At 70.2% G+C, this 57671-nt stretch carries 46 protein-coding genes and 1 pseudogene (2 of these 47 running past the window's edge); 22 read left to right on the forward strand and 25 right to left on the reverse strand.

Translation table 11 applies throughout. The features are described from left to right. Nucleotides 1-2013: the 5' portion of a catalase/peroxidase HPI gene (gene katG, locus CP975_RS02245; protein ID WP_055528594.1), read on the reverse strand. Its footprint begins 219 nt before the window's first position; the window shows 2013 of its 2232 coding nt (coding positions 1-2013); the start codon lies at nt 2011-2013; its stop codon lies off the left edge, out of view. A gap of 216 nt (nt 2014-2229) precedes the next feature. Between katG and CP975_RS02250 the strand changes: the two genes are divergently transcribed. Next, the gene (locus tag CP975_RS02250; protein WP_055528595.1) at nt 2230-2646 is read left to right on the forward strand and encodes a Fur family transcriptional regulator; all 417 of its coding nucleotides are present in this window, start codon (nt 2230-2232) and stop codon (nt 2644-2646) included. Between the two features lie 38 nt (nt 2647-2684). On the opposite strand, the gene CP975_RS02255 is transcribed toward CP975_RS02250, so the two are convergent. The 3 genes from CP975_RS02255 to CP975_RS02265 form a co-directional block, all read right to left on the reverse strand. Further along, a complete protein-coding gene (locus tag CP975_RS02255; RefSeq protein WP_055528596.1) occupies nt 2685-4409 on the reverse strand; it encodes an acyl-CoA dehydrogenase family protein in 1725 nt (574 codons plus the stop codon). A gap of 45 nt (nt 4410-4454) precedes the next feature. Then, entirely contained in the window at nt 4455-5012 is a 558-nt protein-coding gene (locus CP975_RS02260) for a PadR family transcriptional regulator (RefSeq protein WP_055528597.1), read from the reverse strand. Nucleotides 5013-5091: 79 nt separating this feature from the next. Next, complete coding sequence (locus tag CP975_RS02265; protein WP_055528599.1) at nt 5092-5514, reverse strand: secondary thiamine-phosphate synthase enzyme YjbQ; 423 nt, start codon at nt 5512-5514, stop codon at nt 5092-5094. Nucleotides 5515-5602: 88 nt separating this feature from the next. Here CP975_RS02265 and CP975_RS02270 point away from each other — a divergent pair, with 88 nt between their 5' ends. Then, complete coding sequence (locus CP975_RS02270) at nt 5603-6745, forward strand: NAD(P)-binding domain-containing protein (protein ID WP_055528600.1); 1143 nt, start codon at nt 5603-5605, stop codon at nt 6743-6745. On the opposite strand, the gene CP975_RS02275 is transcribed toward CP975_RS02270, so the two are convergent. From CP975_RS02275 to CP975_RS02295, 5 genes and pseudogenes are all read right to left on the reverse strand, one after another. Further along, complete coding sequence (locus CP975_RS02275) at nt 6694-7917, reverse strand: extracellular catalytic domain type 1 short-chain-length polyhydroxyalkanoate depolymerase (protein ID WP_150476513.1); 1224 nt, start codon at nt 7915-7917, stop codon at nt 6694-6696. The two genes, CP975_RS02270 and CP975_RS02275, sit on opposite strands and share 52 nt — an antisense overlap. Before the next feature lie 177 nt (nt 7918-8094). Further along, nucleotides 8095-10020, reverse strand: coding sequence for a helix-turn-helix domain-containing protein (locus CP975_RS02280; RefSeq protein WP_055528601.1), 1926 nt, complete (start codon nt 10018-10020; stop codon nt 8095-8097). 40 nt (nt 10021-10060) lie between these two features. Next, a complete protein-coding gene (locus CP975_RS02285; protein ID WP_150476514.1) occupies nt 10061-11488 on the reverse strand; it encodes an MFS transporter in 1428 nt (475 codons plus the stop codon). A 78-nt stretch (nt 11489-11566) separates the two neighbouring features. Further along, complete coding sequence (locus tag CP975_RS02290; protein ID WP_150476515.1) at nt 11567-12370, reverse strand: 3-hydroxybutyrate dehydrogenase; 804 nt, start codon at nt 12368-12370, stop codon at nt 11567-11569. A 139-nt stretch (nt 12371-12509) separates the two neighbouring features. Next, a pseudogene (locus CP975_RS02295) lies at nt 12510-13845 on the reverse strand (3-hydroxybutyrate oligomer hydrolase family protein). A gap of 274 nt (nt 13846-14119) precedes the next feature. Between CP975_RS02295 and CP975_RS02300 the strand changes: the two are divergent. Continuing rightward, complete coding sequence (locus CP975_RS02300; protein WP_055534525.1) at nt 14120-14902, forward strand: CoA transferase subunit A; 783 nt, start codon at nt 14120-14122, stop codon at nt 14900-14902. 22 nt (nt 14903-14924) lie between these two features. Then, nucleotides 14925-15563, forward strand: coding sequence for a CoA transferase subunit B (locus tag CP975_RS02305; protein WP_150476516.1), 639 nt, complete (start codon nt 14925-14927; stop codon nt 15561-15563). Nucleotides 15564-15688: 125 nt separating this feature from the next. Here the strand turns inward: CP975_RS02305 and mltG are convergent, their stop codons facing one another. Together mltG and CP975_RS02315 are read right to left on the reverse strand one after the other, a co-directional pair. After that, nucleotides 15689-16501, reverse strand: coding sequence for an endolytic transglycosylase MltG (mltG, locus tag CP975_RS02310; RefSeq protein WP_055534527.1), 813 nt, complete (start codon nt 16499-16501; stop codon nt 15689-15691). 43 nt (nt 16502-16544) lie between these two features. After that, nucleotides 16545-18350, reverse strand: a complete 1806-nt coding sequence (locus tag CP975_RS02315) for an ABC transporter ATP-binding protein (protein ID WP_055534530.1) — start codon at nt 18348-18350, stop codon at nt 16545-16547. 167 nt (nt 18351-18517) lie between these two features. On the opposite strand from CP975_RS02315, the gene CP975_RS02320 reads away from it, so the two are divergent. The 3 genes from CP975_RS02320 (at nt 18518) to CP975_RS02330 (ending at nt 23614) form a co-directional block, all read left to right on the forward strand. Then, on the forward strand, nt 18518-18958 hold the full coding sequence (locus tag CP975_RS02320; RefSeq protein ID WP_055534532.1) for a MarR family winged helix-turn-helix transcriptional regulator: 441 nt from the start codon (nt 18518-18520) through the stop codon (nt 18956-18958). A 38-nt stretch (nt 18959-18996) separates the two neighbouring features. Then, nucleotides 18997-21915, forward strand: a complete 2919-nt coding sequence (locus CP975_RS02325; RefSeq protein ID WP_150476517.1) for an FAD-binding and (Fe-S)-binding domain-containing protein — start codon at nt 18997-18999, stop codon at nt 21913-21915. A gap of 229 nt (nt 21916-22144) precedes the next feature. Further along, nucleotides 22145-23614, forward strand: a complete 1470-nt coding sequence (locus tag CP975_RS02330) for a Gfo/Idh/MocA family protein (protein ID WP_055528846.1) — start codon at nt 22145-22147, stop codon at nt 23612-23614. A gap of 43 nt (nt 23615-23657) precedes the next feature. Here the strand turns inward: CP975_RS02330 and CP975_RS02335 are convergent, their stop codons facing one another. Continuing rightward, a complete protein-coding gene (locus tag CP975_RS02335) occupies nt 23658-24413 on the reverse strand; it encodes a L,D-transpeptidase family protein (protein ID WP_055528845.1) in 756 nt (251 codons plus the stop codon). A 270-nt stretch (nt 24414-24683) separates the two neighbouring features. Between CP975_RS02335 and CP975_RS02340 the strand changes: the two genes are divergently transcribed. From CP975_RS02340 to CP975_RS02355, 4 genes are all read left to right on the forward strand, one after another. After that, complete coding sequence (locus CP975_RS02340) at nt 24684-26603, forward strand: ABC transporter transmembrane domain-containing protein (protein ID WP_055528843.1); 1920 nt, start codon at nt 24684-24686, stop codon at nt 26601-26603. Next, nucleotides 26600-28381: an ABC transporter ATP-binding protein gene (locus CP975_RS02345; protein WP_055528842.1), complete on the forward strand. Its 1782-nt coding sequence runs from the start codon at nt 26600-26602 to the stop codon at nt 28379-28381. Before CP975_RS02340 ends, CP975_RS02345 begins: the two co-directional genes overlap by 4 nt. A gap of 285 nt (nt 28382-28666) precedes the next feature. After that, nucleotides 28667-30667: an ABC transporter transmembrane domain-containing protein gene (locus CP975_RS02350; RefSeq protein ID WP_150476518.1), complete on the forward strand. Its 2001-nt coding sequence runs from the start codon at nt 28667-28669 to the stop codon at nt 30665-30667. Continuing rightward, nucleotides 30664-32568, forward strand: a complete 1905-nt coding sequence (locus CP975_RS02355) for an ABC transporter ATP-binding protein (RefSeq protein ID WP_150476519.1) — start codon at nt 30664-30666, stop codon at nt 32566-32568. Before CP975_RS02350 ends, CP975_RS02355 begins: the two co-directional genes overlap by 4 nt. A gap of 41 nt (nt 32569-32609) precedes the next feature. Here the strand turns inward: CP975_RS02355 and CP975_RS02360 are convergent, their stop codons facing one another. Then, on the reverse strand, nt 32610-33404 hold the full coding sequence (locus CP975_RS02360) for a metal-dependent hydrolase (protein ID WP_055528841.1): 795 nt from the start codon (nt 33402-33404) through the stop codon (nt 32610-32612). A gap of 61 nt (nt 33405-33465) precedes the next feature. Between CP975_RS02360 and CP975_RS02365 the strand changes: the two genes are divergently transcribed. The 4 genes from CP975_RS02365 (at nt 33466) to CP975_RS02380 (ending at nt 38830) form a co-directional block, all read left to right on the forward strand. After that, nucleotides 33466-36039, forward strand: a complete 2574-nt coding sequence (locus tag CP975_RS02365; RefSeq protein WP_150476520.1) for a DEAD/DEAH box helicase — start codon at nt 33466-33468, stop codon at nt 36037-36039. Nucleotides 36040-36085: 46 nt separating this feature from the next. Then, nucleotides 36086-36988 carry an acyl-CoA thioesterase gene (locus CP975_RS02370; RefSeq protein WP_055528840.1) on the forward strand — a complete coding sequence of 301 codons (903 nt, stop codon included), beginning with the start codon at nt 36086-36088 and terminating at the stop codon, nt 36986-36988. 25 nt (nt 36989-37013) lie between these two features. Beyond that, nucleotides 37014-38207, forward strand: coding sequence for a winged helix DNA-binding domain-containing protein (locus CP975_RS02375; protein ID WP_055528839.1), 1194 nt, complete (start codon nt 37014-37016; stop codon nt 38205-38207). A gap of 113 nt (nt 38208-38320) precedes the next feature. Next, nucleotides 38321-38830 carry a tetratricopeptide repeat protein gene (locus tag CP975_RS02380; RefSeq protein ID WP_246201374.1) on the forward strand — a complete coding sequence of 170 codons (510 nt, stop codon included), beginning with the start codon at nt 38321-38323 and terminating at the stop codon, nt 38828-38830. A gap of 27 nt (nt 38831-38857) precedes the next feature. On the opposite strand, the gene CP975_RS02385 is transcribed toward CP975_RS02380, so the two are convergent. Next, nucleotides 38858-39781 carry a DUF6397 family protein gene (locus CP975_RS02385; protein ID WP_055528836.1) on the reverse strand — a complete coding sequence of 308 codons (924 nt, stop codon included), beginning with the start codon at nt 39779-39781 and terminating at the stop codon, nt 38858-38860. A gap of 155 nt (nt 39782-39936) precedes the next feature. Continuing rightward, the gene (locus CP975_RS02390) at nt 39937-40350 is read right to left on the reverse strand and encodes a roadblock/LC7 domain-containing protein (RefSeq protein ID WP_055528835.1); all 414 of its coding nucleotides are present in this window, start codon (nt 40348-40350) and stop codon (nt 39937-39939) included. A gap of 92 nt (nt 40351-40442) precedes the next feature. On the opposite strand from CP975_RS02390, the gene CP975_RS02395 reads away from it, so the two are divergent. Next, nucleotides 40443-40871, forward strand: a complete 429-nt coding sequence (locus tag CP975_RS02395; protein WP_055528834.1) for a PPOX class F420-dependent oxidoreductase — start codon at nt 40443-40445, stop codon at nt 40869-40871. Between the two features lie 4 nt (nt 40872-40875). Here the strand turns inward: CP975_RS02395 and CP975_RS02400 are convergent, their stop codons facing one another. From CP975_RS02400 to CP975_RS02420, 5 genes are read right to left on the reverse strand one after another with little or no spacing between them, the layout of a single operon-like run. Then, entirely contained in the window at nt 40876-41481 is a 606-nt protein-coding gene (locus CP975_RS02400; protein ID WP_030776944.1) for a GTP-binding protein, read from the reverse strand. Further along, nucleotides 41462-41875, reverse strand: a complete 414-nt coding sequence (locus CP975_RS02405) for a DUF742 domain-containing protein (protein WP_055528833.1) — start codon at nt 41873-41875, stop codon at nt 41462-41464. The genes CP975_RS02400 and CP975_RS02405 overlap by 20 nt, the downstream gene beginning before the upstream one ends. Nucleotides 41876-41894: 19 nt before the next feature. Next, entirely contained in the window at nt 41895-42329 is a 435-nt protein-coding gene (locus CP975_RS02410) for a roadblock/LC7 domain-containing protein (protein ID WP_055528831.1), read from the reverse strand. Continuing rightward, nucleotides 42326-44938, reverse strand: coding sequence for a sensor histidine kinase (locus tag CP975_RS02415; protein WP_055528830.1), 2613 nt, complete (start codon nt 44936-44938; stop codon nt 42326-42328). The genes CP975_RS02410 and CP975_RS02415 overlap by 4 nt, the downstream gene beginning before the upstream one ends. A gap of 60 nt (nt 44939-44998) precedes the next feature. Beyond that, nucleotides 44999-45772: an MHYT domain-containing protein gene (locus CP975_RS02420; protein WP_055528828.1), complete on the reverse strand. Its 774-nt coding sequence runs from the start codon at nt 45770-45772 to the stop codon at nt 44999-45001. 151 nt (nt 45773-45923) lie between these two features. Between CP975_RS02420 and CP975_RS02425 the strand changes: the two genes are divergently transcribed. Then, nucleotides 45924-46523: a class I SAM-dependent methyltransferase gene (locus CP975_RS02425; protein ID WP_055528854.1), complete on the forward strand. Its 600-nt coding sequence runs from the start codon at nt 45924-45926 to the stop codon at nt 46521-46523. An 84-nt stretch (nt 46524-46607) separates the two neighbouring features. On the opposite strand, the gene CP975_RS02430 is transcribed toward CP975_RS02425, so the two are convergent. Next, a complete protein-coding gene (locus CP975_RS02430; protein WP_055528827.1) occupies nt 46608-47366 on the reverse strand; it encodes an alpha/beta fold hydrolase in 759 nt (252 codons plus the stop codon). Between the two features lie 140 nt (nt 47367-47506). On the opposite strand from CP975_RS02430, the gene CP975_RS02435 reads away from it, so the two are divergent. Further along, entirely contained in the window at nt 47507-48040 is a 534-nt protein-coding gene (locus CP975_RS02435; protein ID WP_055528853.1) for a PadR family transcriptional regulator, read from the forward strand. Here CP975_RS02435 and CP975_RS02440 read toward each other — a convergent pair. Further along, nucleotides 48017-48922, reverse strand: a complete 906-nt coding sequence (locus tag CP975_RS02440; protein WP_055528826.1) for an oxygenase MpaB family protein — start codon at nt 48920-48922, stop codon at nt 48017-48019. The genes CP975_RS02435 and CP975_RS02440 overlap by 24 nt on opposite strands. Before the next feature lie 98 nt (nt 48923-49020). Here CP975_RS02440 and CP975_RS02445 point away from each other — a divergent pair, with 98 nt between their 5' ends. Together CP975_RS02445 and CP975_RS02450 are read left to right on the forward strand one after the other, a co-directional pair. Further along, nucleotides 49021-49320, forward strand: coding sequence for a hypothetical protein (locus CP975_RS02445; protein ID WP_055528824.1), 300 nt, complete (start codon nt 49021-49023; stop codon nt 49318-49320). 125 nt (nt 49321-49445) lie between these two features. Continuing rightward, a complete protein-coding gene (locus CP975_RS02450; protein ID WP_055528823.1) occupies nt 49446-50264 on the forward strand; it encodes a hypothetical protein in 819 nt (272 codons plus the stop codon). An 18-nt stretch (nt 50265-50282) separates the two neighbouring features. Here CP975_RS02450 and CP975_RS02455 read toward each other — a convergent pair whose 3' ends face one another. Both CP975_RS02455 and CP975_RS02460 read right to left on the reverse strand, forming a co-directional pair. Continuing rightward, on the reverse strand, nt 50283-50465 hold the full coding sequence (locus tag CP975_RS02455) for a hypothetical protein (protein ID WP_055528822.1): 183 nt from the start codon (nt 50463-50465) through the stop codon (nt 50283-50285). Nucleotides 50466-50629: 164 nt separating this feature from the next. Next, nucleotides 50630-51679, reverse strand: coding sequence for a fatty acid desaturase family protein (locus tag CP975_RS02460; RefSeq protein WP_055528821.1), 1050 nt, complete (start codon nt 51677-51679; stop codon nt 50630-50632). A gap of 251 nt (nt 51680-51930) precedes the next feature. Here CP975_RS02460 and CP975_RS02465 point away from each other — a divergent pair, with 251 nt between their 5' ends. Beyond that, the gene (locus tag CP975_RS02465; RefSeq protein ID WP_055528820.1) at nt 51931-54804 is read left to right on the forward strand and encodes a DEAD/DEAH box helicase; all 2874 of its coding nucleotides are present in this window, start codon (nt 51931-51933) and stop codon (nt 54802-54804) included. After that, nucleotides 54801-56123 (forward strand): SWIM zinc finger family protein, encoded by a 1323-nt coding sequence (locus CP975_RS02470; RefSeq protein WP_055528819.1) that lies wholly within the window; start codon nt 54801-54803, stop codon nt 56121-56123. The genes CP975_RS02465 and CP975_RS02470 overlap by 4 nt, the downstream gene beginning before the upstream one ends. A 423-nt stretch (nt 56124-56546) precedes the next feature. On the opposite strand, the gene xylA is transcribed toward CP975_RS02470, so the two are convergent. Then, a protein-coding gene (gene xylA, locus CP975_RS02475; RefSeq protein ID WP_055528817.1) for a xylose isomerase crosses the window boundary here: on the reverse strand, nt 56547-57671 show its 3' portion. 42 nt of this gene lie beyond the right edge of the window; 1125 of the gene's 1167 nt are visible here — the last part of the coding sequence; the start codon falls outside the window, past its right edge; it ends in the stop codon at nt 56547-56549.

Here is a 57671-nt window from a genome sequence, read left to right on the forward strand (position 1 = left end):
CTTCCACTCCGTGCCCAGGTCGAGGAGGTTGACGAAGAAGTCGTTGGTCAGCGTCCCGGGGTTGGTGGTGAGGACGCCGTGCTTCGTCTCCTGGTAGTTCGCGCCGAGGACGCGCAGGCCACCGACGAGGACCGTCAGCTCGGGGGCGCTCAGGGTCAGCAGGTTCGCCTTGTCGAGCAGCAGGTACTCGGCGGGCAGGCGGTTGCCCTTGCCGAGGTAGTTGCGGAACCCGTCCGCGGTCGGCTCCAGGGCGGCGAACGACTCGACGTCCGTCTGCTCCTGCGTGGCGTCGACGCGTCCCGGCGTGAAGGGGACCTCGACGTCGAACCCTGCGTCCTTGGCGGCCTGCTCGACACCCGCGGCGCCGGCGAGCACGATCAGGTCGGCGAGCGAGACCCGCTTGCCGCCGCTCTGCGCGGAGTCGAAGGTCTCCTTGATGCCTTCGAGGGTGCGCAGCACCGTGGCCAGCCGGTCGGGCTGGTTGACCTCCCAGCCGCTCTGCGGCTCCAGGCGGATGCGCGCGCCGTTGGCGCCGCCGCGCTTGTCGCTGCCGCGGAAGGAGGAGGCCGCGGCCCACGCGGTGGACACCAGCTGCGACACAGAGAGGTCGGAGGCGAGGATCCGGCTCTTCAGGGCGGCGATGTCCCCGGCGTCGATGACCTCGTGCGCCACCTCGGGCAGGGGGTCCTGCCACACCAGCGTCTCCGCCGGGACCTCCGGGCCGAGGTAGCGCACGACCGGGCCCATGTCGCGGTGGGTCAGCTTGAACCAGGCGCGGGCGAAGGCGTCCGCGAACTCGGCGGGGTTGGCCAGGAAACGGCGCGAGATCTGCTCGTAGGCCGGGTCGAACCGCAGCGAGAGGTCCGTCGTCAGCATCGTCGGGGCGTGGGTCTTCGAGCCGTCGTGGGCGTCGGGAACGGTCCCGGCCCCGGCACCGTCCTTCGGCCGCCACTGGTGCGCGCCCGCGGGGCTCTTGAACAGCTCCCACTCGTAACCGAACAAGATCTCGAAGAAGCTGTTGTCCCAGGTGATCGGCGTGTTCGTCCAGATGCCCTCGAGGCCGCTGGTGATCGCGTCGGCTCCCTTGCCGGTGCCGTACGTGCTCTTCCAGCCGAGGCCCTGCTGCTCCATCGGAGCGGCCTCGGGGTCGTCTCCGACGTGGTCGGCCGGGCCCGCGCCGTGCGTCTTGCCGAAGGTGTGGCCACCGGCGATCAGGGCGACGGTCTCCTCGTCGTTCATCGCCATCCGGCGGAACGTCTCGCGGATGTCGCGGGCCGCGGCGATCGGGTCCGGATTGCCGTTCGGGCCCTCGGGGTTGACGTAGATGAGGCCCATCTGGACCGCGCCGAGGGGGTTTTCCAGCTCGCGGTCGCCGGTGTAGCGCTCGTCGCCGAGCCAGGTGGTCTCGGGGCCCCAGTAGACGTCCTCGTCGGGCTCCCACACGTCCTCGCGGCCACCGGCGAAGCCGAAGGTCTCGAATCCCATCGACTCCAGGGCCACGTTGCCGGTGAGGATCATGAGGTCGGCCCACGAGATGCTCTGGCCGTACTTCTTCTTGACCGGCCACAGCAGACGGCGGGCCTTGTCGAGGCTGGCGTTGTCCGGCCAGCTGTTGAGGGGCGCGAAGCGCTGCTGCCCGGCCCCGGCGCCGCCGCGGCCGTCGCTGATGCGGTAGGTGCCCGCGCTGTGCCAGGCCATCCGGATCATGAACGGGCCGTAATGGCCGAAGTCCGCGGGCCACCAGGGCTGCGAGGTCGTCAGGACCTCCGCGATGTCGCGCTTCACGGCCGACAGGTCGAGCGCCTTGAACGCCGCGGCGTAGTCGAACTCCTCGCCGAGGGGGTTGGCCACGGCGGGGTTCTTCGCGAGGATCTTCAGGTTCAGCCGCTCCGGCCACCACTGGCGGTTTCCGCCGCCCTGGGTCGGGTGCGGGGCACGCCCGTGCGCGACCGGACAGCCGGTCACCTCCTCCGGCTTGGGGTCGGTGACGATCGCGTCATGGTTCTCGGTCATGCGAATCCTTCCGGACGGGGCGGATCACGATGCGGAACTGCGGACGGTCGCGTCCACGAACCTGGCCCGGGTCAAGTCACGTACTTTTCCCCGCAGTTGCCCTGACTCTTGGCCGACAGCCGGATCCGATCCTACGATGGACCATGTCCAAGTCAATACGACAGACAGGCCCGCCCGAAGTCATTTGTCGAACGAAGCACAGTGAGGCCGGTGGCCATGAGTGACCTGCTGCAACGACTGCGCGGACGCGGCTGGCGGATGACCGCTCAGCGCCGGGTGGTCGCCGAGGTGCTCAACGGCGACCACGTCCACCTCACCGCGGACGAGGTGCTCGCGCGCGCCACCGCCCGGCTGCCGGAGATCTCCCGCGCCACGGTCTACAACACCCTCGGCGAGCTGGTCTCGCTCGGTGAGGTGGTCGAGGTGACGGCCCACGGCCGCGCCAAGCGCTACGACCCGAACGCCCACCGCCCCCACCAGCACCTGGTCTGCTCGGACTGCGGCACCATCCGGGACGTTCACCCCGGCGGCGATCCCCTGGCCGACCTGCCGGACTCCGAGCGGTTCGGCTACACCGTGTCCGAGGCCGAGGTCACCTACCGGGGCCGGTGCCCCGACTGCGCCCGCCCGTAGCCCGGGCGGGCGCAGTCGGGTCGGGGTGTCTCTACGCCCTACGGCGCCATCTCGTATGCCCCGGCCAGGGATTCGACGGTCGCCCAGACGCGCGCCGAGCGGGCGTCGTCGACGACCGGGCGGCGTACCGCGCCGAGCGCCCAGCTCTGCTGCGCCTCGGTGGCGGAGTCCTTGCCGTGCAGTTCGACGGCGTGGGCGGAGAAGTCGCGTACCAGGACCGCGAACAGCTCGTCGAGCACGTCCTCGTCGAGACCGGTCGGACGCGCCTGCTCCAGGATCAGCTGGCCGTGCACGACCAGCGCGAACAGCTGTCCGACAGCGAGGAGGAGGTCCAGATCGCGGCTCTGCTCATCGCCGGGGGCGGCGGTCTTCACGAACTCGCAGAGGGCGTCGGCCTGTTCGCGGAAGCGGGCGACGTTGGGCACCTCGGCATAGGTGTCGTAGGCGGTGCGCCAGTCGTGGAACCGTACGGAGCCGAGGCCCCGGGCCGGTCCCTGCCGGAAGAGGAAGTCGTCGTCGGCGGCGTCCAGGCGGGTCGGTACGGGCTCGTACGGCGCCGGGTCCAGGAGGTGATTGCGCATGAACTTCAGGATCAGCGCGAGGTTGACGTGGACCGTCCCCTCCAGCTTGGGCAGGCCGCGGATCTCGATGGCCGCCTGGGCGAAGTAGTTGTCCTTCTCGAAGCCCTTGGCGGCGATGACGTCCCACATCAGGTCGATGACCTTCTCGCCCTCCGTGGTCACCTTCATCTTCGTCATGGGGTTGAAGAGGAGGTAGCGGCGGTCGTCGGGGCCCGCGGAGCGGAAGTAGTCGACGGCGCGGTCGCTGAACAGCTTCATGCCGACGAGGCGGACGTAGGCGTCGGTCAACTCCCGGCGCACGTGCGGGAAGGCGGTGACGGGACGGCCGTAGAGGATGCGGTTGTGGGCGTGGGTGACGGCCTCGTACATCGCGTGCTCGCAGATGCCGATCGAGGCGGTGCAGAGGTTGAACTTGCCGACGTTGACGGTGTTGAGAGCGGCGTCGAAAGCCGCCTTGCCGGTGTGCAGTACGTCTTCGGCGGCGACCGGGTAGTCCTCCAGCCGGAACTCGCTGACGAACTTGGAGGAGTCGACGACGTTCTTCACCAGGTGGTACGCCTCGTGACGGCTGTCGGCGGCGAAGAAGACGTAGCCGTCGGGGCCCTCGACGTCGGTACGGCGGCCGAAGACGGAGACCAGACCGGCCGCGTTGCCGTTGCCGATGTAGTACTTGGAACCGGTGGCGCGGAAGCCGCCGTCGGCGTCGGGGGTGAGGAGCATGTCGGTGGAGTAGATGTCGGCGCCGTGCGTCTTCTCGGACAGGCCGAAGGCGAACACCTCTCCCTGGTCGAGGAGTTCGGCGGCGCGGGTGCGCGCGGCGGCGTTGTCGCTCTGCCAGACCGGGCCGAGGCCGAGGATGGTGACCTGCCACGCGTACCAGTAGTCGAGCCCGTAGAAGCCGAAGATCTCGTTGAGGGCGGCGATCCGGGCGGTGTCCCAGCGCTGATCACCCTGCCCCTCCCCCGCGGCGGAGGCCGGGGTGAGGAAGGTCGCGAACAGCTTCTCCTTGGCGGAGAACTCGAGGAAGTCCGCCAGCCAGGCACGGGAGCGGTAGTCCTCGATCAGCTTGCGCTTGCCGCGGGCCTCGAACCAGTCGACGGTCGCGCGCAGCAGCCTGCGGGTCTCGGGGTCGAAGTGCGTCGGGTCGTAGGTGCGCGGGTTGAACAGCAGCGCGTCGGCCATGGTGTCCGCCTTTTCCTGGTCGGGAGTTGAGGTGAGGAGGCCGGTTCAGGCCGGGGGGCCGAGCCGGTGGAGGGTGGCGATCACGTCGTCGAGCCAGGCGAGCGTCATGCGTTCGTACGCGATGCCGCCGCGCAGCACGACGTGCTGGAGCTCCTGCCCGGCGTCGGGGGCCGACGGGGCCTCGGGGCCCGTGAAGTCGCGCAGCTCCCCCGCGAGGTAGCGGGCGAGCCGGTCGGCGTGCGCCTCGCGGTGCCGCTCGACCTCACGGATCAGCGCGACCGGGTCGTCGAACGCGGCGCCGCGGATCTTCACGGCCAGCTCGTGCCGGACGCTCTCGGGTGCGATGGGCTCGTGCAGCCACTCGGCCAGGACGGACCGCCCCTGAGCGGTGACGGAGTACTCCTTCTTGTCCGGCCGCGTCTGCTGCGCCACCTCGCGGGCGTCGATCCAGCCGTCGCCCTCCATGCGTTTGAGGACGCGGTAGATCTGCTGGTGGGTGGCGGTCCAGAAATATCCGATGGACCGCTCGAACCGCCGGGCCAGCTCATAGCCGGAGCCCGGCTGCTCCAGCAGCGAGACGAGGATCGCGTGCTCTAGCGCCATATGACGATCCTTCTATGCAACTCGTTGCATAGACAAGAGGCACCGGTCCGGTGAGACGCGGCTCACCTGGGAGGTCGCGTCACCCGAGGAAGCTGAGCCGGACCTTGCGGTCGGGATTGTCGACGTTCGTGTCGACCAGGCACACCGACTGCCAGGTGCCGAGCTCCAGGCTCCCGGCCACCACCGGAAGCGTCGCGTGCGGCGCAACCAGGGCGGGCAGCACGTGGTCGCGACCGTGGCCGGGGCTGCCGTGGCGGTGCTGCCAGCGGTCGTCGGCGGGGAGCAGGGTGTGCAGCGCGGCGAGCAGGTCGTCGTCGCTGCCGGCGCCCGTCTCCAGGACCGCGATGCCCGCCGTGGCGTGCGGGACGAAGATGTTCAGGAGGCCGTCGCGGCCGGCGGCCGCCTCGCGCAGGAAGGCTTCGCAGTCGCGGGTGAGGTCGTGGACCTTCTCGGTCGAACCGGTGGTGATCCGCAGGACTCGGGTGGTGAACGCGTCGGGCATACGACCATCCTCCCTCATCCCGTCTCCCGATCCGGGTATCCCTGTCCCGTGCGGGAAGATCCTCAGCCCCGGTGCAGTTAGTGGAAGCGTGAACGACATCGGGGTGCGAGACACGGCCGCCACCGCAGCGGCGCAGGACGTTGACGTGGTCGTCATCGGCGCGGGCCAGGCGGGCCTGTCCGGCGCCTACCACCTGCGGCGGGCCGGCTTCGAGCCCGACCGGGACTTCGTGGTCCTCGATCACGCGCCCCGGCCCGGCGGCGCCTGGCAGTTCCGGTGGCCTTCACTGACGTACGGGAAGGTGCACGGCATGCACGCGCTCCCCGGCATGGAGCTGACGGGCGCCGACCCCGCGCGTCCGTCGTCGGAGGTCATCGGGGAGTACTTCACGGCGTACGAGGACCGCTTCGGCCTGCGGGTGCGGCGCCCCGTCGATGTGCGCGCGGTGCGCGAGGGCGAGGGCGGGCGGCTGCTCGTGGAGACCTCGGCGGGCACCTGGTCGACGCGAGCGGTGATCAATGCGACGGGCACCTGGGACCGGCCGTTCTGGCCGCGCTACCCCGGCCAGGAGACGTTCCTCGGGAGGCAGTTGCACACGGCGCTCTACCCGGGGCCCGAGGCCTTCGCGGGGCAGCGGGTGATCGTCGTGGGCGGTGGCGCGTCAGGCACGCAGCACCTGATGGAGATCGCCCCGTACGCGGCGGAGACCACCTGGGTGACCCGCCGCCCGCCGGTGTTCCGCGAGGGTCCTTTCACCGAGGACTGGGGGCGCTCGGCCGTCGCCATGGTCGAGGAACGCGTGCGTCAGGGACTGCCGCCGCGCAGTGTGGTGTCGGTGACCGGCCTGCCCGTGAACGACGCGATCCGCCGGGCGCGGGCCGACGGGGTACTCGACCGGCTGCCGATGTTCGACCGGATCACGCCGACCGGCGTCGCCTGGGACGACGGACGCCGCGTCGACGCGGATGTGATCCTCTGGGCGACGGGCTTTCGCGCCGCGATCGACCACCTCGCGCCGCTGCGGCTGCGCGAGCCGGGCGGCGGCATCCGCATGGAAGGCACGAGGGCCGCCGCCGACTCCCGCGTCCACCTGGTGGGGTACGGGCCTTCGGCCAGCACGATCGGCGCCAATCGCGCGGGGCGCGCGGCCGTACGGGAGATCCGGCGGAGCATCGCAGGTCAGATGGGTGAGCAGTCAGACTTGTCGGTCCAGCCCGCTACGCACTTGTAGAGGGTGAAGGGGGTGTTGTAGCCACGGGCCGCGCCGAGCTTGTTGTACTCGTCCACGGTGATGCGCTGGGCCACGTAGTGGTCGGTCGCCGTGCCCTCGGCCGTGTCGGAATAGGGGGGCAGGGTGCTGGTCGGCGTGGGCGTCGGTGTACTCGTGCCGGTCGGTGTCGGGGTGGGCGAGGCGCTGTCGTCGATGTCCCAGAAGCGGAGGAGGTGGTACGCGGAGCAGGTGTTCACGTCCAGGACGTAGGAGGCGGCGGTGCCGCACTGGGCCGGCCCGGTGCCCGGGTCGACGGGGTGTCCGTGCCCCATACCGGTGATCTCGTAGGTCTCCACCGTGTCGCCGTACACCCGGTGCGGATAGCCAGCGACCGTGTCCGTGGTGTCCGGCACCTGATCGGTGCCGTTCACGTTGGTGAACTGCTCCATCAGCTCGGTGGCGTTCATGGGTTTCACGGTCGTATCCGTGGTGCCCTGCCAGATCGAGACCTTCGGACGCGGCCCGGAGTACGAAGAGGCCGCCCTGACCCTGTCTCCCCACTCCTTGGCGCTCCTGTTGACGCCAGGGCTCATACAGGTGAAGGCGGTGGAGACCGAGTTGGCGCAGCCGTGGGGCAGGCCGGCGATTATCCCCCCGCCGGAGAAGACGTCGGGGTAGGCCGCCAGCATGGCGGAGACCATGCCTCCACCCGCCGAGAGGCCGCTGGCGTAGGCGCTCTTCGCGCCACTGTCCTTCTTCGCGTGGTCGACCATCTGCTTGATCGACAGCACCTCTCCCGAGTCCCGCCGCGTGTCACCGGGCTCGAACCAGTTGAAGCAGGAGTTCGAGTTGTTCACTGACTGCTGCTGCGGCAGGACCAGTGAGAACTTGTACGTGTCGGCCAGGCCCAGCCAGCCGGTGTGGGCCGCATAGGACGCGGCGTTCTGCGTGCAGCCGTGAAGGGCGACGACGACAGGACGGCCGTCGGGCAGACCTGGGGGGACGTAACGGAACATGCGAAGGTTGCCGGGGTTGGATCCGAACCCCGTCACTTCTTGCGGGGTGGCCGCCGCGCGCGCCGGACCGGACGACGACACGACGGACAGTACGGCGACGAGCAGGACGGCCAGTGCCGCGGCGAACGCGGCGGCTGGTCGGCGGCCGGCCGCGGGCAGGGGGCGGAGATGTGGCATGGGGAGAGACCTCCACGTTCGGCTCTGTGATGACGGCCCTCACGGGGTTGTGTGGAGGTTAGGGGCGCCGGCGACGTCCGCGCCTTGGCTGGGACCCCCACAATGTCGATCACCGCGGTGGTGCCCAACCCCATGGCCTGTTCCCGGCGGATACTGGCGGGATTGGAGGGGGTGGCGTCAGTGGCTGCCCAGTCGGTGCAGTTTCAGGGCCAGTTGTAGTTCCAGGGCCCTGGTGGGGCTGTTCCAGTCGGCGCCGAGGAGTTGGGCGACCCTGTCCAGTCGCTGCACGACGGTGTTGACGTGCACGTGCAGGGCGTCCTTGGCCTTGGACAGGCTCGCGCCATGGGTGTAGTAGGCGTCGAGGGTCTGGACGAGCTCGGTGCCGCGCTGCTGGTCGTAGGCGAGAACGGGGCCCAGGTAGCGCTGCACGAAGCCGTCGAGGTCGGATCGGTCGCCGAGCAGGACTCCGAGGAAACCCAGTCCGGCGATGTCGCTGCCGTCCCCGGTGCGGCCCAGAGCGTGCAGGGCGTTGAGGCAGCGGCCCGCTTCTGTGTACGTGCCCGGGAGCTGTTCGGGGCCGGTGGCCGGTCCCGCGGAGCCCACGGTGACGGGCGCGCCGGCCGCCTTGCCGAGGTCTCTGGCCAGTTCGGCGGCGAGTGCGCCGGGGTCCGACGACGGGACGAGCAGCACGATGTGGCCGTCGTGGATACCCGCGAGCCCGCCCAGCGAGCGGGCGTGGCGCACGGCCTCTGCGAACAGATGCGAACGCGGCTCGTTGTCGGTGTCCAGGGTGAGCACGGCGTGGGGGCGGGAGAGGTTGATGCCGAGCTTGCGGGCGCGGAGGGCCATGCTGCCGCCGTCGTGGCGTCCGCCGGTCTTGTGGCCGGTGAGCAGGTCGTCGAGGAGTTCGCCGCGGACGCGGTCCTCGGCCTCGGCGACAGTGCGGCGCAGCAGCAGCAGGAGGGCGGCGACCAGGGCGGCGCGTTCGAACAGGCGGCGGTCGGGGTCGGCCAGGTCCGCGCGTGAGGTCAGGACGATGCTGCCGAGCAGTTCGGAGCCGGCCAGTACGGCGCATACCCAGGTGCCGTCCACCGGGACGGCGCGTCCACCGGTGCGGGAGGCCGTGATGCCCTGCGGTGAAGGGGCGAGAGGGGCGGTGCCGGTGCGGGCCATCTCCGTGCCGTCGGGGTCGTGGAGGGCGATGCCGCCGCCGAGCAGCGCGGCGATCTCGCGGACCAGGTCGTCGACGGTCGCGCCGCGCAGGACCAGGTCGGTGAGGCGGTCGTGGGCGTCGGCGGCGCGGCGCAGCGCCGTGCTGTGGGCCCGGGCGGTCTCGTTGGCCGTGTTGAGTTCGACGAGCGCGGAGCGGGTCTCCTCCAGCATGCGTGCGCTGTCGATGGCGACGGCGGCGTGGTCGGCGAGCGAGGTGAGCAGCGCGATGGCTTCGGGCGGGAAGTCGCGCGTGGTGCGGTCGGCGGCGAAGAGCACGCCGATGACGCGTTTGCCGACACGCAACGGCACGCCGAGGATGCCGCGCAGCCCCTCCTCAAGCACCGCTTCGTCGATGGCACGGGTGTGCTTGAAGCGCGGGTCGGTGTGGTAGTCGGCGCTGGTATAGGGGCGGGCGGTCTGGGCGACGAGGCCGCCCAGGCCCTCGCCCATGCCGAGACGCAGTTGTTGGAAGCGGGCGGAGACCGATCCGTCGGTGACGCGCATATAGGTGTCTTTGGCGACGGGGTCGTTCAGGGAGAGGTAGGCGGCGTCGGTGCCGACCAGGGTTCTGGCCCGGTGGACGATGGCGCGCAGGACCGCGTCCAGGTCGCGCAGGGCCGCGAGGTCGCTGGCGGTGTCGAAGAGGGCCGCCAGCTCGGCCTCGCGTCTGCGGTGTTGGTCGAGGGTGCGGCGGATCTCCAGCGCGATCCGTGTGGCGTCCTCCAGAAGGGACCGCTCTTCGGGTGGAAGGTGAGCGGTGTCGGCGTCGCCCGAGGGGCGGGTGAACTGCTCGGTGGACGCTCCGGAGGCCAGCAGGGTCAGCAGCTGCCTGAGGGCCACCATCGCACTGTGTGCCGCGGCGCGGTACGTGCGGTCGTTCACGGTGGTCATGATGGCACTCCTCGCGTCCGGAGGCGCTGAACGCGTCGGTTCAGACCCTGTCGCTGCCGGCGGGCGCGGGCGTCTCCCGCTGCGGGCGGTCCGTGGGGTCGGCCGCCATGGAGACGGTGAGGTCCCGGCCGAGTGTCTCCCTGGCAAGGGCGACGGTGACGGTGGTGACGACCGCGGCCAGACAGAGGTACACGGCGACGGGGGTGGCGGAGTCGTACTCCTTGAGGAGTTCGACCGCGATGATCGGTGCCAGCGCGCCGGCCACGATGGAAGCGAGCTGGGAGCCCATCGACGCGCCCGAGTAGCGGACCTTGGTGTCGAACATCTCGGAGATGAAGGCGGCCTGGGGACCGTACATGGCGCCGTGCAGCAGCAGGCCGACGGTCACCGCGAGGGTGATGACGGCGAACGACTTGGAGTCGAGCAGGGCGAAGAAGGCGAAGGCCCACAGAGCCATGCCGACCGAGCCGATCAGGGTGACCGGCCTGCGGCCGATGCGGTCGGAGAGCGCCCCCCACAGGGGGATGGTGATGAAGTGGACGGCCGAGGCGATCAGGACGGCATTCAGCGCGGTGCTCTTCGGCAGGTCCAGGTGGTTGGTGACGTAGACGAGGAGGAAGGCGGTGAGGACGTAGTAGGAGATGTTCTCGCCGAAGCGGGTGCCGATCGCGGTCAGGACCTCCCGCCAGCTGCGGCGGAACACCTCGACCACCGGCGGCTTCTGCTTGATGCCGCGGGCGGCTTCCGCCTGGGTCTTGGCCTGGGCGGCGAGGAAGACGGGGGACTCCGAGACGGAGACGCGGATCCACAGGCCGAGGAGGACCAAGACTCCGGAGAGCAGGAACGGGATGCGCCAGCCCCAGGCGGTGAAGTCCTCCTCCGACTGGACGGCCGCGAGCAGGGCGAGGACGCCGGTGGCCAGGAGGTTGCCGCCCGGGGCGCCGGCCTGCGGCCAGGAGGCCCAGAAACCGCGCTGCTTGTCCCCGCCGTGCTCGGAGACGATGAGCACCGCACCGCCCCATTCGCCGCCCAGCGCGAATCCCTGGACGAGCCGCAGCACGGTGAGCAGGATCGGGGCGCCGATGCCGATGCTGTCGTAGGTGGGCAGCAGGCCCATGGCGAAGGTGGCCCCGCCCATCATGAGCAGGCTGATGACGAGCAGCTTCTTGCGCCCGATCTTGTCGCCGAAGTGCCCGAAGACCACGCCGCCGATCGGCCTGGCGGCGAACCCTATCGCGTAGGTGATGAAAGCGATCAGGGTGCCTACGAGAGGGTCGGCGGTGGGGAAGAAGAGCGTGTTGAACACGAGCGCGGCGGCGGAGCCGTAGAGGAAGAAGTCGTACCACTCGATGGTGGTGCCGATCAGGCTCGCGCTGACGATACGGGCGATGCCGGGAGAGCGGCCTGGCGCGGCGGGGTCAGTGGGGGCCGGGGGCTCGGTGGGGTCGATGGCCGGAGCGTCGGACATGTGTCACCACTTTCGTGTGCGGAATGGGGTGAGGGGCGTGGACGGGGACGGGGACGGGAAGCGGACGGCGGGCCGGGATCAGCTCGCTCCCCAGCCACCGTCCATGGGCAGCGATGCTCCGGTGATGTAGCTGGTGTGCGGACCGCACAGCCACAGGGCGGCGGCGGCTACCTCCTCGGCCTCCAGGAGCCGCTTGACCGGAGCGCGGGTGAGCAGGACGTCGGAGAGGACGTCGCCGGGGCTGATGCCGTGGGCCGCGGCCTGGTCCTTGATCTGACCCTCGACCAGCGGGGTGCGGACATAGCCGGGGTTCACGCAGTTGCTGGTCACACCGTGCGGGGCGCCCTCGACGGCGGTGACCTTGCTCAGGCCCTCCAAGGCGTGCTTGGCCGTGACGTAGGCGCTCTTGAACGCGCTGGCGCGCAGGCCGTGGACGCTGGACATGTTGATCACCCGGCCCCATCCGCCCGCGTACATGTGCGGCAGGACGCGGCGGATCAGCAGGAACGGCGCCGTGACCATCACCTGCTGCATGAGCGCGAAGCGATCGGGCGGGAACTCGTGGAGGGCGGCGACGTGCTGCAATCCAGCGTTGTTGACGAGGATGTCGATGTCGGAGGGCAGTGTGTCGATGACGTCCGGGTCGGCCAGGTCGGCCGTGTGTGCCACACCCCCGATGGCGTCGGCGACTGTCTTGGCCTTCTCGGCGTCCAGGTCGACCACGTGGACATCCGCGCCGGCGGCGGCAAGGGCGGCGGCGCACGCCAGGCCGATGCCGCTGCCGCCGCCGGTCACCAGTGCGGCCCGGCCGGACAGGTTCGCGACGCCCGTGGCCGTAACGGTCGACCCCAACAGTTGCGAGGATGCAGATTCCCTGGTCATGGCCGGAAACAGTAGAGTCACCTCGCCGACTCTCCTATGGGAGCGAGCACCACAATGACCCGCCAGAAGGTGGCAGTCTCCCCTATGCCCACGACTGAAGTGGGGGTTTTGTCCCCCCTGTTCGGCGGGCCCTGATGGCTCAGCGGCCGAGGGGGCAGGTGATCAGGAGCGTCGCCGGGTCGGCCGAGGGTGGACGGGGCACGGTGCGGCCGGCCGGTGGCGGGTCGGAGTGCGTCAGCCATCCCTCCAGTGCGCTGAACGCCGACCGGTGACACGGGACGAGCGGCCGCAGCCGGTCGGGGAAGGTGTCCACCAGGGAATCGGTGTGCGTGCCGCCCTCGATGCGGTAGTAGCGGTGCAGCCCGCCGCGGCCGGCCTGGCGCACCATGCGGGCGTACACGTCGGAGTCCCGGCTGATGGGCAGCAGCGCGTCCAGGGTGCCGTGGACGGTGATCAAGGGCTTGCCGATGCGACCGGTCAGCGCGATCCGCTGCATGGCACGGCGCACTTCCGCGGGGCGCGAGGCGTAGTCGTAGTCCGCGTCGCAGGCCGCGCTTCCCGGAGCGCAGTACGGAGTGCCGGCTTCCGTCGAGCCGTCGAAGCCGGGGTCGATCTCCTCGCGGTAGATGCGCTGGGTGAGGTCCCAGTACACCTTGTGGTGGTACGGCCACAGGAACTCCGACCCGGCCGGGTACCCGGCGGCGTGCAGCGCCTTCCGCGCCCCTTCGGCGCCGGGCCCCTCCGGCCTCGTACGCGGGATAGTGGCGCAGCGCGGGCGGCAGGAACGTGAGCAGGTTCGGCCCGTCGGCACGCCAGAGCGTGCCTTCCCAGTCCACCCCGCCGTCGTACAGCTCGGGATGGTTCTCCAGCTGCCAGCGCACCAGGTAGCCGGCGTTGGACATCCCGGTAGCCAGGGTCCGGGCGGGCGGGCGGTGGTAGCGCTGGGTGACCACGGCGCGGGCCGCCCGGGTGAGCTGGGTCAGGCGCGTGTTCCACTCGACGATGGCCTCGCCCGGGCGGTCGCCGTCGCGGTGAAAGGCGGTTCCGGTGTTGCCCTTGTCGGTCGCGGCGTAGGCGTGGCCGCGGGACAGGACCCAGTCGGCGATGGCCCGGTCGTTGGCGTACTGCTCGCGGTTGCCGGGGGCGCCCGCCACGACCAGACCGCCGTTCCAGCGGTCGGGGAGGCGGATGACGAACTGCGCGTCGTGGTTCCAGCCGTGGTTGGTGTTGGTGGTGGAGCTGTCGGGGAAGTAGCCGTCGATCTGGATGCCGGGCACGCCGCCCGGGGTCGCGAGGCCCTTCGGGGTCAGTCCCGCCCAGTCGGCCGGATCGGTGTGACCGGAACCCACGGTCCCCGCCGTGGTCAGCTCCTCCAGGCAGTCGGCCCGCTGGTGCGCGGCGCCGGGAACGGCCAACCGCGCCGGGCCGGCGCAGTGTCGGTCCCGTGCGGGGCGGAGCCATGAAGTACCTCCGATGGGCGGACTGGCATCGGGCGGAGGTTAGGCGGGCGCGGCATCGGGCGGGTATGGGCGCGCACGCCACGACGGCGCTCCCGGGAAAGGTGCTCACTGCTATACGACGGCCAGAGCGGCGGCCTCTCGACCGGCAGCTGTTCCCCCCACGCGAGCACACGGCCCCCCATACAGCGGCCTCTCGGTATGTGAGCGACAACCATGGTGAGAGGCGGCCCGGGATTCCTAGGCTCAGCGTCGGCTCGGTCAAGCAGCATCAATGACGAAGAGAGGTCGCATGGGTCTGGACAAGACGATCGCGGACGTCGCCCAAGCGGTGAGAGGCATCCCCGACGGGGCATCACTCGCCGTCGGCGGATTCGGTCTCTGCGGCATACCGAGCGCATTGATCGACGCGCTGCTGCGCGAGGGCACTTCCGGGCTGAAGATCGTCTCCAACAACTGCGGTGTGGACGACTGGGGGCTCGGGCTGCTCCTGCGGGCGGGCCGGATCGACCGGATGACCAGCTCGTACGTGGGCGAGAACAAGGAATTCGCCCGGCAGTACCTCAGCGGGGAGCTGGAGGTGGAGCTGGTGCCACAGGGCACCCTCGCCGAGCGCCTGCGTGCCGGGGGCGCGGGCATACCCGCCTTCTACACACCGGCCGGCGCCGGGACCCAGATCGCCGACGGCGGGCTGCCCTGGCGCTACGGCCCGGACGGCGCCATCACCGTGGCCTCACCGCCCAAGGAGAGTCGCGTCTTCGGCGGCACCGAGTACCTGCTGGAAGAGAGCATCACCACCGATTACGCGCTGGTGCGAGCCACCCTCGGCGACCGCCACGGCAACCTGGTCTTCCACTCCTCCGCCCGCAACTTCAACCCGTTGGCGGCGATGGCCGGCAAGATCACGATCGCCGAGGTCGAGCACCTGGTCGAACCCGGTGAGCTGGACCCGGACGAGGTCCACCTGCCCGGCGTGTTCGTCCAGAGCGTGGTCCGCGTCCACCCCGGTGACCCCACGGCCCAGCGGCGCATCGAACGCCGCACCGTCCGTACCCAGCAGGAGGTCGGTACCTGACATGGCGCTCACCTGAGAGCAGATGGCCGCACGGGCCGCCCGCGAACTGACCGATGGCACGTACGTCAATCTCGGCATCGGTCTGCCCACCCTTATCCCCAACTACCTGCCGCCCGGCGTCGAAGTGGTGCTCCAGTCGGAGAACGGCATCCTCGGCGTAGGGCCCTACCCGACCGAGGACGAGGTCGACAGCGACCTGATCAACGCGGGCAAGGAAACGGTGACCACGCTGCCGGGAGCCTCGTTCTTCGACTCCGCGCTCTCCTTCGGCATGATCCGCGGCGGCCATATCGACGCCGCCGTCCTCGGCGCCATGCAAGTCTCCGCCCATGGTGACCTCGCCAACTGGATGATCCCGGGCAGGATGGTCAAGGGCATGGGCGGCGCCATGGACCTGGTCCACGGAGCCCGGCGGGTCATCGTGCTCATGGAGCACACGGCCAAGGACGGCAGCCCCAAGCTCGTGGAGCGGTGCACACTCCCGCTCACCGGCCGCGGCGTGGTCCAGCGCGTCATCACCGACCTCGCCGTCCTCGATGTCACGCCCGAAGGGTTCGAGCTGGCGGAGCTGGCGCCCACTGTGACAGTCCAGGACGTCGAGGCGGCGACGGCGGCCGACCTGATCGTGCCCCCTCGGCTCTTGGCACCGACCGCCGCCTGATCGGACGACCCGCACACGCCGGTAGCACCACAGGCCGGCCCCCTGCGGCTGGAGAAGCGCGATGGGCACCAGGCGGCGCGAACAGAAGCCGACGCTGGAGCGACCGGTCGAAGGCCGGCAACCCGTCAGGTGTTCCGGTTGAACTCCACGACGTTCTTCTGGTGCTCCCCGAAGTCCGACGTGAAGCGCGTCTCACCCGGCTTCACCGTCACGAAGTACAGCCAGTTCCCCGGGGTCGGACTGATCGCCGCGCGCATCGCCTTTTCGCCCGGGTTGCCGATGGGGGTCGGCGGCAGGCCCATGCGCGCGTAGGTGTTGTACGGGCTGTTGACCTTCGTGTCACGGTCACTGGTGGCCAGCGTCGAGCGGTTGAGGGCGTAATTGATGGTGGAGTCCATCTGCAAGGGCATGCCCCGGTCGAGGCGGTTGTAGATGACCCTGGCCACCTTGCCCATGTCCTCCTTGGAGCCTGCCTCCGCCTCGATCATGCTCGCGATGGTGACGGTCTGGTAGACGTTCACCGCGTTGCGGTCGGCGCCCGCCGTGACATGGCCGCCGCTGAACTTCTCGTTGGCCGTGTTCACCATGTACGAGAGGACGGACGCCGGCGTCGACTGGGAGCTGATCGGATACGTCGCCGGGAAGAGATAGCCCTCGGGGTTGCCCCCGGCATCGCCGGGAAGCTTGAGGTCGGCCTTGGGCACGGCCTTCTTCGTGGTGCCCGCGGGCACCTTCAGGGCCTTGTCCACGGCCGCGTACACCTGGCCCGAGCGCCAGCCCTCGGGGATGGTCAGGGTCCGGGCCCGCGCGTTGTCGTCCGGGAGCAGCAGCGGCACCGCCACGGCGGTGGCCGCCGCGACGGCTCCGGTCGCGATCAGGGCGATCCGGCCCCGCCGCGTCAGTCGAATCGTTCCCCGTCGCGGAGTCTTGGTCTGCATGGGGGCACATTAACCCGTAAATACGGTTATTTCCGGCATATCTTTATGGCGTCGGCTCCAGTTGGGCGTCTCTGCGGACGAGAGCGGCGTAACGCCCGTCGCGCGCCAGCAGCTCCTCGTGCGTGCCCCGCTCGGCGGCGCGGCCGCCGTCCAGGACCACGATCTGATCGGCGCCGCGGACCGTGGAGAGCCGGTGGGCGATGGTGAGGGTGGTCCGGTCGGCGGACAGGGCGTCGATGGCCTCCTGCACGGCCCGCTCGGTGCGGGTGTCCAGGGCGCTCGTCGCCTCGTCGAGGATGAGGACCGGCGGATCGCGCAGGACGGTGCGGGCGATGGCGAGACGCTGCTTCTCTCCGCCGGAGAAGCGGTGGCCTCGCTCGCCGACGACCGTGTCGTACCCGTCGGGCAGGGAGGCGATGTGGTCGTGGATCTGGGCGGCGCGGGCGGCGGCGACCAGTTCCTCGTCGGTCGCGTCGGGCTTGGCGAAGCGGAGGTTGTCGGCGACCGAGGCGTGGAAGAGGTACGTCTCCTGGGAGACCACGCCGACCGCGCGGGCGAGGGTGTCGAAGTCCAGGTCGCGCACGTCCACCCCGTCGAGGGTGACGCGGCCGCCCGTGACGTCGTACAGCCGGGGGACGAGATGGCTCAGGGTCGACTTGCCGGAACCGGTGGGCCCGACCACGGCGAGGCTGCCGCCCGCCGGAATCGCGATGTCGATGCCCTGGAGCGTGGGCCCGGACTTCTCGTCGTAGCGGAACTCGACGTTCTCGAAGCGGACCTCGCCCCTGATCGTGTCGAGGCGGACCGGCTCGGCGGGCTCGGAGATGTCCACGGGCAGGTCGAGGTACTCGAAGATGCGCTGGAAGAGCGCGAGCGAGGTCTGGATCTGCACGCCGGTGGAGAGCAGGCTCACGGTCGGCCGGAACAGGCCCTGCTGGAGTGAGACGAAGGCGACGAGCGTGCCGATCGAGACGGTCGGGCCGCCCGCCTGGAAGGCGATGCCCGCGGTCCAGTAGATGACGGCGGGCATGGCGGCCATGACGATCGAGATGACGGCCATGCGCCAGCGGCCCGCCATGTTCGACCGGATCTCCAGACCGACCAGCCGCTCGGACTCCTCCGCGAAGGACTGGGTGAGCGAGTCGGCACGGCCCATCGTGCGGCCGAGGACGATGCCGCTCACCGAGAGGGACTCGGTGACGGTCGCGGCCATCGCGGCCATCTGCTTCTGGCGCTGGGTGGCGATCTTCTTGCGCTCACGGCCGACGCGACGGCTGATCCACACGAACACCGGCAGCAGGAGCAGCGAGACGACGGTCAGCCGCCAGTCCAGGGCGAGCATGGCGACGACGGTCGCGATCACGCTCGTGAGGTTCGAGACCAGGGAGGTGGCGGTGGAGGTCACGGTCGCCTGCATGCCGCCGATGTCGTTGGCGATGCGGGACTGGATCTCACCCGTGCGGGTGCGGGTGAAGAAGGCCAGGGACATGGCCTGGAGCCGGCCGTAGACGGCCGTGCGCAGGTCGTGCATGACCCGCTGTCCCACGGATGTGCTGATCAGGGTCTGCAGAACGCCGAAGACGCTCGTCACGACCGCGCTGAGGATCATGCCGAGCGCGAGCAGGCTCAGCAGGCCCGTGCGGCCCTGCGGGATCGCGGTGTCGAGGATCTCCTTCAGCAGGAAGGGGGTCGCGACCGAGACGAGGGAGGCGGCGCAGACCAGCAGGCCCACGATCGCGAGGCGGCCTCGGTAGGGACGGAAGAGACGGAGGATGCGGCGCATCTGGCGCGGCGGCTCCTGGCCGGGGGCCTGGGGCGGCGGCGTCCAGATCGGTTCGTCGTGACGCATGGGCTCCTGACGGGGTGTCTGAGGGGAGTCTGACGGGGTGCCTGAGGGGGCTGATGGGTTACTGGGTAGTTCCGGGGCTCTACGGGAGAAAGGGTGCCGCGGGTCAGGGAGCATAGCTCACTGTTACCTATACTCACAATGCACTAGGTCCTGATAATGTTCCCGCCATGAGCACCCCGGACACCGACGGCCCCCTCGCCGAACAGCTGCTGCGGCTCACCCGCAGGCTGCACCGCATCCAGAAGCGCCATCTGGGTCCGGTGGGCATCACCCCGGCCCAGTCCCGGCTGCTGCGCACCCTCGCGCACTACGAGGCACCGCCGCGGATGGCCGACCTCGCGCAGCGCCTCGAAGTGGTCCCGCGCGCGGTGACGAGCCTGGTCGACGGCCTGGAGGCGGGCGGCCTCGTGCGCCGCGCGCCCGACCCCGGAAATCGCCGCGCCATCCGCATCGAGCTGACGGATACGGGACAGGAAGCCCTGAAGAAGCTGCGCGCCGCGCGCCGGGCCGCGGCGGAGGACATCCTGGCTCCACTGACCGCCGAACAGCGCGAGGTGCTCGGCGGCCTGCTGTCCGCCCTGCTCGACGACCCGGAAGGTCGTTGCTGACACGTCGAGGTCGTCGCTGACACCGCCGAGGAGAGCCCATGCCGCTGCTGGAGCCCGAGCCGGACGCCCTGCGCCCCACATCGCGCACGGAGGGCCCGTCATCGGACCGCGTGCCGGACCGGCGGGCCACGGGGACCCCGGAGCCGCTGCGTACCGAACTGACCGCACTGCTCGGCGCGGACAAGGTCCTGACGAGGATCTCGGATCTGGTGCGGTACGCGTCCGACGCGAGCCCCTACCGATTCCTGCCGCAGGTCGTGGTCGTCCCCGAGGACATCGACGACGTCTCCGCCGTCCTGTCCTACGCGCACGGCAAGGGCCGCGAAGTCGTCTTCCGGGCCGCGGGCACGTCGCTGAACGGCCAGGCCCAGGGCGAGGACATCCTGGTCGACGTGCGCAAGCACTGGGCGGGAGTCGAGGTGCTCGGCGAGGGGGAACGGGCCCGCATCGGCCCGGGCACCACGGTCGTGCGCGCCAACGCCGCGCTGGCCCGGTTCGGCCGCGTCCTCGGTCCCGACCCGGCGAGCGCGATCGCCTGCACCATCGGCGGGGTCGTCGCGAACAACGCCTCGGGCATGACGGCGGGCACGACCCGCAACTCCTACCGTACGGTGGCCTCGCTGACGTTCGTCCTGCCGTCGGGCACGGTCGTGGACACAGCCGCGCCCGACGCCGACGAGCAGCTGGCGCACGCCGAACCCGCGCTGTGCGAGGGCCTGCTCGCGATCAAACGGGAGATCGAGGCGGACGCCGAGCTGGTGGCCCGCATCCGCGCCAAGTACCAGATCAAGAACACCAACGGCTACCGCCTCGACGCCTTCCTCGACGGCGCGACACCCGTTCAGATCCTGCGCGGTCTCATGGTCGGCTCTGAGGGCACCTTCGGCTTCATCTCGGAGGTGGTCTTCGACACGCTGCCGCTGGAACGGCACACCAGCACCGCCCTGCTCTTCTTCCCCTCGTTGCCCGCGGCCGCCGCGGCGGTGCCGCTGTTCAACGCGGCGGGCGCCCTCGCCGTCGAGCTGATGGACGGCAACACCCTGCGCGCCTCGGTCAGCGTGCGGGGGGTGCCCGCCGACTGGGCCGGGCTCCCGAAGTCGACGACCGCGCTCCTGGTGGAGTTCCGCGCGCCGGACGAGGCCACGCGGGAGGCGTACGAGACAGCAGCGGCCACGGCCCTCGAAGGGCTCGACCTGGTCGCCCCCGTCCCATCGGTGACGAACACCTTCACGCGCGACGCGAAGACGATCGGCCGCTACTGGAAGGCGCGCAAGGCGTTCGTCACGGCCGTCGGTGGCTCCCGCCCCTCGGGCACGACCCTGATCACCGAGGACTTCGCGGTACCGCCGGGGCAGCTCGCCGAGGCCTGCGAAGCGCTGCTCGAACTCCAGACTCGGCACGGCTTCGACGCCGCCGTCGCGGGCCACGCGGCCCACGGCAATCTGCACTTCCTGCTCGCCTTCGACGCGGCGCTGCCCTCGGACGTGGCGCGCTACGCCGCCTTCATGGAGGAGTTCTGCCGCCTGACCGTGGAGCGCTTCGACGGCTCCCTGAAGGCCGAGCACGCCACCGGCCGCAACATCGCGCCCTTCCTTGAGCTCGAATGGGGCCCGAAGGCCACGGAGTTGATGTGGCGCACCAAGCAGGTCATCGACCCGGACGGCGTCCTCGCGCCGCGCATCGTCCTCGACCGCGACCCGAAAGCCCATCTGCGGGGCCTGAAAACCATTCCCAGGGTGGAGCCGATCGCCGACCCCTGCATCGAGTGCGGCTTCTGCGAACCCACCTGCCCCAGCGAGGACCTGACCACCACGCCGCGCCAGCGCATCGTGCTGCGCCGCGAGATGATGCGCCAGACGCCGGGCTCCCCCGTCGAGGACGGCCTCGTCGAGGCGTACGGCTACGACGCGGTGGACACCTGCGCGGGCGACTCGACCTGCAAGCTCGACTGCCCGGTCGGCATCGACACGGGCGCCCTGATGAAGGACTTCCGGCACGCGCGGCACTCCCCGCGCGAGGAGCGGCTCGCCGCCCTCACCGCGAGGAACTTCAAGACCGTCGAGGCATCGGCGCGGCTCGCCGTGGCGGCCGCCGACCGGATCAGCGACCGGCTGCTCACCGCGGTGACCCGAACCGCCCGCAAGGCGGTGCGACCCGATCTCGTACCGGAGTGGCTGCCGCGGATCCCCGGCGCCGCGGCCCGCACACTGCCCCGCACCTCGCGCGCGGGCGCCTCGGCGGTCTACTACCCGGCGTGCGTCAACCGCATCTTCGGCGGGCCGGGTGATCGCTCCCTGGCCGAGGCCGTCGTCGCCGTGTCCGCGCGCGCGGGCAGGCCCGTCTGGATTCCCGGCGATGTCGCGGGGACGTGCTGCGCAACGATCTGGCACTCCAAGGGGTACGAGGCCGGCAACACGCTCATGGCCAATCGCATCGTCGAGGCGGCCTGGGGCTGGACCGCGGGTGGCCGACTGCCGCTGGTCGTCGATGCCTCGTCGTGCACGCTCGGCATCGCCCACGACGTCGTGCCCTACCTGACGGCGGACAACCGCGCGCTGCACCGGGAACTGACGGTCGTCGACTCGATCGTCTGGGCCGCCGACGAACTGCTGCCCCGCCTGACCGTGCGCCGCACGATCGGCTCCGCCGTCCTGCACCCCACCTGTTCCATGCGGCACCTCGGCGACGAACCGCAGTTGCGTGCCGTCGCCGAGGCCTGCGCGGACGAGGTGGTCGTGCCGGACGACGCCGGGTGCTGCGCGTTCGCGGGCGACCGCGGCATGCTCCACAAGGAACTCACCGAGTCGGCCACCCGCAAGGAGGCCGCGGAGGTCACCGCCCGCGCCTTCGACGCCCATCTCTCGGCGAACCGCATGTGCGAGGTGGGCATGGACCATGCGACGGGCCGTGGCTACTACTCCGTGTTGCTGGAGCTGGAGCGGGCGACGCGTCCCTAGCGGGTCTGCGGGCCTGGCGGGCCTGGGGGGTGTACCTCCGGCAACCGTGGCCGAAGGTTTTCGCCCCCTCGCCCTCCCCCGCTCTCGCCCTCGCCCTCGCCCTCGCCCTCGCCCTCGCACGGAAGTCCAACTCCTGGCTGCTTCACCCTCTTGCGCCCCGCCGTGGCCCCATCAGGGTGGCTCCCGCCGCAGTGGCAGAGACCAGCCGACGTTGAGCTACGGAGGTCCGATGCACGACGAGAACGCGATACCGGCCCCTGACGGCACCACCCCCGACGACGGCGCCGCAGGCACGCCGGGAGAGGGCCATTCGCGCCGCACGGTGCTGCGCACGGCGGGCCTCGCCGGGGCCGGGATCGGAGTCGGCGCCCTCGCGGGAGGCACGGCACACGCCGACGCTCCCGCCGCCCCGCCCGCCACCACCCCGGACACGGCGCGGGCCCCGGCCCGCCAGGGCGAGACCATGATCGGCGTACCGTTCCAGCGGCGCTCCACGGTGCGGGTCGGGATCATCGGGCTCGGCAACCGCGGCGGTGCCATGATCGACCTGTTCCTCGCGATCCCCGGCGTGCGCGTCGTCGCGCTCTGCGACCCGGTCAAGGAGAAGACCGCGGCGGCCGCGAAGAAGGTCACCGCCGCGGGCCGGCCGGCCCCGGCGACGTACACCAAGGGCGAGGACGACTACGACAACCTGTGCAAGCGCGGCGACATCGACCTCGTGTACGTGGCGACGCCCTGGGACTCCCACTTCGCCATGGCCAAGTCGGCGATGCTGAACGGCAAGCACGTCGGTGTGGAGTGCCCCGTAGCCATGCGTCTGGACGAGCTGTGGGCGCTCGTGGACCTGTCGGAGCGGACCCGCAGACACTGCATGCAGCTGGAGAACTGCTGTTACGGCAAGAACGAGATGCGCGTCCTGCGGATGGCGCACGCGGGAAAGTTCGGCGAGCTGCTGCACGGCGCGGGCGCCTACAACCACGATCTGCGCGGCCTGATGTTCGACCCCGACTACTACGAGGGCCCCTGGCGCCGGCTGTGGCACACACGGCTGCGCGGCGACCTCTACCCCAACCACGGCTTCGGCCCGGTCGCCAACTACATGGACGTCAACCGCGGTGACCGCGTCACACACATCTCCAGCTTCGGCACGCCCGCCCTCGGCCTCGCCGAATACCGCGAGGCGCACATGCCCGCGGGCGACCCGAGCTGGAAGGAGACGTACATCGGGAGCGACCGCACCATCAGCCTCGTACAGACGGCGAAGGGGCGGGTGATCCGCCTGGAGCACGACGTCTCGACCCCCCACCCCTACAGCCGCGTCAACAGTCTCGGCGGCACGAAGGGCGTCTTCGAGGACTACCCGCCGCGCATCTACATCGAGCCGGACCACACCGACGACAAGTGGGCCGACTTCGCCAAATACGCCGACTTCGACCACTGGTTGTGGAAGGAGCACGCCAATCCACCGGGCGGGCACGGCGGCATGGACTACATCATGGTCTTCCGGCTGATGCAGACCATGCGGCTCGGCCTCGTGCCGGACTTCGACGTGTACGACGCGGCGACGTGGACGGCGCCGGTACCGCTGAGCCACCTCTCGATCAAGGCGAAGGGCGCGCCGCAGGCGATCCCCGACTTCACCCGCGGGCTGTGGAAGAAGGCGCGTCCGGGGATGGACTCGGAGAAGCCAGCGGCTTAGCTCAACGCCTGCCGGGGGCTTGGGGCGGGGCGAGGCCGGTGGCTCAGGCCTTGAGGTTCGCCCTGTCCCCCATCACCACGACCGGGTGCTGCTTCGGATCCAGCGTGCGCAGCAGATGCTCCATGCCCGTCTTGGACAGGCTTACGCAGCCCGACGTACCGCTGCCGTGATCCATGTGCAGCCAGATGCTGCCGCCCTTGGCCTGCCCCTGGGGTCGCGTCGGGTCGTTCGGCGGGGTGCCCTTGGCGCGGTTGTAATCGATGGCGATGACGTAGTCGAAGTCGTGCCAGTGCGTCCTGGGCCAGTAGTGCGGGGCCTGCATGGAGTCCGACTTCGTGTACGGGAACTTGGCGCCCGGGTCCGCGAGGACACCGCCCGCGTCGGTGAGCGTGAAAACCCCGACCGGGCTGCGCTTGTCGTTCTCGCGATGGTCGGTGGTCCAGCCCTTCTTTCCGTTGTGCGCGGGCCAGCTCCGGGTCTTCTCCCAGGTGGCGTCCGCGCTGTTTGATTTCGTAAAGAGCACGACGGTCGACTTCGCCGAGTCCTCGCCGTCGCCGTAGACCGCGACGACCTGACGGGAGTCCTTGGGGATCTTCGACTGCCAGCGGTGACCCACGTCAGGGATGCTCTTGAGATCGGCAGGATTCTGCTGCGCGCTCCCGCCGCCTTTGGCCTGCCCCGCTCCCCCGTCGTTCTTCGTCGTCCTGGTGGAGTCGTCGCCTCCGCTCCCGCAGGACGTAAGAAGGACCCCGCAGGCCGCTGCCGCGACCGCCACTCGCACCGCACCGGCTATACGCATCCGCCCATGGTCGCACCCGGCCCGCGCTGCCCCCGTCCAGCGCCTTGGCCCACGCGAAGACGGGGCCGATTCTTTACCCCCGGACGGAAAACCGTTTGCTTCGGGCCACCGTCCGAGGCGAACCTTTCACGGTTTGTTACCGCCGCCTGTTTCCCCTGGCTTCGGACCCGCCCGCGATCTCGCCCGCGACAGCATCACGTCGAACGCGACACCGCGTCGGCTCCGAGGACCCAGGGAGCGGCAGCCGCCGCTTTCGAGTCCTGGGACGTCATGCAGATTCGCGATCTTCCGTATTCCGACCCTGGCGTCCCCGATGCCCGGTCAGGGCCGCGCTTCCTGCTGTGGCTCGGCCGGAACCAACTCGGGGGACAACTCAAGGCCCTCGCATGGGGCCTGCTGCACTTCGGCTCCATCGCGGGCCTGCCCTACATGGTCGGCACCGCCGTCGAGGCCGTGCTCGACCGCTCCGGGACACGGCTCGCCCTCGCGGGCGCGCTGATCGGACTGCTCGGCGTGGGCATCGCGCTGGGCGACACGATGCTGCACCGCACCGCGGTCACCAACTGGATCACCGCAGCGGCCCGCGTGCAGCAACTCCTCGCCCGCAAGACCGCCCTGCTCGGCTCCGCACTCACCCGGCGCGTGGCGGCCGGTGAGGTCGTCGCGGTCTCCACCGGCGACGTCGAGAAGATCGGCTGGTTCGTCGAGGCGCTGTCGCGGTTCGCCGCGGCCGCGTTCACGGTCGTCGTGATCTGCGTCGGCCTCATGGTCTACCAGCCCGCGCTGGGCGTCGTCGTCGCCGTGGGCATCCCGGTACTCGCGCTGTCCGTGCTCCCGCTGCTGCCCCGCGCCACGCGCCGGGCGGACTTCCAGCGCGAGAAGGCGGGGCGGGCCACCGAACTGGCGTCGGACACCGTCGCCGGGCTCCGGGTGCTGCGCGGCATCGGCGGTGAGGAACTCTTCCTCGACCGCTACCGCCGCGCTTCCCAGGAGGTCCGCACGGCCGCGGTCCGCAGCGCCCGGATGTGGGCCGCCATCTCGGCGATCCAGGTCCTGATGCCGGGGCTGCTGCTGATCGCGGTCGTCTGGCACGGCGTGCATCTCGCCCGCGAGGGCCGGATCACGGTCGGCGAACTGGTCACCGTCTACAGCGCCGTGATGATGCTCAACTATCCGCTCCGGCACTTCGAGGAAATCGCCATGGCGTACTCCTTCTCCCGCCCCTCCGCCAAGCGGGCGGCTCGGGTGCTTTCGCTGGAACGGGTGGCGGAGCGGACAGCCGAGGCGACCCCGCAGCGGGCGGAGGGCCGCGAGGGGGAGCGGGCGGAGGCGCGGGGTGCTGAGCGGGCGGAGGCACGGGCGGCCGAGCAAGCGCGGTCGGCTGAGCAGGCGGCTGAGCGTAGGGCGGCATCTGCGCCTGTTGCCGGAGCCGGTGACCTGTACGACCCCGTGACGGGACTTCTCGCCCCGGCCGGTCGCCTCACCGCCGTGGTCTGCGGCGACCCGGACGAGGCGGGACGGCTGGCCGAACGCCTCGGCGGCCACCCCGCGTTCGAGGAGGCAGCGGGCCTGCCCTCCGTACGCTTCGGGGACGTACCGCTCGATGATCTTCCTCTGTCCGCCGCCCGTACCGCCGTCCTGGTCCAGGACAAGGACCCCGTCCTCCTCTCCGGAACGCTCCGCGCGCTCCTCGACGTACCGGCGTCCGGAGCCGTCACCCCTGAAGAGGCCCTCACCGCGGCGCAGTGCTCGGACGTCCTGGACGCTCTGGCACAGACCTCGGTGGACGACGACCCGATGGCCGCGCACCTCACGGAACGCGGCCGCTCCCTCTCCGGAGGGCAACGCCAACGCCTCGCCCTGGCCCGCTCGCTGGTCACCGACCCCGAGGCGCTGGTGCTCGACGAGCCGACGTCCGCCGTCGACTCGCACACCGAGGCGCGCGTCGGTGACGGCATCCGGCGGCTGCGGGCCGGACGCACCACCGTGGTACTCACCTCCTCGCCGCTGCTCCTGGACCGCGCCGAACGTGTCGTCTTCCTGGCCGACGGCGAGGTCGCCGCGGTCGGCGCGCACCGCGAACTGGTGCACAGCGAACCGCGATACCGCGCGGTCGTGACCCGCGAGACCGACGACGAGCGCGCCCGTGTGGACGCCCTCAAGGAATTCGAGATCGAGGAGACGGCATGATCGGCCTGGTGCCCCCGGAGTACGACCCGGCGGCCCCCACGACGGCGGAGACCCTGCCCATCGGCACGACCGCGACCGTTCGCACCTACGTGCGTGAGCTGTTGCGGCGCCATCGCCGGGCCTTCGTCCTGCTCGTCGTGGTCAACACACTCGCCGTGGTCGCCTCGATGGCGGGCCCCTACCTGCTCGGTGGCCTCGTCGAGAAGGTCTCGGACGGTGCCCGCGACCTCCACTTGGAGCGCACCATCGGCCTGTTCGCACTGGCGCTCGCCGTGCAGGCCTTCTTCGTCCGGGAGGTGCGGCTGCGGGGCGCGATGCTCGGTGAGCGGATGCTGGCCGACCTGCGGGAGGACTTTCTCGTACGGTCCGTCGGGCTGCCGCCCGGAGTCCTGGAGCGGGCGGGGACGGGTGATCTGCTCTCCCGGATCACCACGGACATCGACCGACTGGCCAACGCCATGCGCGAGGCCGTGCCGCAACTCGCGATCGGTGTCGTATGGGTGGCGCTGCTGCTCGGCGGGCTCGTCGTGACCGCGCCGCCGCTGGCACCCGCCGTCCTCGTCGCCGTGCCGCTCCTTGTCGTGGGCTGCCGCTGGTACTTCAAGCGGGCGCCCTCCGCCTATCGTTCGGAAGCCGCCGGGTACGCCGCCGTGGCCGCCGCCCTCGCCGAGACCGTCGACGCGGGCCGCACCATCGAGGCCCACCGGCTCGGCGAGCGCCGCATCGAGCTGTCGGAACGCCGCATCAAGGAGTGGACCGCCTGGGAGCGGTACACCCTCTTTCTGCGATCGGTGCTCTTCCCGGTGATCAACTTCACCCACGTCATCGTGCTCTGTTCGACACTGATGATCGGCGGGGTATTCGTCCTCCAGGGCTGGATCGGCGTGGGACAACTGACCACGGGCGTGCTGATCTCCCAGATGCTCGTCGACCCGCTGGGCATCATCCTGCGCTGGTACGACGAGTTGCAGGTGGCCCAGGTGTCGCTGGCCCGGCTCGTCGGGGTGCGTGACATCGAACCGGACGCGGGCGACTCCTCGGTCATCCCGGAGGGGCGCCACGTTCTCGCGGACGACGTGCACTTCGGATACCGCGCGGGCGTCGACGTACTGCGCGAGGTGTCCCTGGCCGTCGAACCCGGCTCGCGCGTCGCCCTGGTCGGCCCGTCCGGCGCGGGCAAGTCGACGCTCGGCAGGCTGCTCGCCGGCATCTACGGGCCGCGCACCGGACGGGTCACCCTGGGCGGCGCCGCGTTGTCGTCGATGCCCGCGGAGGAGGTGCGCACCCATGTGGCGCTGGTCAACCAGGAGCACCACGTCTTCGTCGGCTCCCTGCGTGACAACCTCCTTCTCGCCAGGACCGGGGCGCGGGACGCCGAACTCTGGGCGGCGCTCGGAGCGGTCGACGCGGCCGACTGGGCGCGGGGCCTCGACGAGGGCCTGGACACCGAGGTCGGCTCGGGCGGCTTCGCACTGACACCGGCACAGGCGCAGCAGATCGCACTGGCCCGACTCGTCCTCGCCGACCCGCACACGCTGGTCCTGGACGAGGCCACCTCGCTCCTCGACCCGCGCGCCGCACGCCACCTGGAGCGCTCGCTCGCCCGCGTCCTGGACGGTCGCACGGTCGTAGCGATCGCCCACCGCCTGCACACCGCGCACGACGCGGACGTCATCGCCGTGGTCGAGAACGGCCGCATCAGCGAACTCGGCAGCCACGACCAGCTCGTCTCCGCCGACGGCGCGTACGCGGCCCTGTGGCGGTCCTGGCACGGGTAGCGGCGGCGGCTGTTGCTGGGAGGAGAGCGGCTGTGCTTTGAGCGAGGGCAGCTCGGGCGCTCGCGAGGGCGACCGCGCACCGGGCGTCGGCGGCTGGGGCATTCGCGAGGGCTGCCACGCGCCGGGCGAGGACGGCCGGGGCATCCGCGAAGGCTGCCACACACCGGGCGAGGACGTCCCGGGCGACCGCGACGCGGGCGGTCGCCTTCGCGCCCCGGGACGGAGCGGGCGGCCAGGCGCGGGGCGCCCTACTCCCTTGCCGGTATGGGTAGTTAGGGTGCTCGGATGACCGCATCGCCCACGGATCCCGGCACTCCTGACCGCCGCGGGCCTGCTCGCTACCTCTGGTGGCTGACCGTCAGCCAACGCCGACGGGTCGCAGCCGGGGCGCTGCTGGGCAGTGCGTGGATGATCGGCCTGACCCTCCCTCCGTACCTCCTGTCGCGCGCCATCGACGACGGCTTGCGGACCGGTGATCAGCGAACACTGGTCGGCTGGGCCGCGGCCCTTCTCGGTATCGGGGTACTCAACGCCTGGCTCGCGATCATGCGGCACCGCACGATGACCCGGATCCGGCTCGACGCCTACTTCCGCACCGTGCGCCTCATGGTCGACCACGCGACTCGGCTCGGCGCCGCACTGCCCCGCCGCGTCTCCGTCGGCGAGGTCGTCACGATCGGGCACTCCGACGTGGGCGTGATCAGCCAGACCCTGACCGTGACAGGGCCCGGCGTGGGCGCGGTGATCGCCTACGCCGGGGTAGCCGCGCTGCTGCTGTCCGTCTCCCCTCTGCTCGCGGTGGTGGTACTGGTCGGGGTGCCACTGCTCGCTCTGTTGGTCGGCCCGCTCCTCAGCCGCTTGCAGGGAGCCGAGACCGCGTACCGGGATCGGCAGGGCGCCCTCGCCGCCGTGCTCGGCGACCTCGTTGGTGGGTTGCGGATCCTCAACGGCATCGGCGGCAAGGCTGTCTTCGCGGCCCGCTACCGCCACGGCTCGCGACAGCTGCTCGACGAGGGGTACCGCGTCGGCTCGTCGATGAGCTGGATCCAGGCCTTCGGACTCGGCCTGCCCACGGTGTTCCTGGCGACCGTGGCGTGGCTCGCCGCCCGCCTGGCCGTGCAGGGGACCATCACGGTCGGCGAACTGGTGGCCGTCTACGGCTACGTCGCCGTCCTCGTGGTGCCGGTGGCGTCCTTCATCGAGAGCGGCTACGACATCGGCCGGGGCCTGGTCTCGGCGCGACGAATCGTGGACTTCCTGAACCTGGAGCCGGAGGACCACACGGTTGGGCCCGCGGAGGAAGTCGGTGCAGCGAGCGAGAGCGCGAACGGGAGTGCGAGTGAGAGCGGGGTGGCCCCAAAGCCGTCTGGCAAACACGCCGGCCCTGTCGACGCTCCCGGCGCACCGGCTGTGGTGCGCGACCCCCTGTCCGGCGTGGAGGTAAGGCCTGGCATCCTCACCGCGCTCGTCAGCGCCTGCCCGTCGGACGCCACGGATGTCGTCGACCGCCTCGGCCGGTTCTCCCCTTCGCACACCACCTGGGGCACGGCCCGTCTCGACGACATCGCCCTGGAACAGGTCCGCGCCCGCATCCTCGTCGCGGACAACGAAGCCGAACTCTTCGCCGGTACGTTGCGCGCGGCGATCTCCGGCCGACTCCGCCCGGACGAGCACGCTCTCGCCCGCGTCATCTACGAGGCCGTGGCCCGCGACATCGTGCTCGGCCTTCCGGGCGGGCTCGATGCCCGCCTCGACTCCCACGGCCACAACCTCTCCGGCGGTCAGCGTCAACGCGTCCGCCTGGCCCGTGCCCTGCTCGCAGACCCCGAGATCCTGCTGGCGGTCGAACCCACGTCGGCGGTCGACGCCCACACCGAGGCCCGGATGGCGACCCGTCTGCGCGCCGCCCGCAGCGGTCGCACGACCCTCGTGACCAGTACGTCTCCCCTCGTCCTCGGCCAGGCCGACGCCGTGTACTACCTGGTCGACGGCCGACTGGCCGCCGTCGGCCGCCACGCCGATCTGCTGGCCTCGCACCCGGACTACCGGCGCCTGGTGTCGCGCGGCTCCGTCGAGCAGAACCCAGCGCGGAATGAGACCGAACGCGTCGCGGCCCGGAAAGAGAGCGAGCAGCTCACAGCGCAGGAAGCGCGAGAGCAGGTCACAGCCCAGGAAGCGAGTGAGCAGGTCACGGAGGCGCAAGCCCCGCAAGATCACGGCATACCAGCGCCACAACACCACCGGAACCCCCGTCCCTCCGAGCCGCCTCACGAGGCCCTCCGATGACGTCGCCACGCTGCGCCGACAGCCCTCAAGCCGCTCCGGGGCAGCTGCCCACAGCCGACGCGCGCCAGGTCCGCCGCGCCGCGCTGCACCTGATGCGTCAGGACGCCCAAGCCTTCACCGCCATGATCATTTTCAACGTGCTCGCCGCAGGGGCGGGCCTCGTCGGTCCGTGGCTCCTCGGCCGCATCGTCAACACGGTCAAAGACGGTGGGGGCGTCGAGGCCGTGGACCGCCTCGCCCTCGGCATCCTCGTCGGAGCCGTCGCTCAGCTCCTCCTGGCGCGCCACGCCCGCTACCTCGGCCACCGCTTCGGCGAGCGCACCCTGGCCCGAATCCGCGAGCAGTTCGTCGAGCGGGCCCTCGCCCTGCCAACGTCCGTCGTCGAGCGCGCGGGCGCGGGGGACCTGACGGCCCGAGGCACATCCGATGTCGCGGCCGCGGGGCACACGCTGCGTGACACCGGACCCGACGTCTTCGTCGCGGCTATGCAGGCGCTGTTCATCCTCGGCGCGGTTTTCCTGCTCGATCCGCTGCTGGGCGCCTGCGGTGTGCTCGGCCTCACCGGCATCTGGTTCGCCACCCGCTGGTACCTGCGGCGGGCGCGCTCCGCCTACCTCGACCAGGGTGCGTCCCACTCCGCACTCGCGGAAGTGCTCTCCGCCACCGCCTCCGGAGCCCGCACCATCGAGGCCTTCGGTCTGCGGCAGCGCCGCATCGCGGACAGCGAGGAGGAGATCCAACGGTGCGTCGCCGCCCGCGAACGCACCTTGTTCCTGCGCAGCGTCCTCTTCCCGTCCATCGACATCTCGTACGTGATCCCGGTGGTCACCGTGCTCCTCCTCGGCGGCGTGATGCACGACCGGGGCGCGGTGAGCCTCGGCACGGTGGTCGCCTGCGCGCTGTACCTGCGCCAGCTCTCCCAACCGCTCGACACGATCTTGCAGCGGATCGAGGAGTTGCAGAGCAGCGGCGCATCCTTCGCCCGGGTCGAGGGCCTGGCCGCTGCCCCGGCGGGGACGACCGCGTCCACACCCCCGGCCGCCAGTCCCGCTACTCCCGCCACTCCCTCTTTCGCCGGCGCCGCCTTCGACGACGACCGCATCGAGGTCGACGGCGTCTCGTTCTCCTACGGTGACGGCGCTGACGTCCTGCGCGGAGTCGATCTGTCCGTCCGCCCCGGAGAACGCCTCGCCATCGTCGGCCCCTCCGGCGCGGGCAAAACAACTCTGAGTCGATTGCTCGCGGGCATCGACGCACCGACCAGGGGCACGGTGACCGTCGGCGGCACCCCGATCGCCGACCTGCCTCCAAGCCGACTGCGCCGCCAGATCGTCCTCGTCACCCAGGAGCACCACGTGTTCCTCGGCACCCTCCGGGACAATCTTCAGATCGCGGCGGAATCCGCCACAGACCGGGAACTGCATGACGCTCTTGCGGCGGTCGGCGCCGAGTGGGCGGGGGATATGCCGGACGGCCTGGACACCGAGCTCGGTGCCGGGGGCCACCGGCTGCCCGGGGCGCAGGCCCAGCAGCTGGCACTGGCCCGGGTCGTACTCGCCGACCCGCACACCCTGATACTCGACGAAGCCACCGCACTCCTGGACCCGACGACAGCGCGCCACACCGAACACGCTCTGGCCGCTGTCCTGCGCGGGCGAACCGTCATCGCCATCGCCCACCGTCTCCAGACGGCCCACGACGCGGACCGCGTCGCGGTCATGGAGGACGGGCAGGTGACAGAGCTCGGCACCCACCACGACCTCGTGACGGCCGGCGGCTCCTACGCGGCTCTCTGGCACTCCTGGCACGGCGAGCGCCCACCGACCACCGATGGCGATGGCGACGGCACACAGGCAGGCCCACCCTGCTCCGAAGCCCGAAGCGGCCGGTCCAGCGTCTGAGCCGATGCCCTCGTGTCCCGCGCTCGCGCAGGGGCCGACCCTCAGATGAAGTTGAGCGCGGCCGCGCCGCCCGCTCCCCCGAGCAGCATGAACACCGGCATCAGCACCTTCAGCTCGATCCAGCTGCCGGCCCGAAAGCGCAGCGCCTTCGGCGGCCCGACCGGGTACCAGCGCCTGCGGCCGATGGGAATGGGCCACAGGACCGGGCAGCCGGAGACCGTCAGCGCGTCCCCGAGGTCGTGAACCAGCGCTCCGAGGACGATCGGCAGCCCCAGCCACAGATACTCCTGGCCGGGCTCGGTGAACAGCCAGTCCGAGCCGTTGCCGGGCTTGTCGAGGACCCCGGCGAGGATCCAGGCACTCGTCGCGGCGAGCAGCCACACCAGCACATCGCTGCTCGACCCGCGTGCGGCCCGCCACAGCAGGCCTTCGATGGCGAGGACCATGTGGACGAAGAGAAGCGCGAGGACCGCCCAGCGCCCGCCGGAGATCGCCAGGGCCGAGGCACCCGCTCCTATCAGCACCGCCCACAGCCAGGTGTGCGTCAGCGTGCGGTGCCCGCCCGACCGGCGCGGGTCGCCCTGTTTGCGCGTCGCCTTGTAGACGGCGTACGAGAGCTTGTCGACGATCTCGCACAGCCCCCGTGAGATCGGTCCGAAGGCGCGCGAGATGGTCGCCGACTTGTGGTCGAGGTCGGGCGCGAGCGCCGCCCCTGCGCAGATCAGAGCCCCTACGAGCAGGACCGGCCAGGGCATCGTGTGCCCCGCGGCCGCGGCAGCCGCACCTACTCCGAGCCAGGCCGCCGCCCCCGACAGTGAGTGTGCCGGTCCCATCATTGCTGCTGCCCGCCCCATTTCCGTTGTTCTGACGCCCCGTTGGCGACTCAGCGTAGCGTTCGTGATCTTCGCCGGGACCTCCGGTTCCCGGAACGGAGGAGAAGGAAGGCAAGATGGGGGTGTGACCCTTATCGATCAGCTGCCGCCGGATGCCGACCCAGATGCCCTCTTCGAAGCCTTCTCGTCGTGGGCCGAGGACCAGGGGATCACTCTCTACCCGGCCCAGGAGGAGGCGCTGATCGAGGTGGTCTCCGGGGCGAACGTGATCTTGTCCACTCCGACCGGCTCGGGCAAGAGCCTGGTCGCGGCGGGCGCCCACTTCACAGCCCTCGCTCAGGACAAGGTCACCTTCTACACCGCGCCCATCAAGGCGCTGGTGTCCGAGAAGTTCTTCGACCTGTGCAAGCTCTTCGGCACCGAGAACGTCGGCATGCTCACGGGCGACGCGTCGGTCAACGCCGACGCCCCCGTCATCTGCTGCACGGCCGAGGTCCTCGCCTCCATCGCGCTGCGGGACGGCAAGCACGCCGACATCGGCCAGGTCGTGATGGACGAGTTCCACTTCTACGCCGAGCCCGACCGCGGCTGGGCCTGGCAGATCCCCCTGCTCGAACTGCCGCAGGCGCAGTTCATCCTCATGTCGGCGACGCTCGGCGACGTCTCCATGTTCGAGAAGGACCTCACGCGCCGCACGGGCCGACCCACCTCGGTCGTGCGGTCCGCGACGCGCCCCGTGCCGCTGTCGTACGAGTACCGCCTGACGCCGATCACCGAAACGCTCACCGAGCTGCTCGAGACCAAGCAGGCACCCGTCTACATCGTGCACTTCACGCAGGCGCAGGCCGTCGAGCGCGCACAGTCGCTGATGAGCATCAACATGTGCACGCGCGAGGAGAAGGACAAGATCGCCGACCTGATCGGCAACTTCCGCTTCACCACCAAGTTCGGCCGCAACCTCTCCCGCTACGTGCGCCATGGCATCGGCGTCCACCACGCGGGCATGCTGCCCAAGTACCGCCGCTTGGTGGAGAAGCTCGCCCAGGCAGGGCTCCTCAAGGTCATCTGCGGCACGGACACCCTCGGCGTCGGCGTGAACGTCCCGATCCGTACGGTGCTGTTCACCGCGCTGACCAAGTACGACGGCAACCGTGTCCGCACTCTGCGCGCGCGAGAGTTCCACCAGATCGCGGGCCGGGCGGGACGCGCGGGCTTCGACACCGCGGGCCTGGTGGTCGCGCAGGCGCCCGAGCACGTCATCGAGAACGAGAAGGCCCTCGCCAAGGCGGGCGACGACGCGAAGAAGCGCCGCAAGGTGGTCCGCAAGAAGGCTCCCGAGGGCTTCGTCGGCTGGACCGAGAACACCTTCGAGAAACTCATCGCCTCCGAGCCCGAGCCGCTGACTTCGCGCTTCCGGGTCACGCACACCATGCTGCTGTCCGTGATCGCCCGCCCCGGCAACGCCTTCGAGGCGATGCGCCACCTCCTTGAGGACAACCACGAGCCGCGCAAGCAGCAGCTGCGGCACATTCGCCGGGCCATCGCGATCTACCGCTCGCTCCTGGCCGGCGGTGTCGTCGAGAAGCTCGACGAGCCGGATGCCACTGGCCGCATCGTGCGCCTGACGGTCGACTTGCAGCAGGACTTCGCACTCAACCAGCCGCTGTCGACGTTCGCCCTCGCCGCCTTCGAGGTCCTGGACCCCGAGTCCCCCTCGTACGCCCTCGACATGGTGTCCGTCGTCGAATCCACTCTCGACGACCCGCGTCAGATCCTCGCGGCCCAGCAGAACAAGGCACGTGGCGAAGCCGTGGCGCTCATGAAGGCGGACGGCGTCGAGTACGAGGAGCGGATGGAACGACTCCAGGACATCACGTACCCGAAGCCGCTGGAGGAGCTGCTCTTCCACGCGTACAACACGTACCGCACCAGTCACCCGTGGGTCGGCGACCACCCGCTCTCCCCGAAGTCCGTCGTCCGGGACATGTACGAACGGGCTCTGTCGTTCACGGAGTTCACCTCCTTCTACGAACTCGCCCGCACCGAGGGAATCGTGCTGCGTTACCTCGCGAGCGCGTACAAGGCCCTGGAGCACACCATCCCGGACGACCTGAAGTCCGAGGACCTGGAAGATCTGATCGCCTGGCTCGGTGAAATGGTCCGTCAGGTCGACTCCAGCCTCCTCGACGAGTGGGAGCAGCTGGCCAACCCCGAGGTCATGACGGCCGAGGAGGCCCAGGAGAAGGCCGACCAGGTCAAGCCGGTCACCGCCAACGCGCGGGCTTTCCGTGTCCTGGTGCGCAACGCGCTGTTCCGCAGGGTGGAGCTGGCCGCTCTCGACCACGTCGAGGAGCTCGGCGAGCTGGACGGCGAATCCGGCTGGGACGCGGACGCCTGGGGCGAGGCCATGGACAAGTACTGGGACGAGTACGAAGATCTCGGGACCGGCCCCGACGCACGTGGCCCCAAGCTGCTGCTCATCGAGGAGGATCCGGAACACGGTCTGTGGCGCGTCCGGCAGACGTTCGCCGACCCGAACGGCGACCATGACTGGGGCATCAGCGCGGAGGTCGATCTCGCGGCCTCCGACGAGGAGGGCCGCGCCATCGTCCGGGTCACGGACGTCGGCCAGCTCTGACCGCCCCGAGGATCCACGCGTCCCGGACAGGAGTCGAGGAACTGTCATGAACAATCCCGCCGACCGGCTGGTCGACCTGCTCGACCTGGAGCAGATCGAGGTCAACATCTTCCGCGGCCGCAGCCCCGAGGAGTCGCTGCAACGCGTGTTCGGTGGACAGGTCGCGGGGCAGGCCTTGGTGGCAGCGGGCCGCACCACCGAGGGCGACCGCCCGGTGCACTCGCTGCACGCGTACTTCCTCCGTCCGGGCCGGCCGGGCGTGCCCATCGTGTACCAGGTCGAGCGAGTCAGGGACGGGCGCTCCTTCACCACGCGCCGCGTCACCGCCGTCCAGCAGGGCCGCACGATCTTCAACCTCACCGCCTCCTTCCACCAGCCCGAACAGGGCGCCTTCGAACACCAGCTGCCACCACGTATCGCGGCTCCCGCCCCGGAGTCGCTCCCGACCGTCACCGAGGAGATCAAGGCGCACCTCGGCGCACTCCCCGAGCAGTTGGAGCGCATGGCCCGGCGTCAGCCCTTCGACATCCGCTATGTGGACCGGCTGCGCTGGACCGCCGAGGAGATCAAGGACGCCGAGCCGCGCAGCGCGGTGTGGATGCGTGCCGTCGGCCCGCTGGGTGACGACCCGCTCGTACACACCTGCGCGCTCACCTACGCGAGCGACATGACGCTCCTCGACGCCGTGCGTATCCCGGTGGAACCGCTCTGGGGTCCCCGCGGGTTCGACATGGCGTCACTTGACCACGCCATGTGGTTCCACCGTCCTTTCCGGGCGGACGAGTGGTTCCTGTACGACCAGGAGTCCCCCATCGTGACGGGGGGCCGCGGCCTGGCCCGGGGCCGTATCTATGACACGGAGGGGCGGCTCCTGGTGTCCGTCGTTCAGGAAGGACTCTTCCGTCCCTACGGAGAACGCCACATGGACAGTCCGACAGCAGGCGCGTGAGCGACGGGGAACCTGTAGGGGAGGCATGGTGCGGCGGATCGATGTGGCCGAACGCCGGGCGCGGCTGGCTTCGCGCCATCGGTTGACGGCCGATACCAGGGCGGACGATCCGGTCGAGGTGGCGCGGTCTCTGCTGGCACTGCACGGAACCGATCCGTCGTCGGTGTACGTGGGCGCCTGGGCCCGTATGCGGGATGGTCGTGTGCGGGACGTGGAGCGGGCGCTGTACGAGGACCGGTCGTTGATCCGGTTGATGGGGATGCGGCGCACGGTCTTCGTGACGTCCCTTGACGTCGCTCCCGTGTTGCAGGCCGCGTGCTCGCGCGCGGTGGCCGCCCGGGAGCGTCGTCTCCTGCTGACGATGCTGCTGGAGTCCGGCGTCGCCGCCGACGCGGCCGGAGTCCAGGCGTGGCTGGCGGAGACCGAGACGGTGGCGGTGCGGGCGCTCAAGGAGCGGGGCGAGGCGACGGCGGCCGAGTTGGCGGGCGACGACCCGCGTCTGGGCACGGAGCTGGTAATGGCACGCGGCAAGAGCTACGAGGGCCGGCAGAAACTGGCCAGCAGGCTCCTTCTGCTGCTCGCCGCAGAAGGCCTTGTCGTGCGTGGACGCCCGCGTGGCACGTGGACCTCGCATCAGTACCGCTGGGCCCCTCTGACGGAGTGGTTTCCCGCAGGACTCGCCGACTGGGCCACCCAGGAGGCCGAGGTCGAGCTTGCCCGGCGCTGGCTGCGGACGTTCGGTCCCGCTCCGGCGGATGATCTGCGCTGGTGGGCCGGGTGGACCAAGACCCAAACGAAGCGGGCACTCACTGAGCTGCGCCCCGTCGAGGTCGACTTGGACGGAGTGACGGGCCTGCTCCTTCCCGACGATGTGGTGGAGACCGCCCGGCCCGAGCCATGGGCGGCCCTGCTGCCCGCCCTCGACTCGACCCCGATGGGCTGGCAGAACCGCGGCTGGTTTCTCGGCGACCATGGCCCTCGCCTGTTCGACAGGAACGGCAATATCGGTCCGTCCCTGTGGTGGAACGGCCGCGTCGTCGGCGGCTGGGCCCAGGACAAGCAAGGTGAGATCGTCTGCCGTTTTCTCGAGGACGTGGGAGCGGACGCGCGGAGCGCGGTTCGGGTCGAGGCCGAGCGCCTCGCCGCGCGCCTGGGCGGAGTGCGGCTTACCGCGCGTACTCGAGGCCGCACATGGCTCGAGGAGGAGCTGGCCACTTGACGGCCGCAGGGCGGGCCTGAGGCAGGGCAGTACAGGCATTGCGCCTCCATCCAATAGGGGTTCGCGATGAGCGGGGCAGAAAGCTCGATGAGTACGACAACGAGGGGGACCAGTTGAACGGGAATGTGGTCGACGACAGGGATCAGGTGCTCGGCGAGGCCGTTCGCCTGCGCGAAGCGGGCCGGAGGGAGGAAGCCCGAGAGCGGCTTGTCGCCCTCTCCGCACGGTTCCCCCAGGACACGGAAGTCGCGTACCAGACCGCGTGGGTCCATGACACGCTCGGCCTGGAGGCCGAGGCGGTCCCGTACTACGAGCGGGCGCTCGCCGGACCGGGGTTGTCCGCCGACGACCGCCGCGGGGCACTCCTGGGCCTCGGCAGCACCTACCGGATCCTCGGCCGCTACGAGGAGGCCGTCGCCACACTCGGCGACGCGGCGGCCGAGTTTCCCGACGACGGCGCGCTCAGGACGTTCCTGGCCATGGCGCTGTACAACACCGGCCGAACACATGACGCGATGGAGATGCTCCTGACGTTGCTCGCCGCCACGAGCAAGGATCCGGGGATCGCGGGTTACCGGCCCGCCATCGAGGAGTACGCCAAGGACCTCGACGCGACGATGTAGCGACGCGGTCGGTCGTGCGACGCCTGTCTACGCCCGCCTGCGGCGCAGCCACTGCAACAGGCCACGCGGCTCCTGCACCGAGGCATCGATCACGGCGTCCACCGGTGGCTCGGGCTCCCGTGCGAGAGGCGCTGATTCCTGCGCGGGCCGTGGTGCGGGGCGGGGCGCCGGGCGTTGCGCGCGTGCCTGGACGAGGCCGATCAGCAGGCTGGAGCGCAGCCACCGGATCTCGTCCGGATCGTCCGCGGTCGTGATCCTCTCCACGATCCGTGCCACGGGCGAGTCCGGCGCTCCGCTGGTACGCGGCACGGGCTTGAGACGGTTGAGGTAGGCACGTTCGTACGGATCCCTGATGATCTCCGCGAGTTGCACTGGATCCAGCAGCGAGGCCATGGCGGCAACGCGCTCCCACGGATCCTCGGACTGCCTCAGCAGGAAGTCCGCGTGGCGGCCGCGCCAGTTGCGCGCCCTCAGGTCCTGGCCTTCTTCAAGTCGTGCGCGCAGTGTTCCGGGCAGACGTCCGGTGAGCAACTCGGCATTGGCCTCGGTCTCGGCGAACTGCCTCAGTTCCTCGGCGAGATAGAGCCAGACGACAGCTCGGTACCTGTTCAGATAGAACTTCACCGGGGTCAGCGCGCCGACTCGGGCGAGTCGGGTGAAGCGGCCCGGGCTGATGTCCATGAGCCCTGCTCCCTCTGTCGTACCCACGGCTCTGATGCCCGCTCGCAGCGACTCGGGGAATCCTTCGCTTCCGCGCACGCGTTCGATCTCCTCGTGCGTGACGCGTCGCTGACCGCCGGCCCCGTCCCCGACGGTGCAGATTCGGCCCAGCACTACCGCGAGGTCGAACTCGCCCCGCTTGAGGCCCAGTCCCCTCGCGGCTCCGCTCAGCGTCATCGACGACCGAACGGCTGTCGCGGCGGTCTTCTGCGTGATCGTGTCACTTGACATGATGGTTCTCCCCCGTGAGACGTGATTGCTCTCGGGAAAAACCGTAGCCCGACCATCGCGATCCCCGCTGGGCCTGTGGATAACTCTTGTCGTGGCGACGTCAGAGTTGGCCGGAAGCTGACGACAGTGCTGGTCAGAGGCTCCTTCAACGCTGCTCAGAGGTCGACGGCAGGCGTGCGATCCGGCTGCCGGGCCCCCACGCCCAAGTGCTCGCCGACGCGGTTCACGAGCAGTGTCATTTCGTAGGCGACCTGCCCGATGTCGGCCTCCGCGGAGCTCAGGACACAGAGGCAGCTGCCGTCGCCCGCCGCCGTGACGAAGAGGACGGCGTCCTCGAACTCGATCATTGTCTGACGCACGTTCCCGGCGCGGAAGTGGCGCCCTGATCCCTTGGCGAGGCTGTGAAGTCCCGAGGAAACCGCGGCAAGATGCTCCGCGTCCTCGCGCTTCAGGTCCGCACTCGCACCCGTCACCAGCCCGTCGTTGGACAGCACCAGCGCGTGTCGTACGTGCTCCATCCGCTGCGTCAGGTCGTCCAGCAGCCAGCCCAACCCCGTGCTCTGCCCCATGGTCCCGTCTCCCCGCGTCCGCTCCCCCTGGCTGGAGGATCTGACCTGCCAGCCTTCCCCACGACCGGCGCCCCGGCAAGCATGATGGGGACATGGCACAGAAGATGACCGATGAACAATGGCGGGCCTTCGTCTCGCACGGCACGCGAACCGGCAAGCTGTCGACGGTCCGGGCGGACGGCAGCCCGCACATCGCACCTATCTGGTTCCTGCTCGACGGAGAAGACCTGGTGTTCAACACCGGCAAGGAAACGGTGAAGGGCCGGAACCTCGCGCGCGACGGACGCGTGGCCTTGTGCGTGGACGACGATCAACCGCCTTTCGCCTACGTCGTCCTGCACGGCCGGGCCGAGCTGATCGAGGAGATCGACCAGGTCCGGCACTGGGCGGCCCGGCTGGGCGCGCGATACATGGGCGAGGACCGAGCCGAGGAGTTCGGTAAGCGCAACGGCGTCCCCGGTGAACTCCTGGTGCGCGTGAGGATCGACAAGGTGCTCGCGTCCTTTGGAGTCGCCGACTGAGGGTTCAGCCCACCGAGTCGAGCAGCCGGGCGGCATGCATCCGCCCGGCGTACTCGACCAGACGAATCAGCACCTCCTTTCCCGAGTCGCGATCCCGTGCGTCGCACAGCACCACGGGAGTGCCGCGGTCGAGGTCAAGGGCGCGTGAGACGTCCTGCGCGCCGTACGTACGGGCGTGCGCGAAGCAGTTGACGGCCACGACGAACGGGATGCGGCGGTGTTCGAAATAGTCCACGGCCGGGAAGCAGTCCTCGAGCCGCCGGGTGTCCGCGAGGACGACGGCGCCGAGGGCGCCCTGCGAAAGCTCGTCCCACAGGAACCAGAAACGGTCCTGTCCCGGAGTGCCGAAGAGGTACAGCGACAGGCCGGACCTGATGGTGATGCGGCCGAAGTCCATGGCGACGGTCGTGGTGGTCTTGCGGTCGATGCCCTCGGTGTCGTCCACCGATTGGCCTGCCTCGCTGAGCAGTTCCTCGGTGCGCAGGGGGCGGATCTCGCTGACCGCGCCCACCAGGGTGGTCTTGCCCACCCCGAAGCCGCCTGCCACCAGAATCTTCAGCGCCATGGCGGCGGTTTCGCCGTCCGTGGCGTCAGAGCGCTCGGAGCCCATCAATCACCTCTCGGAGGATCTTTTCGTCGGGAAGCTGTGCGGGCGGTACCGGCCGGCTGACCTTGACGAAGCCCATCTCCAGCAGGTCGCCGAGCAGCACCCTGACCACGCCCACAGGCAGGTCGGCTTCGGCTGCGAGCTCGGCGACGGACTGTGTCTCGGCACGGCACAGTTCGATGAGCGCCCGGTGTTCGGGCCCGAGCGTGGTGTCGCTCCCAACGCCCGTGGCGTCGCCTTCGAGTGTCACCAGCGCGATCAGGTCGAAGCGCACGCCGCTCGGCCCCGGCTCGGTCCGCCCGCCTGTCATCGCGTAGGGCCGGACGAGAGGCCCCGCTTCATTGTCGTACCACTGGCTGCCCGCCTGAGGCGCGGAGCCGGTCGATTCGTCGGTCATGGGTACCGGCCGTTCTCGGTCATCCGGCTGCTGGAGGTTGCGCGGCGATGCGGGCGGGGGTGTGGAGGTGCTCGCCCACCCGCTTGACTAGGCGAGCCATCTCGTACGCAACGAGGCCGATGTCGGCCGTCACGGAGCTGAGGACCGTGAGGCAGGAGCCGTCACCCGCGGCCGCCACGAACAAGAACGCGTCGTCCATCTCGACCATGGTCTGGCGCACGCCCCCGGCCCCGAAATGGCGGCCCGCCCCCTTGGCGAGACTGTGGAATCCCGATGCGACGGCGGCCAGATGCTCCGCGTCCTCTCTGGTGAGGGCGGTCGAGGCGCCGACCGGTAGGCCGTCGTTGGACAGGACCACCGCGTGCCGCACCTCGTTGACGCGCAGCACCAGGTCGTCCAGTAGCCAGTCGAGTTCACCGGTCCGCCCAGCGGGAATGCTCTGGTCCTGGATCATGCGGGGTCTCCTTCGCTGCTGTCCCTGCCCGGTACGGGCCCTGAGATGTCGGGGACCGAACCGACGACACCAGGGCGCGGACCGCCGCCGCGTGCCCAGCCGTCGCGGTAGGCGGTCATGCGATCGCGCACCTGCTCGGGGCTGCGCTGCTCGTCTGCCCTGTCGTCCGTGGGGCCCCCCGCGTCGGCGGAGTGGCGCTCACGAAGTTGAGGGGCAAGACTCGCCTGCCGTAAGCGGCGGGGCAGTGCGTCCGCCGCTTCCTGGGCGTCCGCGCTCGCGATATCGAGTTCCTGGTCCCCGGCGCTCGCTACATCCCCCTCTCGGATATCGGTGCTCGCGATGTCGAGCGATCCGGCGTCGTACGGCCGGCACACGTACGGCCCGTCATCCCGGCCCCTCGGGGGCCGTAAGGCGGTGACACCTGGTGGTGGGGGTTGCGTCGCAATCGGCAAGGCGGGGTGGGATGCGGCAGCCGGAACGGGAGTGCCGTTCATGCGCCGCCCCGTGTGCGCCTCCGCGTTCTCCGCCGTGACGCTGTGCAGCAGTGCGGTGGGCAACAGCACGACCGCGGTGGTCCCTCCGTAGGGAGATGTACGCAGCTGCACCTTGATGCCGTGCCGAGCGGTGAGCCTGCTGACTACGAAGAGCCCCAGTTGGTCGCTGTCGAAGAGGTCGAGCGCTTCGGAGTGCTCGATGCGGCGGTTGGCCTCGGCGAGCATGTCCGGCCCCATGCCGAGGCCGCGGTCCTCCACTTCCAGGGCGTAGCCGTTGCCGACCGGTTCACCGCTGACGCGCACCTTGGTGTGGGGCGGAGAGAACTGCGCGGCGTTCTCGACGAGTTCGGCCAGGAGGTGCGTGAGGTCGGCGACCGCTGTTCCGAGGACCGAGGCCGTGGGGAGCTGGCGAACCTCCACGCGCGCGTAGTCCTCGACTTCGGAGACCGCCGCGCGGACCACGTCCGTCAGGGACACCGGCATCCTCCATGCCCGGCCCGGTGCGGCTCCGGAGAGGATGATCAGGCTTTCCGCGTGACGTCTCATCCGGGTCGTCAAGTGGTCGAGGCGGAAGAGGTCGCTGAGTTCGTCGGGGTCGTCGGCCCTGCGCTCCATGGTGTCGAGGAGGTTGAGTTGGCGGTGCACGAGGATCTGGCTCCTGCGGGCCAGATTGACGAACACTCCGGAAATCCCGCTGGCGAGCTCCGCACGCTCGATCGCCGCGTGCAGCGCCGCCCGGTGGACTGTGTCGAGTGCTTCGGACACCTGCCCGGTCTCGTCCTCGACGGGCGGCCTCGGCGGTGCCTCTGCATGGATGTCGATCTCCTCCCCGGCACGCAGCCGCCGCATGGCGTTCGGGAGCTTGCGGCGAGCGATCTCCAAGGCGCCGTTGCGCAGACTGACCAATTCGATGACGAGGCCTCGGCCGATGCGTACGGAGATGACCAGGGAGGCGGCGACGGCTGCGAGGCCGAGAAGAACGGCGGCGCCCGCCGGGGTGAGCACGCCGTGGGTGAACGGATCGGTCCGGTCCACGGCGCCGCTGTCCGCCGATTCCTCGATCTGGTGGAGTTCGTTCCGCACGGCTGCGTAAGTCCTTCCCCAGCCGCGCGCAGGAGCTGCAGCCAAGGCCTCGCGGCCGGGCTCCGCGGCCAGCACCTTGTCCTCGACCGCCTGTAGGTCGCCGTACTCGCTTCCCTCCTCTAGGCTGCGCCACGCGGCTCGCTCGGGCCCACGGAGGTCCGCGACCGCCGCTTGGCTCAGGGCCCTGCGGGTGTCTACGGCACCGGTGAACAGCCGGAGCCGCTTGCCGTCCAGCGTGCCGAACCGCCGTGCCGCCGCGAGCACGGCGTCCTCGCGAGCCAGCATCTCGCTCGCCCTGGAGAATTCGAGCAGCACGCGCGCGTGGGAGCCCGGTTCGGAGTCGTGCATACCAGTGAGCGCGCCACCCACGGCGAAGGCCTGCGAGATCGTTTTCGTGTACTGGGTGTACACCGCGTCCCAGCCCTTACGACGGTCCAGTACGTCGGTCCGCAGGGAGCGCAGGTTCTCGGCCCCATTCACAAACGCGCCGAGTCGATCCACCACTCCTGCCGGCAGTCCCGCTCCGTCGGCGACGGTCCGATGGTCGCCCAGGCGCAGCTTGGCCACGGCCCGGTCCGTACGCGTCGCCTGCTTCTCCAGTGCCTCACCACGGGCGGCGCCGCGTTCGGTCGCGTACCGCACGGCGGCGGCACGTTCCGCCTGGAGCGAGGTCAGGGCCGCGTCTACAGGGGCCCGCACTTCGGCGTGCACGCGCTGCAACTGCCGCAGGCGTGCCACGTCCTGTGCCGTACTGACCGTCGCGTATCCCCAAAGGGCGAGCAGCGAGACGACCGGCACCATCAGCAAGCACACGATCTTGGCGCGTACGGTGCGGGGCCGTACACGCCACCGCCCCGCGCGCGGGGGCATTTCCTGATGGTGCGGGCCGGTGAACTTCTTCTCCTTGTCGGAAAGTTCGTCGGCGGGCGGCCCGGCGTGGGCGCGGCGGCCGCGTGCCGGTGGCGACGGCGCGGTGCCGTCGTCGGAGTCGAGGTCCGGGTCAGGGTCTTGGTTTCTACGGGATGTACGCATGGCCTCCTCGCTCGTATGTGGGTCGGGGCGTCACGCCGTGGCCGCCGCCTGGGCTCGCCGCTATCGGGCCGCGGCCCGGACCGGTCGCTGGGCGGACGCGGAGGCCTCTCGCTCCCCCTCTGTGGGGGACAGCGCGACGAAAGCCAGAGTCAGGAACAGATAGGACCCGAGGCCGACGGCGAGGGGGAAAATGAACTGCATCGTCGTGGCTCCGGGCAGGGCGGCTTCGGAGGGCGTGACGCGCACACTGACCGCGAGCATCCCGGTGTAGTGCATGCTGCTCACCGCCCCGCCCATGAGAAGCGATGCCCCAGCGACCGCGAGCGCCGATTTGATATTGAGTGCGGCCCACAAGGCGGCGGTCGCCGCGACGACGGCGAAGACTACGGAGAGGCCGACGAGCACGGGGTCGTACCGCACGTCGCCGTGCAGGTGCAGGGCCGCCATGCCCAGGTAGTGCATGCTCGCGACACCCAGGCCCGTGGTGAGCCCGCCGAGCGCGAGTGCCCGCCCCCGGACCCGGCCGTACCCGACGGCGAAGACACCGGCGCCCACGACGGCCATAGCGACCAGGAGGCTCAGGGTGGTCAGCGGCACGTTGTAGTGGATCTCCGTGCCGGTGACTCCGAAGCCGAGCATCGCCACGAAGTGCATCGTCCAGATGCCGGTACCGAGCGCGGAGGCGGCGGTGATGAGCCAGTTCCTGCGTGAACGCCCCGAGGCGCCCAGCGCACGGACGGTGCAGCGCAGCCCCAGGGCGGCACCGATACAGGCCATCGCGTACGACAGCACGGGGGTAAGCCAGCCGAAGGTGGCGTGGTCCAGGTGTCCCATGGCCCAGGGACGCTAGTCCGGTCAGGGGCGCACAACGGGGGCGCATTTCGAAAGCTGGTGGAATATGACAGAGAGAGGGCACTGAACGATCGCGTGACGGTCGAACGAGTGCGCCCAACGCGCGTGCGGTTCGTGCGGGATCATGGATCGCATGAGCGACGATCCGACACAGGTCCAGGACTTCTTCACAGCCCGCGCCGCCGACTGGGACACCCGCTTCCCCGATGACGGGCCGGCCTACCAGGCCGCCGTGGCCGAACTCGGACTCCGTCCGGGCTCTCGCGTGCTCGACGCCGGATGCGGCACGGGGCGCGCCCTACCGGCCCTCAGAGGCGCCGTGGGGCCATCGGGAGTGGTACTCGGCGCCGATCTGACGCCCGCCATGCTGGAGGCCGCCAGACAGGCGGGCAGGGATCGCGACGGGCAGCTTCTGCTGGCCGACGTCGCACGGTTGCCGCTGCTGTCCGGGGCACTCGACGCCGTTTTCGGTGCCGGGCTGATCTCGCATCTGCCGGATCCGGCGGACAACCTTCGGGAGTTGAGGCGGGTGGTGCGTCCTGGCGGGCTGCTCGCCCTCTTCCACCCGATCGGCCGGGCCGCGCTCGCGGCTCGCCAGGGGCGGCAGATCACGCCGGACGATCTCCGGGCGGAGGCCAATCTCGGCTCCCTCCTCGCCGGCTCCGGCTGGCGGATGACGTCGTATGTCGACGAGGATGCCCGCTTCCTTGCCTTGGCCCTGCGCGAGGGCTGAGTGAGGCCGGGTTTCAGAACGGCGCCGGCGGGGGCGGCCTGCGAGGCGGTGGTGCAAGGGACGGTGGTGGCGCAAGGGAAGGCGTCAGGGTCGGCCCGCGACCGCAGCGGCGAACGCGTCCACGTTGTCGAACATGACGTTGTGCCCCGCTCCCGGCACGGTCACCACTCGGACTCCGGATGCCTCCAGGGCGTCGTGCCCCAGGAGTTCACCGTTCGAGGCACCCTGCAAGTAGACGCGGTCCAGGGTCAGCGCCGTCAGCATGCGGCGCATCGTGGGCCGCGTCCCCGCCATGAGTCCGACCGCGCTTCGATGCAGGGCACGGGGGTCGGCGAGGCGCATGGTGGCCGCCCAAGTGGGGCCCACTTCCTCCAGCACGCGCGCGTAGCCGCCGCCACAGGTGAAACCGTCCTCGTCGTATGCCGCAATGCCGCTGCTACCCGCCGTCATGGGCGGGTTCGGATCAAGGTTGGCCTCTGTGAGGACCAGCCGCGACACGAGGTCGGGGCGTCGGTGCGCGAGCACGATGGCCACTGACCCACCCATGCTGTGCCCGACGATTTCCGCGCCCGTAATCCGGGACTCGTCCAGGACCGCGGCCAACGCGGACGCGTGATCCTCGAGCGTGTAGCCGAAGTCGGCAGGCCGGTCACTGATGCCGTGACCGGGTAGGTCGACGAACAACGAGCGGCGGCCGACCAGTTCGGGCCTAGCGGCGATGTGCGCGTGATAGACGGTCGAGGCCGCGCCCAGACCGTGCACGTACACCCGCGCCGGGTCGGCCCCCTCAACCTCTGTCCACCGCACCCGGCTCCCCCGTGCGTCGAACCGTGTTTCACGCATAGCTGTCCCCCTGCCACCTGTCGTCCTAGTCAGGCCAGCACCTCACTTATGCCAGCCGCGAGCAACAATACATCGCTGCCGATGTATACCGTGTTCGAGGTACACCGTGCCTGTCGGAGGAGTACGGCAGAATGCGGCGCATGCTCGAATTGGCCATCCTCGGCTTCCTCTACGACGCCTCCCTGCACGGGTATGAACTGCGCAAGCGCATCACCGCACTCACCGGGCACGTACGACCCGTCGCGGAGAGCACGCTGTACCCCGCCATCAAGCGGCTGGAGAAGGCGGGACTGCTCGCCCGCGAGACACAGCCCGGAGTGGTCGCGGCGCCGCGCCACGTGCTCACTCTCACACCGGACGGCAGGCAGGAGCTGCGCGAGCGGCTCGCGGCCCCGGCACGGGGGGACATCACCGACGAGAACCGCTGGTTCACGCTTCTCGCCTTCCTGCGCCACCTGGACGACGAGGAGGCCCAGGCGGCGGTACTGCGCAGGCGGCTGGAGTTTCTGGAAGAGCCCGCGAGCTTCTTCTACGACGGCGAACGGCCGCTCAGCGCGGAAGAGCTCGACGACCCCTTCCGGCGCGGCATCCTCACGATCGCCCGCGCGACCAGCAAGGCAGAACTCGCCTGGCTGCGCACGACCTTGACGTCACTCGGCGGGGGAGGACGCTGACCCGCCCTTGTGCGGCACCGGACAGCCGCGAACCCCGGGCACCGGGAACGAGCCCAGCTCGGCGACCTCGTATCCGTCGGGGTACCCCTTGATCTCCCAGTTCTGCCGCGCGTAGTGGGGTGCGCTCCGCGGCGGCATCAGGCGTACGGCGCGCCCCCGAAGGCGGACCGCTCCCCTGACGAGCGAACAGGTGAGAGCGCCCGGCTGGTCGTAGCGGAACGCGCGCAGCAAGGGCTCGTCCAGCAGGGCGAGGGTCGCGGAGCGCAGTACTGGTGCCAGGGGGCGGGGATACCAGGAGGCCATCAGGTCGAGGGTCGCGTCGGATACCTCGCGTGCGCCCTGGTCCCAGCCGAAGTTGGCCTCTTCGTAGTCATCGAGGCACTTCTCGAACTCTTCGTAGGAGCCAGGGATTTCCTTGATGCCCATGTGCTGGCCGAGGGTGCGGTAGTACACCGCGGCAGCTGCCGTCTCGTGACACGAGAGCCTGCGCCAGCCGTAGGAGTCGATCCACCGCTTGGGCATCACGACGAACGTGCACAGGACGTAGCGCATATCGTCATTGCTGATGTCGTAACTGCGGTGCATCTGGTTGATACGACGGATGGCGGTGCGGCCCTCCTCGCTCCCGAATCCGTGCTCCACGACGGCGTCGAGGAGCAGGGCGGTGTCGTCGTACCTCTTCTGTGTACGGCCCGTCAGTTCGGCTGTCTCAGCAAGCAGTCGGCCGATGCTGGGCACGGCATAGGTGCGGTAGAGGGCGAGTTCGAGTGCGCGCGTATAGTCCCAAGGGAATTCGAACGTCGCGGTGAGCCGGTAGATCTCGAGGAAGTCCCTTTCCGGATCGAGGCGCCTGATCTGCTCGAGCCGCTCGAAACGCTTCACCGCGCAGTCCCCCTTCTGTGACCGGAGTACCAACTCTACGTTGGTAAGGGGCGGATGAGTGATCAGCGGGGAAGCCGTACCGGGGGAAGGTAGACCACATGATTGACAGGTTTCGAAAGTTCTGGCGCACCGGCAAACGCGAAGAGGGCGAGCGCACGCAGGACCTCGACAAGCACAAACGCCCGCACAATCTCTTCGAAGCCGCAGCTGTCTACGTGGCGGCTTGCGCCGAGGACGATCAGGACGAGATGGACGAGGCCACGGGGTGGGTCTCGCCCGAGGCTCTGTCCTTCGGTGTCAGTGAGCTCGCGTGCCGGGCTGTCATCGCTCTCGCGCGGGAACGTGACGAGTCGCCTCGGGACGTGGCTCGTACGCTCCTTGGCCTGCCCGCCGCCTGAATTCCGTCGCACCCAGGGGGCCGGAACGGGTCGGTCCGGTACCGGTTTCCTGGTCGCCCACCCCTCGACGATCTCTGGGGCGACTGGTTAGGGTGCGCCGACAGGTGAAGCAACGGGAGGCTGCCATGGCCGGGACGGACGACGCTGCCGCCGACGACGCGCTGTACGTGCTGACGGCGGCTCTCCTGACGCCGGCGAAGTTCCCCAGCGTGCTGGGTGACGACTATCCCGAGGCGTGCGAGGCGCTCGGCCTCCCACCGCTCGCCGCCGGGTACGGGCTGGTGCTCGGCCAGGACAGCGACGGCGCGCGATGGACGGTCGTCGTCGACGATGTGTCGCTCGTGGCCGTGGCGATCGCCTCCTGGGACTGCGGCATGGAGTACGACCTGTCCCCCGACAGCCGTACGATCGTCGCCGCGCTGGCGGGCTGGCCCCTCGCGGTCGCCGTCTCGGCGCCGGGCGTTCCTACTCCACATGACCCGGGTCCGGATGCCGACGAGGCGGGCCGCCAGCCGCTCGCACCACCGGAGTCGGATGTCTGGGGACCGGCTCAACGGCGGCTCGGCGCCGATGAGATAGCGCTGCAATGGGCGGCCTGGCGAGAGCAGATCGACGACGCCGACTTCGTGATGGACGGCTCCCCGGACGCCTCCCCGACGGACGCTGCGAAGAAGCCGCTGACCGGCGTCCGGCGTGTCCTCGCCGAAGCACGCGCCTACTTGGAGACTGCCCCGCCTCTGGGTCGGGTACGGTCATCCTTCGCCTCCGGGGACGCCCGCACTCTGCGGGCCGACGGCCCCGGCTGGTCCATGGTCGCCAGGACCGACGACATCGCGTTCGTACTGCTGGACGAGGAGCCCGGAGAGGTCCTGCCCGTAGGCCGCGGGCCCGAGCTTCCGGCGCTCTTGAAGTCCCTCGACGAGATCGCGGTCCGCCCGTCCTGAGCGCGGTCTACCGCGGCCTCAGCGCCCTATCTCCTTGCTCGTCACCCGGCGCAGCCTGCGCCGCTGTCCGGAGTCGAGCGCTAGATAGGCCGCCGCGGGGACTCCGAACACGATCAGGAGTGCGGCCCACCATGGCAGCCAGAACAGCATGATGATCCCGGCCGCCGCACCTCCTGCGGCGATCTTCGCGTTCCTCGACATGTGTGTCGCCTCCTTCGCGGCTGGTGCCGCTCTCTGTCTGGGAAAACGGGATCGGGCCTCCTACGGTTCCAGGTCGCGCCCCTGAGAGACCCCCGAGAGAGCCCGGAGAAACCCCTGAGAGATCTCCGAGAGATCCCCGAGTCGGCCCTACTGGACTCCTCCGCCTACTCGACGCGCAGGGGCTCCCCGACCTCATACATGTGGCGCAGCACCTGCCGGTAGGAATCGACGAATCCCGCTTCCGTATAGGACATACCCACCGCGTCACAGTGCTCGCGCACGACGGGTCGGACGAGGCGCAGCTGAGGGCGGGGCATGCTGGGAAACAGGTGGTGCTCGATCTGATAGTTGAGTCCGCCGAGGAACCAGTCGGTGAGCAGGCCGCCGCGGATGTTGCGCGAGGTGAGAACCTGCCGGCGCAGATGGCCCCAGCGTTCGCCATCCGGGTCGGGCATTTCCATGCCCTTGTGGTTGGGCGCGAAGGCGAGCCCGAGATGCAGGCCGAACAGCGCCTGGTGGATCGCGGCGAACGCGATCGCGTGGCTGAGCGGCATGGCGGCGAGCAGAAGCGTCACGTATCCGGCGAGGTGGGCGACGAGAAGGGCCCCTTCCACCACGCGCTCGCGCGGAGCCTGCCGTCGCAGGTCCTGGAAGCCATAGACCTTCATGGCGATTCCCTGGAGGAGCGTCAGCGGGAAGAAGAGCCAGGCCTGGTTGCGGGTGAGCCAGCGCCGGAAGCCCACGCGGACCGTCGCCTGCCCGCGGGTCCAGACGAGGACGTCCGCGGCGACATCGGGGTCCTTGTCGACGTGGTTGGGGTTGGCGTGGTGCCTGTTGTGCTTGTCGTTCCACCAGGCGGAACTCATCCCGAGCAGGAGATTGCCGTGCACGAGACCGATGATGCGGCTGATGGGCCGGTTGCCGGTTATCTGCGCGTGCCCCGCGTCGTGGCCGATGAACGCCGTTCGGGCGCACAGGACGGACAGCACAGGGGCAAGCAGCAGCACCCACCAGGAAGCTCCGACGAAGAACATTCCGGCCCCTACAGCCACCAGCGCCAGAGCGTTGACCGCGATGGTGCGGGTGTACCAGCCAACGCGGCGATCCAAGAGGCCCTGCTCCTTGACGGTGCGCAGGAGTGGTGCGAAATCGCTTCCGGCGGGCTGTTTGCGGGCACCGACCGAAGGGCGTTCCGCGACTGCTGCCTGGGGCATGGATGGATCTCCGGTCTGCGTGACGACGGGCTGACCTGATCAAACGTATGTTTCAGTGACCCGTGGCAACCATGGCGCCACCACCCGTGTTCCGCGGGGGGCCAGCACCGGCCGTCAGGGGGGTTGAATACACCCCTCCCCCAGGCCACGTGATCGGGCTCACTATCGAGGCTCTCCCACTGAGCGCCCGTCGTGATGTACTCTCGGCCGCTCCGGTCTCAGTAGTCAAATTTGAGGAACGCGCCATCGCCGTGCCCAGGCTCCCTGTCGTCTCCCCCTCCGAGATCTCCGAACTGTCGCGCTGCTCGGTGCTCTTCGTGCCCGCCGATCCCGCGCGCGGAGGGCGGATCGCCTTCTGGCACCCAGAGGGCACCGCACCGCCTTCGATCACTGACGCCACCTTCGAGGAACTGGCCGTCGCCGTCCCTACGGAAGATGGCGTCGAGCTCAGCGCCGTGCCCGCCGTCCTGCTTCCCGTACGCGCCGCGCTGCCGGTCCTCACGCGCGCGCGTGCCGCGTCGGAGACACACCCGACGGCCGCCTTCTGGGGGGCGGCGGGGGTCCTCGCACTGCAACTCGTGGCCCGCGGACTGCTGTTGCCGGGGCTGACCCCGAGCGATCACGACGCCTGGCGCGTCGGCCCCTTGGGAGCCGAGGACCTACAGCGACTGCGTGATCTCGCCGCGGCGATGCCACCGGCCGCCCACGCCCTGCCGTTGGACGCCGCCGCGCCGCTGCGCCTGCCCGAGCCGGAGCGCCTGCTGCTCCAGTTCCTCAACGCCGTGGCCGACACTCTGCCGCGCTCCCCCGCGGCAGCCGTAGCCGCGGGCGGGCCGGTCTTCGCGTCCATGGCGCCACAGCACGTTCCCGAGCAGCGGCCCTGGTCCACGGACGTGGCAGCGGGGCACGACGCGGGGGTGCGGATCTCGCTGCGCGTCGAGATCCCCGGCCTCGTCTCGGTCACCGAGGACGGCACCCGGCTGCCCTTCCGTGCCGTCCTGCAACTGCACAGCGTCAGCGATCCCGCGCTCGTCGCGGACGCCGCCGAGGTGTGGGCCGGGACCGGGGGCCAGGCCTTCGGCACGCAGTCACGCATGGATGCCCTTCTCGCGCTGCGACGCGCCACGCGCGCGTGGCCGCCGCTCACCCCGCTCCTTTCGGCTGCCGTACCCGACGCCATCGACCTCGCGGACGAAGAGGTCACCGAACTCCTGGGCGAGGGTGCCCGGATGCTCGCGGTCGCGGGCGTCGATGTGCACTGGCCGAGGGAGTTGACGCGCAGTCTCACCGCTCGCGCGGTCATCGGCCCGCAGGACGGCGAACAGGGCAGCGAGGAGAAGGGCCCGGACAAGCTGGCGTCGAACACGCCTTCCTTCCTCTCCTCCGACGCCCTTCTCGCCTTCAACTGGCGCTTCGCGCTGGGCGACCAGCAACTGACGCGCGACGAGCTCGACCGTCTCGCCGAGGCGAACCGCCCCGTGGTGCGCCTGCGTGACCAATGGGTACTGATCGACCCCGAGGAGGCGCGCCGCGCCCGGGACCGGGCAGACCGCAAGGTCACCCCGATCGACGCCCTCAGTGCTGCCCTGACCGGCTCCACCGAGGTCGGTGGGCAACGCGTCGACGTCGAGCCGACAGGGTGGCTCGCCACGTTGCGTGAACGGCTCGCGGACCCGGAGGGCATGGAACCCGTCGGCCAGCCCGAGGGGCTCGCGGCGGAGCTTCGCGACTATCAGCTGCGCGGCCTGAACTGGCTGGCGCGGATGACCTCGCTCGGTCTCGGGGGCTGTCTCGCCGACGACATGGGTCTCGGCAAGACCATCACGCTGATCTCCCTGCATCTGCACCGCCGGACCCAGGAGGACACGGCGGGGCCCACGCTGGTGGTCTGTCCGACGTCGTTGATGGGCAACTGGCAGCGCGAGATCGAGAAGTTCGCACCCGGCACGCGCGTACGACGATTCCACGGAGCCCAGCGCAGTCTGGAGGGTCTGGCGGACGGCGAGTTCGTACTCACGACCTACGGAACGATGCGGCTCGACTCGGAGAGGCTGGGCCAGACTCCCTGGGGCATGGTCGTCGCCGACGAGGCACAACACGTCAAGAACCCGTACTCGGCAACGGCGAAGCAGTTGCGCACCATCAGGGCACGCGCGCGCGTAGCGCTCACCGGCACCCCCGTGGAAAACAACCTCTCCGAGCTGTGGGCCATCCTGGACTGGACGACTCCCGGTCTGCTCGGCAAACTCAGCACCTTCCGCACGCGCTACGCGCAGGCCGTGGAGTCCGGCGCGGATCCGGGCGCAGCCGAGCGCCTCGGGCAACTCGTGCGGCCGTTCCTGCTGCGTCGGCGCAAGTCGGACCCGGGGATCGCACCGGAGCTGCCTCCGAAGACGGAGACCGACCGCGCCGTCTCGCTCAGCGCGGAACAGACAGGGCTCTACGAAGCCGTGGTGCGGGAAACGCTCGCGGAGATCTCCGGGGCCGACGGTTTCGCGCGCCGCGGGCTGATCGTCAAGTTGCTCACCGGCCTCAAGCAGATCTGCAACCACCCGGCGCAGTACCTCAAGGAGAACGAGCCGCGGATCCCGGGGCGCTCCGGAAAGCTGGAACTGCTCGACGAGTTGCTCGACACGATCCTCGCCGAGGACGCGAGCGTGCTCGTCTTCACGCAGTACGTACAGATGGCGCGGCTCATCGAGCGGCATCTGGCGGACCGTGGCGTCCCGTCGCAGTTCCTGCACGGCGGCACGCCCGTCGCCGAGCGGGAAGCCATGGTGGAGCGCTTCCAGGACGGCGAGGTCCCGGTCTTCCTGCTGTCCCTGAAGGCGGCGGGTACGGGGCTGAACCTGACACGGGCCGAGCACGTCGTGCACTACGACCGCTGGTGGAACCCCGCCGTCGAGGCGCAGGCCACCGACCGTGCGTACCGCATCGGTCAGACGCAGCCGGTGCAGGTGCACCGGCTGATCGCGGAGGGCACGATCGAGGACCGCATCGCCGGGATGCTGCTGCGCAAGCAGGAGTTGGCCGAGTCCGTTCTCGGTTCGGGCGAGGCCGGTCTCACAGAATTGACCGATGCCGAACTGTCGGACCTGGTGGAGCTGCGAGGGGGCACGCGATGAGTGACATCCATGACGAGGTGTACGGGGCCGAAGGCGGTGACAGGCGCGCCGACGGCGCAGCTAACGAGCGTACGTTCGAGGCTTTGCCGCCCGCGCACGGGCGGGGCTTCGCGCAGACCTGGTGGGGCCAGGCCTGGTTGAAGGCGCTCGAGGACACGGCCCTGGACTCCGGTCAGCTCAAGGCGGGGCGTCGGCTCGCGCGCGCGGGTGCCGTGGGCGCCGTCTCGGTGCGGCCCGGCCGCATAACGGCGGTCGTCCAGGACCGCGACGGCACGCCGCACCGTTCCGACGTACTGCTACAGGAACTGAGCCCGGAGGAATGGGACCGCTTCCTGGGGATGGCCATCGAGCGGGCAGGGCACATCGCGGCGCTCCTCGACCGTGACATGCCGCCGCACTTGGTGGAGGACTCCGCCGCGGCGGGTGTCGAACTTCTGCCGGGTATCGGCGACCTGGAGCCGGAGTGCGATTGTGAGGCGTGGGACCACTGCGGGCACACGGCCGCGCTCTGTTATCAGGTGGCGCGGCTGCTCGACCAGGATCCCTTCGTGCTCTTGCTGATGCGGGGCCGTGGGGAGCGCGAGCTGCTCGATGAACTGCACGTGCGCAGCCTCACGCACGCCGACGCCCCCCAGCAGTGTGAGGACTCCCAGGACGCGGCTCCAGAGGGCGTCAGCGCCGAGGAGGCGTACGCGGACGGCGCAATCCTGCCTCCGCTGCCCGGGTTGCCCGCGCTGCCGTCCGAGCCGGGTCGGCCGCCGACGCTCGACACGGAGACCGAGCCCGCGCAGGACCTTGATGTTGCCGCGGTCGAGTTCCTGGCGGCACAGGCAGCCGTCGAGGCCTACCGCCTGCTGGCCGACGCACTCGCTCCAGGGCATAAACGGCACACGGCCGAGGACGAGCTGACCGCGTGTGAGGACGCCGTACGCCTCGCCGCCGCTGATCCGGGGCCGACGGTCGAGGCCCGGCTGGCGACGGTGTCCGAGCGCGGCCGTAGCGACCTCGCGCTCGCCGTCCAGGCCTGGCGGTACGGGGGCCGGGCCGCACTCCGCGTACTCGAGGAGGACTGGGTGCTCAAGGAGGATTCACTGGCACGCGCGCGTGCCGCACTCGAAGCGGCTTGGGACGAAGGTGAACGTCCGGAGCTGCAGGCTTCCCGCAATCGGTGGACCGTGGTCGGCACGGACGTTCAGCTGCGCCACGGGCATGACGGCCGATGGTGGCCCTACCGCAAGGAGCGGGGCCGCTGGACTCCGGCAGGGCCTGCGGCCCACGATCCGGCGACTGCGTTGGCCATGGCGAGCGGCAGCGAGTGAGAAGGGCGCGTTCGGCTCGCGGATGACGCACGGCCGCGCGGGGCCTGCGGAGGACGTGCGACGGTGTCCGGATCGACGCTTGGCCGAAAAGTACGCGGCGCTCACCGGCGTGTTCGCGCCGGGCACCCGTGCGCCGGGAACACCGGCGCACGCACTCCCCCTGGCCAGCGATTGAGCGCGGCCGGGTCATCCGCGAGCGTGGATGAGGTCGATCAGGGAGGTCTGACGGCACGAGCCGTCCCCAGGATCGGCAGCGGGGCGCGGGACGTGTCAGCTCTGTCGGCGCGGCCTATGTGAAGGGGGTGACCCGGGCACCGCGCCCCATCGCGCTGAACGGACCGGTGATCGCCGACGTCGTCTCCTGCCCCTCGCGGGAGGCGCCGTCGGCCCGTCCCCAATTCAGGGGGTCGCCGTCGACGGCCGTCAACCGCGCGCTCCCAGGAGGTGGTCCATGGCCAGCTGGTCGAGGCGTTCGAACGCCATCCCGCGCGCGGCGGCCGCTTCCACGTCGAAGACCTCATAGGCGCCCCGATCGGCGAGCAGCCCGGAGAGTCCGTCATCGGCCGTGGGCAGCGCCAGGGCGTCGAGGCGGGACACCCTCAGTGCCTCGCGCACCTCGGGGTCGGCACGGAAGGCGGCTGCGCGCTCGCGCAGGATCAGGTAGGTGCGCATACATCCGGCAGCCGATGCCCACACCCCTTCGTGGTCCTCCGTACGGGGCGGCTTGAAGTCGAAGTGACGCGGTCCGTCGTAACCGCCCCTCTCCAGGAGGTCCACCAGCCAGAAGGCGCTGCGCAGATCACCGGCGCCGAACCGCAGGTCCTGGTCGTACTTGATGCCGGTCTGGCCGTTCAGGTCGATGTGGAAGAGCTTGTCCGCCCAGAGTGCTTGGGCGATGGAGTGCGGGAAGTTCAGCCCCGCCATTTGTTCATGGCCCACTTCAGGGTTGACGCCGAACAGTTCGGGCCGCTCCAAGCGCTCGATGAAGGCGAGGGCGTGCCCGACTGTGGGCAGCAGGATGTCGCCGCGTGGCTCGTTCGGCTTCGGCTCGATCGCGAACCGCAGGGCGTAGCCCTGGGAGGTGACGTACTCGGCGAGCAGGTCGAAGGCTTCCTTCATGCGGTCGAGCGCGTCGCGTACGTCCTTCGCGGCGCCGGATTCCGCTCCTTCCCTGCCGCCCCAGGCGACGTAGGTGTGTGCTCCCAGCTCCACCGCCAGGTCGATGTTGCGGATCGTCTTGCGCAGCGCGTACCGGCGTACGTCGCGGTCGTTGGCGGTGAACGCGCCGTCCTTGAAGACGGGGTGAGTGAACAGGTTCGTGGTCGCCATCGGCACGACCAGGCCTGTCGCGTCGAGTGCCTGCCGGAAGCGCTTGATGTGGCCTTCGCGTTCCGTGTCGGACGACCCGAAGGGGATCAGGTCGTCGTCGTGGAAGGTCACTCCGTAGGCGCCCAGTTCGGCGAGGTTGCGCACCATCTCGGCTGGGTCGAGGGCGCTGCGGGTGGCGTCGCCGAACGGGTCACGCCCCTGCCAGCCGACGGTCCACAG

The sequence above is a fragment of the Streptomyces alboniger genome, from assembly GCF_008704395.1.
Classification (GTDB): Bacteria; Actinomycetota; Actinomycetes; order Streptomycetales; family Streptomycetaceae; genus Streptomyces; species Streptomyces alboniger.

Excerpts from the sequence above, each read along its gene's own strand:
- CP975_RS02250 (WP_055528595.1), top strand. The coding sequence starts at position 2,230 with ATGAGTGACCTGCTGCAACGACTGCGCGGACGCGGCTGGCGGATGACC.
- CP975_RS02255 (WP_055528596.1), bottom strand. The coding sequence starts at position 4,409 with ATGGCCGACGCGCTGCTGTTCAACCCGCGCACCTACGACCCGACGCAC.
- CP975_RS02260 (WP_055528597.1), bottom strand. The coding sequence starts at position 5,012 with ATGGCGCTAGAGCACGCGATCCTCGTCTCGCTGCTGGAGCAGCCGGGC.
- CP975_RS02265 (WP_055528599.1), bottom strand. The coding sequence starts at position 5,514 with ATGCCCGACGCGTTCACCACCCGAGTCCTGCGGATCACCACCGGTTCG.
- CP975_RS02275 (WP_150476513.1), bottom strand. The coding sequence starts at position 7,917 with ATGCCACATCTCCGCCCCCTGCCCGCGGCCGGCCGCCGACCAGCCGCC.
- CP975_RS02280 (WP_055528601.1), bottom strand. The coding sequence starts at position 10,020 with ATGACCACCGTGAACGACCGCACGTACCGCGCCGCGGCACACAGTGCG.
- CP975_RS02285 (WP_150476514.1), bottom strand. The coding sequence starts at position 11,488 with ATGTCCGACGCTCCGGCCATCGACCCCACCGAGCCCCCGGCCCCCACT.
- CP975_RS02290 (WP_150476515.1), bottom strand. The coding sequence starts at position 12,370 with ATGACCAGGGAATCTGCATCCTCGCAACTGTTGGGGTCGACCGTTACG.
- CP975_RS02300 (WP_055534525.1), top strand. The coding sequence starts at position 14,120 with ATGGGTCTGGACAAGACGATCGCGGACGTCGCCCAAGCGGTGAGAGGC.
- CP975_RS02305 (WP_150476516.1), top strand. The coding sequence starts at position 14,925 with ATGGCCGCACGGGCCGCCCGCGAACTGACCGATGGCACGTACGTCAAT.
- mltG (WP_055534527.1), bottom strand. The coding sequence starts at position 16,501 with ATGCAGACCAAGACTCCGCGACGGGGAACGATTCGACTGACGCGGCGG.
- CP975_RS02315 (WP_055534530.1), bottom strand. The coding sequence starts at position 18,350 with ATGCGTCACGACGAACCGATCTGGACGCCGCCGCCCCAGGCCCCCGGC.
- CP975_RS02320 (WP_055534532.1), top strand. The coding sequence starts at position 18,518 with ATGAGCACCCCGGACACCGACGGCCCCCTCGCCGAACAGCTGCTGCGG.
- CP975_RS02325 (WP_150476517.1), top strand. The coding sequence starts at position 18,997 with ATGCCGCTGCTGGAGCCCGAGCCGGACGCCCTGCGCCCCACATCGCGC.
- CP975_RS02330 (WP_055528846.1), top strand. The coding sequence starts at position 22,145 with ATGCACGACGAGAACGCGATACCGGCCCCTGACGGCACCACCCCCGAC.
- CP975_RS02335 (WP_055528845.1), bottom strand. The coding sequence starts at position 24,413 with ATGCGTATAGCCGGTGCGGTGCGAGTGGCGGTCGCGGCAGCGGCCTGC.
- CP975_RS02340 (WP_055528843.1), top strand. The coding sequence starts at position 24,684 with ATGCAGATTCGCGATCTTCCGTATTCCGACCCTGGCGTCCCCGATGCC.
- CP975_RS02345 (WP_055528842.1), top strand. The coding sequence starts at position 26,600 with ATGATCGGCCTGGTGCCCCCGGAGTACGACCCGGCGGCCCCCACGACG.
- CP975_RS02350 (WP_150476518.1), top strand. The coding sequence starts at position 28,667 with ATGACCGCATCGCCCACGGATCCCGGCACTCCTGACCGCCGCGGGCCT.
- CP975_RS02355 (WP_150476519.1), top strand. The coding sequence starts at position 30,664 with ATGACGTCGCCACGCTGCGCCGACAGCCCTCAAGCCGCTCCGGGGCAG.
- CP975_RS02360 (WP_055528841.1), bottom strand. The coding sequence starts at position 33,404 with ATGATGGGACCGGCACACTCACTGTCGGGGGCGGCGGCCTGGCTCGGA.
- CP975_RS02370 (WP_055528840.1), top strand. The coding sequence starts at position 36,086 with ATGAACAATCCCGCCGACCGGCTGGTCGACCTGCTCGACCTGGAGCAG.
- CP975_RS02375 (WP_055528839.1), top strand. The coding sequence starts at position 37,014 with ATGGTGCGGCGGATCGATGTGGCCGAACGCCGGGCGCGGCTGGCTTCG.
- CP975_RS02385 (WP_055528836.1), bottom strand. The coding sequence starts at position 39,781 with ATGTCAAGTGACACGATCACGCAGAAGACCGCCGCGACAGCCGTTCGG.
- CP975_RS02390 (WP_055528835.1), bottom strand. The coding sequence starts at position 40,350 with ATGGGGCAGAGCACGGGGTTGGGCTGGCTGCTGGACGACCTGACGCAG.
- CP975_RS02395 (WP_055528834.1), top strand. The coding sequence starts at position 40,443 with ATGGCACAGAAGATGACCGATGAACAATGGCGGGCCTTCGTCTCGCAC.
- CP975_RS02400 (WP_030776944.1), bottom strand. The coding sequence starts at position 41,481 with ATGGGCTCCGAGCGCTCTGACGCCACGGACGGCGAAACCGCCGCCATG.
- CP975_RS02405 (WP_055528833.1), bottom strand. The coding sequence starts at position 41,875 with ATGACCGACGAATCGACCGGCTCCGCGCCTCAGGCGGGCAGCCAGTGG.
- CP975_RS02410 (WP_055528831.1), bottom strand. The coding sequence starts at position 42,329 with ATGATCCAGGACCAGAGCATTCCCGCTGGGCGGACCGGTGAACTCGAC.
- CP975_RS02415 (WP_055528830.1), bottom strand. The coding sequence starts at position 44,938 with ATGCGTACATCCCGTAGAAACCAAGACCCTGACCCGGACCTCGACTCC.
- CP975_RS02420 (WP_055528828.1), bottom strand. The coding sequence starts at position 45,772 with ATGGGACACCTGGACCACGCCACCTTCGGCTGGCTTACCCCCGTGCTG.
- CP975_RS02425 (WP_055528854.1), top strand. The coding sequence starts at position 45,924 with ATGAGCGACGATCCGACACAGGTCCAGGACTTCTTCACAGCCCGCGCC.
- CP975_RS02430 (WP_055528827.1), bottom strand. The coding sequence starts at position 47,366 with ATGCGTGAAACACGGTTCGACGCACGGGGGAGCCGGGTGCGGTGGACA.
- CP975_RS02435 (WP_055528853.1), top strand. The coding sequence starts at position 47,507 with ATGCTCGAATTGGCCATCCTCGGCTTCCTCTACGACGCCTCCCTGCAC.
- CP975_RS02445 (WP_055528824.1), top strand. The coding sequence starts at position 49,021 with ATGATTGACAGGTTTCGAAAGTTCTGGCGCACCGGCAAACGCGAAGAG.
- CP975_RS02450 (WP_055528823.1), top strand. The coding sequence starts at position 49,446 with ATGGCCGGGACGGACGACGCTGCCGCCGACGACGCGCTGTACGTGCTG.
- CP975_RS02455 (WP_055528822.1), bottom strand. The coding sequence starts at position 50,465 with ATGTCGAGGAACGCGAAGATCGCCGCAGGAGGTGCGGCGGCCGGGATC.
- CP975_RS02460 (WP_055528821.1), bottom strand. The coding sequence starts at position 51,679 with ATGCCCCAGGCAGCAGTCGCGGAACGCCCTTCGGTCGGTGCCCGCAAA.
- CP975_RS02470 (WP_055528819.1), top strand. The coding sequence starts at position 54,801 with ATGAGTGACATCCATGACGAGGTGTACGGGGCCGAAGGCGGTGACAGG.